The sequence below is a fragment of the Deinococcus aestuarii genome (assembly GCF_018863415.1).
Classification (GTDB): Bacteria; Deinococcota; Deinococci; order Deinococcales; family Deinococcaceae; genus Deinococcus; species Deinococcus aestuarii.
In genome coordinates, this window is the sequence record NZ_JAHKSN010000029.1 from 1 (window position 1) to 56,375 (window position 56,375).

Annotated in this window: 55 protein-coding genes (1 of these 55 running past the window's edge); 23 read left to right on the forward strand and 32 right to left on the reverse strand. The window is 70.0% G+C overall.

Annotated features, from left to right (window positions below; genetic code table 11):
- The 4 genes from IC605_RS22290 to IC605_RS22305 form a co-directional block, all read left to right on the forward strand.
- A partial coding sequence (locus IC605_RS22290) for a cytochrome c-type biogenesis CcmF C-terminal domain-containing protein (protein WP_281416494.1) occupies positions 1–926 on the forward strand: 926 nt, incomplete at its 5' end.
- A 30-nt stretch (positions 927–956) separates the two neighbouring features.
- Complete coding sequence (locus tag IC605_RS22295; RefSeq protein WP_216329118.1) at positions 957–1,535, forward strand: TlpA family protein disulfide reductase; 579 nt, start codon at positions 957–959, stop codon at positions 1,533–1,535.
- 11 nt (positions 1,536–1,546) lie between these two features.
- Positions 1,547–2,023, forward strand: a complete 477-nt coding sequence (locus IC605_RS22300; protein WP_216329120.1) for a cytochrome c-type biogenesis protein — start codon at positions 1,547–1,549, stop codon at positions 2,021–2,023.
- Positions 2,020–3,078, forward strand: a complete 1,059-nt coding sequence (locus tag IC605_RS22305) for a c-type cytochrome (RefSeq protein WP_216329122.1) — start codon at positions 2,020–2,022, stop codon at positions 3,076–3,078. The genes IC605_RS22300 and IC605_RS22305 overlap by 4 nt, the downstream gene beginning before the upstream one ends.
- A gap of 12 nt (positions 3,079–3,090) precedes the next feature.
- Here the strand turns inward: IC605_RS22305 and IC605_RS22310 are convergent, their stop codons facing one another.
- The 18 genes from IC605_RS22310 to IC605_RS22395 all read right to left on the reverse strand — a co-directional run bounded on the left by IC605_RS22310 (position 3,091) and on the right by IC605_RS22395 (position 17,531).
- Positions 3,091–4,431: a peptidoglycan D,D-transpeptidase FtsI family protein gene (locus IC605_RS22310; RefSeq protein ID WP_216329124.1), complete on the reverse strand. Its 1,341-nt coding sequence runs from the start codon at positions 4,429–4,431 to the stop codon at positions 3,091–3,093.
- A gap of 297 nt (positions 4,432–4,728) precedes the next feature.
- Entirely contained in the window at positions 4,729–5,397 is a 669-nt protein-coding gene (locus IC605_RS22315; RefSeq protein ID WP_216329126.1) for a DUF1345 domain-containing protein, read from the reverse strand.
- A 79-nt stretch (positions 5,398–5,476) separates the two neighbouring features.
- Positions 5,477–5,758: a hypothetical protein gene (locus IC605_RS22320; protein ID WP_216329128.1), complete on the reverse strand. Its 282-nt coding sequence runs from the start codon at positions 5,756–5,758 to the stop codon at positions 5,477–5,479.
- A 45-nt stretch (positions 5,759–5,803) separates the two neighbouring features.
- Positions 5,804–6,049 carry a hypothetical protein gene (locus tag IC605_RS22325; RefSeq protein WP_216329130.1) on the reverse strand — a complete coding sequence of 82 codons (246 nt, stop codon included), beginning with the start codon at positions 6,047–6,049 and terminating at the stop codon, positions 5,804–5,806.
- Positions 6,050–6,298: 249 nt separating this feature from the next.
- A complete protein-coding gene (locus tag IC605_RS22330; RefSeq protein ID WP_216329132.1) occupies positions 6,299–6,775 on the reverse strand; it encodes a DUF6328 family protein in 477 nt (158 codons plus the stop codon).
- A gap of 298 nt (positions 6,776–7,073) precedes the next feature.
- Positions 7,074–7,328, reverse strand: a complete 255-nt coding sequence (locus tag IC605_RS22335) for a glutaredoxin family protein (protein WP_216329134.1) — start codon at positions 7,326–7,328, stop codon at positions 7,074–7,076.
- A gap of 249 nt (positions 7,329–7,577) precedes the next feature.
- Complete coding sequence (lnt, locus tag IC605_RS22340) at positions 7,578–9,050, reverse strand: apolipoprotein N-acyltransferase (RefSeq protein WP_216329137.1); 1,473 nt, start codon at positions 9,048–9,050, stop codon at positions 7,578–7,580.
- A 56-nt stretch (positions 9,051–9,106) separates the two neighbouring features.
- Positions 9,107–9,994 (reverse strand): cation diffusion facilitator family transporter, encoded by an 888-nt coding sequence (locus IC605_RS22345; RefSeq protein ID WP_216329139.1) that lies wholly within the window; start codon positions 9,992–9,994, stop codon positions 9,107–9,109.
- Between the two features lie 46 nt (positions 9,995–10,040).
- Positions 10,041–10,460 (reverse strand): hypothetical protein, encoded by a 420-nt coding sequence (locus IC605_RS22350; protein WP_216329141.1) that lies wholly within the window; start codon positions 10,458–10,460, stop codon positions 10,041–10,043.
- The gene (locus IC605_RS22355) at positions 10,457–10,819 is read right to left on the reverse strand and encodes an ArsR/SmtB family transcription factor (RefSeq protein ID WP_216329144.1); all 363 of its coding nucleotides are present in this window, start codon (positions 10,817–10,819) and stop codon (positions 10,457–10,459) included. Before IC605_RS22355 ends, IC605_RS22350 begins: the two co-directional genes overlap by 4 nt.
- A gap of 35 nt (positions 10,820–10,854) precedes the next feature.
- Positions 10,855–11,502, reverse strand: coding sequence for an SCO family protein (locus tag IC605_RS22360; RefSeq protein ID WP_216329146.1), 648 nt, complete (start codon positions 11,500–11,502; stop codon positions 10,855–10,857).
- Positions 11,499–12,389, reverse strand: a complete 891-nt coding sequence (locus IC605_RS22365; protein ID WP_216329148.1) for a cation diffusion facilitator family transporter — start codon at positions 12,387–12,389, stop codon at positions 11,499–11,501. The genes IC605_RS22360 and IC605_RS22365 overlap by 4 nt, the downstream gene beginning before the upstream one ends.
- Positions 12,382–13,035: a DUF305 domain-containing protein gene (locus IC605_RS22370; RefSeq protein WP_216329150.1), complete on the reverse strand. Its 654-nt coding sequence runs from the start codon at positions 13,033–13,035 to the stop codon at positions 12,382–12,384. Before IC605_RS22370 ends, IC605_RS22365 begins: the two co-directional genes overlap by 8 nt.
- Positions 13,005–13,505, reverse strand: coding sequence for a thioredoxin-like domain-containing protein (locus IC605_RS22375; protein WP_216329152.1), 501 nt, complete (start codon positions 13,503–13,505; stop codon positions 13,005–13,007). The genes IC605_RS22370 and IC605_RS22375 overlap by 31 nt, the downstream gene beginning before the upstream one ends.
- Positions 13,502–14,053: a signal peptidase II gene (locus IC605_RS22380; RefSeq protein ID WP_343216694.1), complete on the reverse strand. Its 552-nt coding sequence runs from the start codon at positions 14,051–14,053 to the stop codon at positions 13,502–13,504. Before IC605_RS22380 ends, IC605_RS22375 begins: the two co-directional genes overlap by 4 nt.
- The gene (locus IC605_RS22385) at positions 14,050–14,781 is read right to left on the reverse strand and encodes a ZIP family metal transporter (protein WP_216329154.1); all 732 of its coding nucleotides are present in this window, start codon (positions 14,779–14,781) and stop codon (positions 14,050–14,052) included. Before IC605_RS22385 ends, IC605_RS22380 begins: the two co-directional genes overlap by 4 nt.
- Positions 14,778–15,032, reverse strand: coding sequence for a glutaredoxin family protein (locus IC605_RS22390; protein WP_216329156.1), 255 nt, complete (start codon positions 15,030–15,032; stop codon positions 14,778–14,780). Before IC605_RS22390 ends, IC605_RS22385 begins: the two co-directional genes overlap by 4 nt.
- 3 nt (positions 15,033–15,035) lie before the next feature.
- Complete coding sequence (locus IC605_RS22395) at positions 15,036–17,531, reverse strand: heavy metal translocating P-type ATPase (RefSeq protein WP_216329158.1); 2,496 nt, start codon at positions 17,529–17,531, stop codon at positions 15,036–15,038.
- A gap of 119 nt (positions 17,532–17,650) precedes the next feature.
- Between IC605_RS22395 and IC605_RS22400 the strand changes: the two genes are divergently transcribed.
- Positions 17,651–17,896 carry a DUF2171 domain-containing protein gene (locus IC605_RS22400; RefSeq protein WP_216329160.1) on the forward strand — a complete coding sequence of 82 codons (246 nt, stop codon included), beginning with the start codon at positions 17,651–17,653 and terminating at the stop codon, positions 17,894–17,896.
- Positions 17,897–17,962: 66 nt separating this feature from the next.
- Here IC605_RS22400 and IC605_RS22405 read toward each other — a convergent pair whose 3' ends face one another.
- On the reverse strand, positions 17,963–20,590 hold the full coding sequence (locus IC605_RS22405) for a heavy metal translocating P-type ATPase (protein WP_216329162.1): 2,628 nt from the start codon (positions 20,588–20,590) through the stop codon (positions 17,963–17,965).
- A gap of 635 nt (positions 20,591–21,225) precedes the next feature.
- On the opposite strand from IC605_RS22405, the gene IC605_RS22410 reads away from it, so the two are divergent.
- Positions 21,226–24,429, forward strand: a complete 3,204-nt coding sequence (locus IC605_RS22410) for a DEAD/DEAH box helicase (protein WP_216329164.1) — start codon at positions 21,226–21,228, stop codon at positions 24,427–24,429.
- A 103-nt stretch (positions 24,430–24,532) separates the two neighbouring features.
- On the opposite strand, the gene IC605_RS22415 is transcribed toward IC605_RS22410, so the two are convergent.
- The gene (locus IC605_RS22415; RefSeq protein WP_246581186.1) at positions 24,533–25,798 is read right to left on the reverse strand and encodes a type II restriction endonuclease; all 1,266 of its coding nucleotides are present in this window, start codon (positions 25,796–25,798) and stop codon (positions 24,533–24,535) included.
- A gap of 309 nt (positions 25,799–26,107) precedes the next feature.
- Here IC605_RS22415 and IC605_RS22420 point away from each other — a divergent pair, with 309 nt between their 5' ends.
- The 3 genes from IC605_RS22420 to IC605_RS22430 all read left to right on the forward strand — a co-directional run bounded on the left by IC605_RS22420 (position 26,108) and on the right by IC605_RS22430 (position 28,478).
- Positions 26,108–26,530, forward strand: coding sequence for a four-helix bundle copper-binding protein (locus IC605_RS22420; RefSeq protein WP_216329166.1), 423 nt, complete (start codon positions 26,108–26,110; stop codon positions 26,528–26,530).
- Entirely contained in the window at positions 26,527–27,150 is a 624-nt protein-coding gene (locus tag IC605_RS22425) for a DUF305 domain-containing protein (RefSeq protein WP_216329168.1), read from the forward strand. The genes IC605_RS22420 and IC605_RS22425 overlap by 4 nt, the downstream gene beginning before the upstream one ends.
- A gap of 254 nt (positions 27,151–27,404) precedes the next feature.
- Positions 27,405–28,478 (forward strand): peptidase C39 family protein, encoded by a 1,074-nt coding sequence (locus IC605_RS22430; RefSeq protein WP_216329170.1) that lies wholly within the window; start codon positions 27,405–27,407, stop codon positions 28,476–28,478.
- Here IC605_RS22430 and trpS read toward each other — a convergent pair.
- The 4 genes from trpS to IC605_RS22450 form a co-directional block, all read right to left on the reverse strand.
- Entirely contained in the window at positions 28,460–29,455 is a 996-nt protein-coding gene (gene trpS, locus IC605_RS22435; protein WP_216329171.1) for a tryptophan--tRNA ligase, read from the reverse strand. The two genes, IC605_RS22430 and trpS, sit on opposite strands and share 19 nt — an antisense overlap.
- Before the next feature lie 167 nt (positions 29,456–29,622).
- The gene (locus IC605_RS22440; RefSeq protein WP_343216698.1) at positions 29,623–30,882 is read right to left on the reverse strand and encodes a GIY-YIG nuclease family protein; all 1,260 of its coding nucleotides are present in this window, start codon (positions 30,880–30,882) and stop codon (positions 29,623–29,625) included.
- 225 nt (positions 30,883–31,107) lie between these two features.
- Entirely contained in the window at positions 31,108–31,371 is a 264-nt protein-coding gene (locus IC605_RS22445) for a metal-sensitive transcriptional regulator (protein ID WP_102124984.1), read from the reverse strand.
- A 67-nt stretch (positions 31,372–31,438) separates the two neighbouring features.
- Positions 31,439–31,642 carry a CopZ family metallochaperone gene (locus IC605_RS22450; protein ID WP_216329176.1) on the reverse strand — a complete coding sequence of 68 codons (204 nt, stop codon included), beginning with the start codon at positions 31,640–31,642 and terminating at the stop codon, positions 31,439–31,441.
- A 154-nt stretch (positions 31,643–31,796) separates the two neighbouring features.
- On the opposite strand from IC605_RS22450, the gene IC605_RS22455 reads away from it, so the two are divergent.
- Both IC605_RS22455 and IC605_RS22460 read left to right on the forward strand, forming a co-directional pair.
- Positions 31,797–34,313 carry a heavy metal translocating P-type ATPase gene (locus tag IC605_RS22455; protein ID WP_216329178.1) on the forward strand — a complete coding sequence of 839 codons (2,517 nt, stop codon included), beginning with the start codon at positions 31,797–31,799 and terminating at the stop codon, positions 34,311–34,313.
- 60 nt (positions 34,314–34,373) lie between these two features.
- The gene (locus tag IC605_RS22460; protein ID WP_216329179.1) at positions 34,374–34,790 is read left to right on the forward strand and encodes a hypothetical protein; all 417 of its coding nucleotides are present in this window, start codon (positions 34,374–34,376) and stop codon (positions 34,788–34,790) included.
- Between the two features lie 131 nt (positions 34,791–34,921).
- Here the strand turns inward: IC605_RS22460 and IC605_RS22465 are convergent, their stop codons facing one another.
- The 3 genes from IC605_RS22465 to IC605_RS22475 form a co-directional block, all read right to left on the reverse strand.
- A complete protein-coding gene (locus IC605_RS22465) occupies positions 34,922–35,404 on the reverse strand; it encodes a mismatch-specific DNA-glycosylase (protein ID WP_343216695.1) in 483 nt (160 codons plus the stop codon).
- A gap of 93 nt (positions 35,405–35,497) precedes the next feature.
- Entirely contained in the window at positions 35,498–36,133 is a 636-nt protein-coding gene (locus IC605_RS22470) for a hypothetical protein (protein ID WP_216329181.1), read from the reverse strand.
- Positions 36,134–36,151: 18 nt separating this feature from the next.
- Positions 36,152–36,742 carry a hypothetical protein gene (locus IC605_RS22475; RefSeq protein ID WP_216329183.1) on the reverse strand — a complete coding sequence of 197 codons (591 nt, stop codon included), beginning with the start codon at positions 36,740–36,742 and terminating at the stop codon, positions 36,152–36,154.
- A gap of 398 nt (positions 36,743–37,140) precedes the next feature.
- On the opposite strand from IC605_RS22475, the gene IC605_RS22480 reads away from it, so the two are divergent.
- Complete coding sequence (locus IC605_RS22480; protein ID WP_216329185.1) at positions 37,141–40,767, forward strand: hypothetical protein; 3,627 nt, start codon at positions 37,141–37,143, stop codon at positions 40,765–40,767.
- A gap of 133 nt (positions 40,768–40,900) precedes the next feature.
- Here IC605_RS22480 and IC605_RS22485 read toward each other — a convergent pair whose 3' ends face one another.
- A complete protein-coding gene (locus tag IC605_RS22485) occupies positions 40,901–41,650 on the reverse strand; it encodes a peptidoglycan DD-metalloendopeptidase family protein (RefSeq protein ID WP_246581187.1) in 750 nt (249 codons plus the stop codon).
- A 161-nt stretch (positions 41,651–41,811) separates the two neighbouring features.
- Complete coding sequence (locus IC605_RS22490; RefSeq protein WP_216329189.1) at positions 41,812–42,414, reverse strand: DUF305 domain-containing protein; 603 nt, start codon at positions 42,412–42,414, stop codon at positions 41,812–41,814.
- A 265-nt stretch (positions 42,415–42,679) separates the two neighbouring features.
- On the opposite strand from IC605_RS22490, the gene lgt reads away from it, so the two are divergent.
- The 7 genes from lgt (at position 42,680) to IC605_RS22525 (ending at position 49,846) form a co-directional block, all read left to right on the forward strand.
- Complete coding sequence (gene lgt / locus IC605_RS22495; protein WP_216329191.1) at positions 42,680–43,636, forward strand: prolipoprotein diacylglyceryl transferase; 957 nt, start codon at positions 42,680–42,682, stop codon at positions 43,634–43,636.
- Positions 43,633–44,172 (forward strand): thioredoxin-like domain-containing protein, encoded by a 540-nt coding sequence (locus IC605_RS22500; protein WP_216329193.1) that lies wholly within the window; start codon positions 43,633–43,635, stop codon positions 44,170–44,172. Before lgt ends, IC605_RS22500 begins: the two co-directional genes overlap by 4 nt.
- Positions 44,173–44,197: 25 nt before the next feature.
- Complete coding sequence (locus IC605_RS22505; protein WP_216329195.1) at positions 44,198–44,863, forward strand: response regulator transcription factor; 666 nt, start codon at positions 44,198–44,200, stop codon at positions 44,861–44,863.
- A 1-nt stretch (position 44,864) separates the two neighbouring features.
- On the forward strand, positions 44,865–45,974 hold the full coding sequence (locus IC605_RS22510; protein WP_216329197.1) for a HAMP domain-containing sensor histidine kinase: 1,110 nt from the start codon (positions 44,865–44,867) through the stop codon (positions 45,972–45,974).
- A 104-nt stretch (positions 45,975–46,078) separates the two neighbouring features.
- Positions 46,079–47,077 (forward strand): iron ABC transporter substrate-binding protein, encoded by a 999-nt coding sequence (locus IC605_RS22515; protein WP_216329200.1) that lies wholly within the window; start codon positions 46,079–46,081, stop codon positions 47,075–47,077.
- A gap of 106 nt (positions 47,078–47,183) precedes the next feature.
- Positions 47,184–48,734: an ABC transporter permease gene (locus IC605_RS22520; protein WP_216329202.1), complete on the forward strand. Its 1,551-nt coding sequence runs from the start codon at positions 47,184–47,186 to the stop codon at positions 48,732–48,734.
- The gene (locus tag IC605_RS22525; protein ID WP_216329203.1) at positions 48,731–49,846 is read left to right on the forward strand and encodes an ABC transporter ATP-binding protein; all 1,116 of its coding nucleotides are present in this window, start codon (positions 48,731–48,733) and stop codon (positions 49,844–49,846) included. Before IC605_RS22520 ends, IC605_RS22525 begins: the two co-directional genes overlap by 4 nt.
- A gap of 146 nt (positions 49,847–49,992) precedes the next feature.
- Here the strand turns inward: IC605_RS22525 and IC605_RS22530 are convergent, their stop codons facing one another.
- From IC605_RS22530 to lnt (IC605_RS22540), 3 genes are all read right to left on the reverse strand, one after another.
- Entirely contained in the window at positions 49,993–50,592 is a 600-nt protein-coding gene (locus IC605_RS22530) for a nucleotidyl transferase AbiEii/AbiGii toxin family protein (RefSeq protein WP_343216696.1), read from the reverse strand.
- Positions 50,593–50,914: 322 nt separating this feature from the next.
- The gene (locus tag IC605_RS22535) at positions 50,915–51,259 is read right to left on the reverse strand and encodes a DUF6088 family protein (protein WP_216329207.1); all 345 of its coding nucleotides are present in this window, start codon (positions 51,257–51,259) and stop codon (positions 50,915–50,917) included.
- Positions 51,260–51,310: 51 nt separating this feature from the next.
- Positions 51,311–52,870, reverse strand: a complete 1,560-nt coding sequence (lnt, locus tag IC605_RS22540; protein ID WP_216329209.1) for an apolipoprotein N-acyltransferase — start codon at positions 52,868–52,870, stop codon at positions 51,311–51,313.
- Positions 52,871–53,018: 148 nt separating this feature from the next.
- Between lnt (IC605_RS22540) and IC605_RS22545 the strand changes: the two genes are divergently transcribed.
- The 4 genes from IC605_RS22545 to IC605_RS22560 form a co-directional block, all read left to right on the forward strand.
- Positions 53,019–53,234 carry a hypothetical protein gene (locus IC605_RS22545; RefSeq protein ID WP_216329211.1) on the forward strand — a complete coding sequence of 72 codons (216 nt, stop codon included), beginning with the start codon at positions 53,019–53,021 and terminating at the stop codon, positions 53,232–53,234.
- 59 nt (positions 53,235–53,293) lie between these two features.
- Complete coding sequence (locus IC605_RS22550; protein ID WP_343216697.1) at positions 53,294–54,631, forward strand: peptidoglycan D,D-transpeptidase FtsI family protein; 1,338 nt, start codon at positions 53,294–53,296, stop codon at positions 54,629–54,631.
- Between the two features lie 600 nt (positions 54,632–55,231).
- Positions 55,232–56,191 (forward strand): glycoside hydrolase family 140 protein, encoded by a 960-nt coding sequence (locus IC605_RS22555; RefSeq protein WP_246581188.1) that lies wholly within the window; start codon positions 55,232–55,234, stop codon positions 56,189–56,191.
- Positions 56,192–56,249: 58 nt separating this feature from the next.
- Positions 56,250–56,375, forward strand: partial view of an apiosidase-like domain-containing protein gene (locus IC605_RS22560; protein WP_216329216.1) — the beginning only. It continues 2,337 nt past the right edge of the window; 126 of the gene's 2,463 nt are visible here — the first part of the coding sequence; it begins with the start codon at positions 56,250–56,252; the stop codon falls past the right edge of the window.

The following is a 56,375-nucleotide window of genomic DNA, read 5'->3' on the forward strand; positions in this document are numbered from 1 at the left end:
CGCTGAGCCGTGAGGGTGCCTTCCTGGCAGGCAACTGGCTGTTCCTCGTCTTCGCGGTGATGGTCCTCGTCGGGACCCTCTTCCCCACCTTCGTGGAGGCGGTGCAGGGGCGGCGGGACGCTTCCGTCGGGCCCGCCTTTTACAACGCCTTCGCCATCCCGCTGGGGCTGGGCCTGCTGCTGCTGATGGGCGTGGGGCCTCTGCTCCCCTGGCGGCGGGCCGAGGGGCAGGGCCTGTGGCGGGCGCTGCGTCCCCTGCTCCTCGCGGGGATCGGGGCGGGCGTGATCGCCCTCGTGCTCGGCGTGCGGAGCCCGGGTGTGCTGGGGACGATTGCGCTGTCGGCGTACAACCTCGTCGGGTTGGGCATGCTCACGGCCCGCGCCCTGCGGCAGCGCGGCGGCGGCCTGATGAGCCTCGTGCGCGAGCAGCCCCGGCGGTACGGCGCCTACCTCGCCCACGTCGGCCTCGTGGTAATGGCGCTCGGGATCGCCGTCTCGGGGGCGTACCGGCAGGACGCGCAGACGACGCTCAACGTGGGTGCCACCCCCACCAAGTTGTTGAATGAGTCCGTTGCCCTGCAAACAATACGGCCTGTTCAAAAGCCTTATGGAAAGTCCATCGTCGCGCAGGTGCTCATCGACGAGGAACTTTTCGAGGCACGGTTGAACACATACGTTCAGGGAGGGAACACGCTCTTCGCCACCCCTGCGGTGCGCTACAGCGCTCTGGGCGACACCTACCTCGTGGTCACTGCCTTCGATCCGGAGGGGAAGTGGGCGAGCGTGCGATTGATCGAGAGCCCGCTGGTGTCGTGGATCTGGTGGGGCACGCTGATCGTGGTGCTGGGGGCCGGGCTGACGCTGGTGACGCCCCGGCGGGCGACGGTGCGGAGGCCCGTGGCGCGGATGGCCCCGGCGACAGACTAGCCGCTGTGCCCTGAGGAAGAGAGTGGATGTATGACTGAGATGTCTACGAACCCGAAACCTGCGGTCCCCGCTCCCCTGTGGCGCCGTCTGCTGCCACCCGTGCTCGCGGCGGGGCTCGCCGGGGTGCTGGGCGCAGCGCTGCTGAACCCCGCGCGCAACACCCCGGATGGTGGACCACTGATCAACAAGCCCGCCCCCGCCTTCACCCTCGAAAGCCTCGACGGCGCTCAGGTCAGCCTGGCCTCCCTCCAGGGCCGCCCGGTCGTCCTGAACTTCTGGGCGTCGTGGTGCACGCCGTGCCGGGAGGAGGCGCCGCTCTTCCGGGAACTCAGCGAGCGGCAGGCGGCGGGGCAGGGCCTGGCGGTCATCGGGGTGTTGTTTCAGGAGACGAAGGAACAGAACGCGCGCGACTTCATCAAGGAGTACGCTCTTGCCTACCCCTCCCTGCGTGACCCGGGCATCCAGACAGGCATCAACTATGGCGTATCGGGCATTCCGGAGACGTTCTTCATCGACCGTGAAGGCGTGATCCGCGACAAGGTGTCGGGGGGCCTGAACCGCGAGCGCCTGAACGCGGGGCTGGCGAAGATTGGGGTGGAGGGGCTGTGAGGTGGCCAGTGGTGTGGGGGTTCCTTGCCCTCGTTCTCGGCCTGCTGCTATCCGTCTCCCTCGCGCTGACGCCCGACCAGGAGGTGCGGGCCCGCCATCTCGGCTCGAACCTGCGCTGCCCGATCTGCACCGGGGTCCCGATCACGGAGAGCACGAACGACATCAGCCGGGAGATGCTGCGGGACGTGCGCGAGCAGGTGGCGGCGGGGCGCAGCGACCGGGACATCTACTCCTACTTCGCGGCGCGGTACGGAAACTTCGTGCTCCTCGACCCGCCCAAGGAGGGGAGCAACCTGCTGCTGTGGGGCGCGCCGCTCCTCGCGCTGGCGGGCGGTGGCGCGGTGCTGTGGAGTGTGCTGCGCAAGCGGAACGTCGCGGCTCCGTCCACCGCGGAGGCGGCGAGCGTCGCCGAGGAGCCCTTCGACCCCTTCCTGGCCCAGGTGCGGCGTGAGACCCGGGGGGACGACCGGGCGGGAGGTGGGGCGTGATTCTGGGACTCACCCTCTTCGTCCTCGTCGTTCTGGCCGCGCTGTGGCTGGTCTTGCAGCCGCTCAGAGGTGGCGTGCCCACCGATCCCGACGCCCCCGAGCGGGAACGGCTCACCGCCGAGCGGGACCGCCTGTACACAGAACTGGCGAACTTGACGGACGAGTCGCGCCGCCCCGACCTCGAACGCCGGGCGGCCCTGACCCTGCGCGCGCTCGACGCCCTGCCGCCCGCGCCCCCTCCCCGGGAACGCGGCGGGCGCACCCGCACCGCCGCGCTGGCGGGCCTCGCGGTGGCCGCGCTCGTGACTGTCGCCGGGGCGGTGACCTTCGTGCCGCGCGGGCAGCTCGCCTCGCTGGGGGCGGGGGAGGCGCAGGACGTGCGGGACGTGCTCGCGCTGCCGGGCCTGCGCAGGAAGGCCGAGACGACCGGGGAGGGGGCGGCGTACCTCGCTTGGGGTCAGGCCGCCTTTGACTCCGCCCGGTACGCGCAGGCGGTGATCGCCTACGGGAACGCCCTGAAGCTCGACCCCCGGCAGCCCGAGGCGTTGCGGCGGCTGGGCATCCTGCTCCTGACCCGGCCTGACCAGCAAGGAGCGCAGGCCCAGCAGCCCTCGCCCGAGGAGGCGCAGCAGGCGTTCCGCCTCATCCAGGCGGCGGCGCAGCTCGCCCCCAAGGAACCCGAGTCGCAGCTCCTCCTGGGCTTCGCGCTCGCCCGCTTCGGGCAGGACGCGGACGCGCTCACGGCGCTCGAACGCTACCGGACCCTCGACCCCAAGGGGCGCGACGCGGATGATCTGATCACCTCCCTGCGGGCGAGGCAGAACGAGAGCGACCCCGGCCTCAAGGTCTACGCCGCGAACTGCGCAAGCTGTCACGGCCCGAACGGTCAAGGGGGCCTGGGCCCGAACCTGCGGGTCTCCACCCTGTCGCGTGACGCACTCAGAAGCGTCATCGTGAACGGCAAGGGCGCCATGCCCGCCTACCCGACCCTGAAGCCTGAAGAGCTCAGTGCCCTCCTCGACATGCTGGAGCGGTGGCGGAAGGAAGGCGAGTAACGCCCACGTCGGCTAACGCTTGTCGTCCGGTGTGTAGGCGTACAGGGAAATCAGGGCGGAGCTGATCTCCCGGAAGATGGGCGCGGCCAGTTGCGACCCCTGGTACTCGCGTTTGGCCCCGCGCACCATCACCGCCACCGTGAAGCGCGGTTGCGCCGCGGGGAGGAAGCCCGCGAAGGTGCTGGAAAACACCTCCCCGCTGTAACGGCCGCCCACCGCCACCTGCGCGGTGCCGGTCTTGCCGCCCACGTGGTACCCGGGCAACTCGGCCTTCTCCCGGATGCCGTCGTCGATCACCCCACGCAGCAACTCGCGCATCCGGATCGCCGTCTCCCGGCGCAGCACCTGCCTCGCCCCGCCCACGTCGCCGGGGAAGAGGCGTGGGGGAACGTACCGCCCGCCGTTCGCCAGCACGTTGAAGGCCGCGACGAGTTGCAGGGTGGTGACGGTCAGGCCCTGCCCGAAGGACACGGTGGCCTGCGACAGTGCGCTCCAGTCCTCCGGGTCCCGCAGGAGGCCGTCCCCGGCAGGCAGGCCCAGCCGGACCGGCTGACCCAGGCCGTAAGCGGTGAAGTGGCGGTACAGCAGCTCCGGGGGCACGCCCTCCACGAGCCGGGTCATGCCGACGTTGCTGGAGTAGCGCAGGATCTGCCGCGTCGTGAGCCGGGCAGGATGCGAGACGAGGTCGTTGATGGTGGCTCCTGCGTACCGGCGCCACATCGGGGTGTCGTACATCCGGTCGGGAGCGGTCCGGCCCTCGTCGAGCAGGGCCGCCACCGTGAGGGCCTTGACCACACTGCCCGGCTCGTACTCGTCCAGCGCCGCCCGGTTGCGCCAACGGTCAGCCGGGACCTGCGTCCAGGCGTTGGGGTCGAAGCCCGGCACCGACGCCACGGCACGCAACTCGCCCGTCCGGGTGTCCATGACGGCGGCTGACGCGAACTGGGCGTCGGTGCGCGTCAAGGCCTCGTTCAGAACGGCCTCGACGGCGGCCTGCACGCGGGTGTCCAGGGTGAGGGTCAGCGCCTCGCCGCGCTGCAAACGCCCGTTCATCGCCCGCTCCGTGCCCTCCAGCCCGCCCGAGGCCCCCACGAAGCCGATGACCGGCGCGGCCAGGGGGCCCAGGGGGTAACGCCGGGCGTCCAGGGCGCCGTGTGCCAGGACCTGCCCGTCGGCGCTGCGCAGTTCCCCGCGGGTAGGCTGGGTGGACGGGAGAGGCACGGGGCCGGCGGGGACCGTGATCCTGGCCAGGGCCACCGCCAGCAGGGCGCAGGCGAGCAGACACAGGGCGGCAAGGACGCTGGCACGGCGACCCAGGCGCTGGGGGCCAGCACGGGACGGAGATGAGGACATAGGAGGAAGGTCTTTCTCAGGAGGGCCTGGACGAGGAAGGAAAACGCGTGGCGCCGGGAACGTCAGGGGAGGCGGACCATCCGCGTGGCCCGGGCCGGGCGGCGGACATCGAGGGGGTGTCGGTGCCGTGGAGGGGGTGCCGAACCGTCGGTGAGCAGCGCAGGGACGCGGCGTGGGGGCTCACCACCGAGCGTAAGGGGGGTGGGTTAGCCGGGCGTGATAGGACGCCGCCTGCACCTCCAGGAGCGGCGGATGGCCGGACCTGCCCGGCGGGTGTGGGGCCCGGTTCGGGGGCTGTCATTTCACCAGTCCCGCGACCATGTTGATGGAAAAGGCGACGATCACCGTCCCGAACAGGAAGGCGAGCAGCGTGTGCTTGGTGATCTCGAAGCGCAGGCCCGTGTCGGTCGCCGGCGTGTCCGACACCTGGTAGGTCATGCCCACCGTGAAGGCCAGGTACAGAAACTCGCGGTAGCTGGGGTCACGCTCCTGGTTGAAGTCCACCCCGCCCTGACCGTCCCGGTAGTACAGGTGGGCGTAGTGCAGGGTATAGATCATGTGGAGGGTATTCCAGGAGAGCGCGACCGCCAGCAGGCTGCCGACCGTCAGGACCACCTCCAGGGACCCGACCAGGCGGCCGGCCTCGGCCAGCCCGCGCCCCACGCCGACCAGGCTCATGCTGCTGGCCGCGAGCAGCAGCAGCCGGGCGCTGGCCCGCGCGGGGTCCGCCCGGGTGGCGAGGTGCCGGGTCTCGGCCGCGTCCGCGCTCACCACGAGCCACACGGCGGGCACCAGGAAGACCAGCGCGGCGGCGTCCCAGGCCAGCAACACCTGGAGAAACCATGGCCAGACGTCCGGCAGCAGCAGGTACACGCCCAGCCCGGCCACGCTCATGGCCACCAGGCGGGCGTGGGCGCTGGCCGCCCGACGGGCCAGGCGGCTGGCGAGCGGGGTGCGCCCCCTCATCCCCGGCCCCCCGGCCGAACGAGCCGACCTCCCGACGGCCCGGCGCGCCCCGGGAGCCGGGTCTGCGGCCCGACCCGGGTCACGGCCCGGCGCCCCCGGCGAGCAGCCACTGGACCCCCTTGCCCAGCATCGCGGCGTTGAGCAGCAGGGCGAGGGTCATCAGCCGCAGGTACCGGTCGTCCGGCGGTGCGGGCCAGCCGAACAGCCGCCCGGCGAGCAGCACCGTGCCCAGCGCGTAGAAGATCGCGCCGCTCCCGACGCGGCCCCCGAGGGCCAGGACCGCGCCCAGCGCCAGGTCGGACAGGCTGACCGCGAGGCGCAGCCGCTCGGCCTGGCGTTGCCGCCGGGCGCCCCCCTTCACCCGGGCCTCCCACCCGGCGCCAGGCAGATGAACCCCGGCATGCCCTCACCGCCCCCACGTCACGAACAGGCCCAGGGCGGCGAGCAGCATTGCCGCCGCCGTGAGCCAGCCCAGGACCCTCAAGCGCGGGGGGAGGGTGAAGCGGCCCATCACGTCCCGGCGGGTGGCGAGGAGCATCAGGGCCATGACCGGCGCGGCCGCCACCCCGTTGATGATCGCCGCCCGGTCCAGCGCCCGGAGGGAATCGAAGCCCGGCAGGTTGAGTGCCAGGCCCAGCAGCGTCGCGGCCACCAGCACCCCGTAAAAGCCGCGCGGCGAGGGGGCGGCGCTCCAGCCCCACCGGCCGGCGCAGCGCCGCCCCGACGGGGGAGGCCGCCGAGCCGGCCAGCACCGGCACCGCCAGCAGGCCTGTGCCGATGACGCCGGGTTCGTCGTCCGACGCGCCGGTCACGAGGCCGGGACCCGGCGAAGGCCAGAAGGCGGGCCGCCGTTCAGTCTCCCCTGGCCCCGGCGAGGCAGACGGGGAAGCGGTGGATTCATTCATGTGGGCGACCTCCGGTGCAACTTGCTGGCGAGCGGGAGCACCCACCACAACCCCCCGATCAGCAGGCCCACCAGACCGGTCGCCAGGCTGGCCCACAGGGTTCCGAACAGCGGCTGAAGCACCAGGTGGGTCGCCAGCACGAGCGCGAGGGAGAGCGGGAACAGGCCCACGACGACCACCCGGGTCGCGAAACGCTTGAAGCGCGGCCGGTCCCGCAACGGCCAGTTCAGGCGGTGGTACGCCGCCACCGAGGTGAACAGCACCAGGCTGGCGAGCGCGCTCAGGAACGTCGCCCCGTATACCCCGCGCTCCGTGGCCACCAGCCGTGCAAAGCCTGAACTGAACGGCACGGTGATCAGGAAGGCGGTCAGCACCTGCGCGCCGGTGAGCAGCACCCACGTCTCCTGCAACAGGTCGTCAAGGGATCCGGGGTCGTGGGCGGAGGGACCCGCCCACGGTTCTCGTGACCTCATGCTGGCGGCTCCACCGGAGCCAGCACGGTGAGGCCCGGAGGGAAGGTCGCCGTGGGGGAAGGGAAGCGCTCGGCCCCAGACGCCGGCCCGAGTCCCCCAGCGGGGCGCTCCACCTGCCACACGACGGTTGGAAGGTGGTCAGGGCTGTACGCCGCTGACCACCGGGCGCGGGCGACCGGCTGCGTGGCGGTGTTCGACCCCCTGGGACCGGACGGGGGACCGGCGGGCGCGTGCCGCCCCCGGGGAGGGCTGCTCCCCGGAGGGGACCAACACCGCGAGGTCGCCGCGGCCCCCGTGCTCAACGGCCCCCCGTCAGCCCGAGGGCGCGGGCGATGCCCTCGCGCTGGTCCCGGAAGGGGCCGGAGAAGACCTGGTCGCCGACCCGGGTGACGGGCAGCGAGGACACGTCGGCACGCGCCAACAGCTCCGCGCGCGCCTGCGGGTCGTGATTGACGTTCTTCTCCGTGAAGGGAATGGCATGACGGGTCAGGAAGGCGCCCACGGCCCGGCTGGTCGCGCAGGCTCCCGTCGTGTACACGGTGACCGTGGTCATGTCGGCCCTCCGCCCATCCGCTCGCCCCCACCCCCGTGGAGCCCCCGGGGGCGCGGCGGCTCCATCCGGCGGAAGCCCCGTGGAAGGAGCAGGGTCCGGGGCAGGCAGCGCTTCACCACGCGCGCCTCCACCTTCTGGAAGGTCGGCTCTGTTCGGCGAAGGAGAGGAACCTGGAGCACGCCACATTATATGAATGTTTGAGCAGGTGTACAGTAGCTCGGGAGCGTTGGGGGGCGATTTGGGCAGCCTTCAACCCCCGCTCCGGGAGGAGTTCCTGTTGATGACCGGCCACCACTCAGCGAGGAACCTGCGCCCGAACTGCCGCTTGGCCCTGGACCCGCGCGTGCCCAGCCACAGACCCAGCAGCGCCAGCGCGCTCAGCGCGGTGACCCACTCCCCCCACCGGACGTACAGCGTCCAGGTCCCGGTTTCCGCGAAGGGCACCGGCAGCACCCCGGCGACCCCTCGCGACAGCCGGGCCGTGACCCGCCCGGAGGGGGCGATGGCCGCCGTCACCCCGTCGTTGCCCGCCCGCAGCACCCAGCGGCGGGTCTCGATGGCCCGCACGCGCCCCATCTGGAAGTGCTGCTCGCCGCCCACCGACGGCCCGAACCAGGCGTCGTTCGACACCACCGCCAGGACCCGCGCGCCGCGCCGCACCTGGGCGCGGGCGAAGGCCGGAAAGGTGGACTCGTAACAGATGAGCGCCCCCACCCGCAGGTTCGCCACCGGGAGCGGCGCCAGCGTGCGTCCGGGGACGGTACCTGTCAACGCCGGCAGCCCCAGGGCGCGGAACAAGGCCCGGTAGGCCCCGTCGAGCGCCTTGCGGCCTGGAAAGAACTCTCCGAACGGCACCAGCCGCACCTTGTCCTGCCGGCCCCGCACCTGGCCTTCCTCAAAAGCGTACACGCTGTTGCGGTACCCGCCCTCCTCGGTGGGGGCGCCCAGCAGCAGCGGTACGTCCAGGGCGGTCAGCGCGCGGGCCACCTCGGGAGAACTCGGCGCGGCCGGGGCGGCCGTCTCCGGCCACACCACCAGCCGCGCCGGGCCCGCCGTCAGGCCTGAGCGCGTCAGGGCCAGGTAACGCCCCAGTTCATCCGTCGTGCGCCCCTGGGCCTTGGCCCGCGGATCGACATTGCCCTGTACCAGCAGTGCCCGCGCGTTGCCGGGTGGGTCAGGGGGTCGGGTGAGCCCGTACGCGAGGCCCAGGGACAGCAGCGCCGCGCCGCCCAGCAGCGCGCGGGGCCGCCCGTCCGCCAGGGCCGCCGCCGTCAACGCGACGAGCAGTCCCACCAGCGCGAGGCCGCCCAGATCGGCGAGCTGCACGAGGGGGGTCGGCGCGAAGGCGTAGCCCAGGCTTCCCCAGGTGAAGCCGAACGGCCCCAGGGCGCGCGCGGCGTCCAGCAGCGTCCACGCGAACGGCAGGGCCCAGAGCGTGGCGGGGCCCAGCACCTGGCGGGTCATGGCCGCCGTTCCAGCCCAGGTCAGGGCCAGCAGCCCCACCAACATCGGGTACAACGCCGCCACGCCGGGGCCGAAGAGGGGCGTCAGGCTGCCCGGCAGCCACAGCAGCAGCACCCCGAAGAAGCCGGCCGCGAAAGTGAAGGTCAGGGCGAAGGCCCCTCGCGGCGGGAGGGCGGCCACCGCCCGGAACAGCCAGGCCAGGGGCAGCGGGGCGAGCCAGCCGAGCGGGGAAGGCGGAAACGTGAACGACAGGGCCACCCCCGCCAGCAGGGCCAGCAGGAACCGGGCTCGGTGGGGCGAGGCTCTCCACCAGGTCAGAGGACGAGCACCCCCCGGTGCTGGGCGGCCCCCTCGGGCTCCACGTGGATGGTGACCTCGCTTCCCGGCACCTCCCGCTCGATCACCCCTTCCAACCGGTCACAGATGGCGTGCGCCTGCCCCACCGTGAGGTGCTCGGGCACCACCAGGTGGAAGTCGATAAAGGTCAGCCGCCCCGCGTGCCGGGTGCGCAGGTCGTGGGCCTCCAGTGCGCCCTCGGCGTGCTCGGCCACCAGGCGGCGGATCAGCGCCTGCGTCTCGGGCGGCGCGGCCTCGTCCAGCAGGCTGCGCGCGGACGACCGCACCAGCCGCCCGCCCACCCACAGGATGTTGAGGGCCACCAGCATCGCCATGATCGGGTCAAGCACCGTCCAGCCGGTCAGCGCCACCAGCCCCAGGCCGACGAGGACGCCCCCGCTGGTCACCACGTCGGTGAGCAGGTGCTGACCGTCCGCGACCAGGGCGGGGGAGCGCAGCCGCCGCCCGCTGCGGACGAGGTAGGTCCCGTAGCCCGCGTTGAGCAGGGTGGCGCCGAGCGAGACGAGCAGGCCCACCCCCAGAGCCTCGAGGGGCTTCGGGGCCCTGAGGTCCTGGTAGGCGCTGTAGATGATGCTGACGGCGGCCAGGACGATCAACACGCCCTCGAGCACGGCGGAGAAATACTCGGCCTTGGCGTGGCCGTAGGGATGGTCGGCGTCGGCGGGCTTGCGCGCGACGAAGAGGGCGAAGAGGGCGGCAGCGGAGGCGACGACGTTGATGACGCTCTCCAGCGCGTCGGAGTACAGCGCGACGCTCCCGGTCAGGAGGTAGGCACCCGCTTTGAGCGCGAGGATCAGCAGGCCCAGCAGCAGGCTGTACCCGGCCAGGCGAAGGGTACGGTCCAAAGTCAACCTCCTGGAAGACGGGCGGGCAGGCGTGACCGGGTCGGGACTACGGCTTGCCGCTGATGGCGATGAGGGTGGTGTCCCCCTCTCGGGTGGCGTGGTACTGCAACAGGTCGCCCCCCTTGTTGAGGAACGCCGAGTAATTGCCGGGCAGGGCGTCGTCCGTCAGTTGCTGATACCCGGCGCGCTTGAAGGGGTCGAGCAGGGCCCTGGGTTGCCAGCCGGGCAGCCGGTACTGTTCGATGCGGCTGAAACCTTGCCGGACCTCCTGGCGGTACGTGCGGCTGTACGTCGGGCACTCCGGGGTCAGGCCCGCTGGCAGGGGGGCCAGCCCGTTCCAGAGCGTGCCCGGCCGCTCGATGCAGTACAGGTTCCCCTGCCAGCGCCGCTCCACGGCAAACCACCAGCCGCCCAGACCCAGCAGCCCGACGAGCGCCACGGCCAGCACGATGAAGACGGGCCTCATTCCCGCACGTGGTCCACCGCCCCGCCGATCAGGTTGTTGATGTGCTGGTCGAGCAGGCGGTAGTAGACGATGCGGCCCTCCTTGCGAAAGGTCACCAGCCGGTGGGCCCGCAGGAGTCGAAGCTGGTGGCTGACCGCGCTCTCGCTGATCCCGACCACGGCGGCCAGGTCGCACACGCACAGCTCCTCGGTGTTCAGGGCGCTGAGAATGCGGAATCGCGTGGGGTCGGCCACGATCTTGAGCAGGGCGGTGGCGTCCTCGATGCACCTCGCATCGGGCAGGGTGGCGCGGGCGCGGGCGACCGCCTCGGGGTGGACGCAGGTGACCTCGCACACATCGTCTTGAGAAGCGGTTCTCATGTCCTGACCATAGCGCAGGGCAGGGGGAAGCACCGTCACCGCATCACCTCCCGCACGTCCGCCGCCACGCGGTCCGTGTTCGTGAGCTGGGTGTAGTCCCAGACCAGGCGCCGCCGTCCCTCGCGGTCGATCAGGTACACGCCGGTGGTGTGGTTGATCTGGTAGGTCGTCTCGCTCTTGACGTCGGACTTCTGGTAGCCCACCCCCCAGGCGGCCGCGGTGTCGCTGAGCCCAGGCTCCGGAATGAAGACTCCCCCCGCCGACGGGCTGAAGAACTGGACGTACTCCCGGAGCTTTCGCACGTCATCCCGGGCGGGGTCGAGGGTCACGAGGACGGTGCGGAAGTTGGCCCGTTCCCCCTGCGGCAACGCCTGGCGCACCCGCTCCAGGGAGGCCAGGGTGGTCGGGCAGATGTTCGGGCAGTGCAGGAAGCCGAAGAACACGGCGACCGTCTGGCCGCGCAGCGAACTCAGGGCGAAGGGACGGCCGTCCTCCCCGGTGCCGGTCAAGACGGGCGCGGTCGTTCGCGGGTCATACACCGTGCCGTAGAAGGGAAAGGGGCTTTTCACGCGGGCGTAGGCCCACACGCCGCCCAGCAGCAGGCCGACCGCCAGAAGCGCCCACAGCAGGGACTGCCAGACGGGGCGTGGGGTCGCAGGGGAAGAGAGGGTCGAGTCGTTCATGGGTGCAGGTGTCCTTCGTGTCCGACATGGAGACCGGGCGGTTCCAGTTGCACGGTGCTGTGCTCGATGCCATGCCGCTCGGCGACCTCGTGGACCCGGGCGAGCAGGCCCTCCTGGGGTCCGGGCACCACCAGGTGCGCCGTGAGGTTGTGTTCGCCGCTGGTCACACTCCAGACGTGCAGGTCGTGAACTTCGGCGACCCCCGGCAGGGCCGCGAGGTCTGCCCGGAGCACGTCCAGGTCCAGCCCCTCGGGGGTGCCCTCCATCAGGACGTTCACGCTGGCCTTCAGCAGCGTCCAGGTTCGCGGCAGCACCCACAGACCGATCAGCGCGCCCAGCACCGGGTCAATCCAGGTCAGGCCGGTAAAGCGAATCAAGAGCGCCCCGGCGATCACCGCCACCGAGCCGAGCAGGTCGCTCACGACCTCCAGGTAGGCAGACTTCACGTTCAGGCTGCCCTGACTGCCGCCCACCAGGATGCGGGCGCTGATCACGTTCACGACGAGTCCCAGCACCGCCACGATCAGCATGGTGGTGCTCTGGACCTCGACCGGCTCGCGCAGGCGGCGGTAGGCCTCGACCAGGATGTACATCCCGATGGCGAAGAGCGCCCCCGCGTTCACGGCCGCCGCCAGGATCTCGGCGCGGCGGTACCCGAAGGTGCGCTGACGGTCGGCCTGGCGCTGCCCGATGCGGATCGCAAACAGGGACAGGGCCAGCGCCATCGCGTCCGTGAGCATGTGCCCGGCGTCGGAGAGCAGCGCCAGGCTGCCCGAGAGAAAGCCGTAGATGACCTCGACGACCAGAAAGCTGCCGGTCAGCCCCAGGGCGAGGGTGAGTTGCCGGGCGCTCGCGCTCGCCCCGTGGCTGTGCCCGTGCTCACTCATGGGTCATCCCGTCCATCGGGGTCGGGGCCGCCTCGTCTTTCGGGGCCGTCGTCGGCGTCTGCGGCCGAACGCCCCGCCCGGCGAGCAGCGCGTCGATGGCCTCGATCTCCGAGGTCTGCGCGGTGATGACCCGCTCGGCGAACGCGCGGACCTCCGGGCGGTTCACGTCCCGCAAGGCCGACTGCGCCATCGCCACGCCGCCCTGGTGGTGCCGCCGCATCACCTGGAGGTACTGGCGCTCGGCCACGCCCACCGGCAAGTACGCGAGTTCCTGGACCTGCTGGGCGGTCGCCAGGCCCATGTGCGCCCGGTTCATCCCCGCCATCGGCGCCTCGGTCCCAGCCAGGGGTCGGCCCCAGGCCATCAGCCAGCCCTGCATCTGCCCGACCTGGGCCTGCTGGGTGAGCAGGATGTCCTGCGCGAGCAGCTTCACCGCCGGGTCCGCCGCGCGCTTGACCATCGTCACGCTCATCTCGACCGCCTGGGCGTGGTGGGCGCTCATGTCCCGGGCAAAGGTCACGTCCGCGCTGCCCTCGGCGGGGAGGCGCGGCCAGGTGGCGGCCAGCGCGCCCCCCACTACGGCCGCCCCGACCAGCCCCGCGCCCAGCGCCCGGATCAGACGGTGCCGCCGTACGCGCCGCTGCATGACGCTCCGATCTCCGGGGCCTCGCCCCCCTGCTCGTACTTCTGGAGGAACTTCTGAACGCGGGGGTCGTTCACGTCCTGGAGTTCCAGTTGGGCGTTCCAGGCGGTCAGGACCAGCGGCGCGCTCTGCGTCTCGTGAGGGGAGAGCAGGGTGTAAGTGCGGCCGTCCACCACCTTCTTCAGCGCCTCAACCTGCTCGGCAGGCAGGCCCTGCTTGTAGGTGACCCACACGGCGCCGTGTTCCAGGCTGTGCACGGCGTACTCGTCGTACAGCGGCCGGTCGTACACCCCGCAGTTCTGCCAGGCGGGGTTGTGGGCGCCGCCAGGCGGGGGCGTCTGGGCGTAGTTGATGCGCCCTGGCTGGTGGGCGCCGCCCTCGTTCTTGAAGGTCTGGACGCCCTCGATGTCGCCGCCCCCCTGGGAGCAGGCGGCGAGCAGCACGGGCAGGGTCAGCAGCAGCATTCTCTTCATGGGTTCTCCTCGGTGTGAGTAGGGGCACGGGACTCGGGGGAGGAAGGTCCCTCACGGCGTGCCTGGCGTTCTCTCCACCCGGCGTGCAGCAGCAACCCGGCGACCCCGGCGCAGACCAGCACGTCCGACAGGTTGAAGATCGGGAAACGGCCACCGCCAAGTGTCCCGGACACGGCGTCCAGCAGCGGTGAGGTCAGGTAATCGACGACCGCGCCGCGTGTCAGGCCGTCCACGGCGTTCCCGAGCGCCCCCGCCGCGATCAAGGCCAGCGGCCAGCGCTGAGCGCGGCCCAGGCGCCCCGACAGCAGCGCGGCCACGATCACCAGCCCCACGAGCAGGCGCAGGACCGCCAGGGGGGCCGTGAAGCCCCCCAGCATGCCCCAGGCCATGCCTGGATTCAGAGTGAAGTCCAGGTGCAGTACGCCCGGCAGCAGGGTCCGGTCAACGCCGGGGGTTAGGTTCGCCACCGCCCAGCTCTTGAGCAGCCCCTCCAGGGCGAGCAGGGCCAGGATCGTCGCCAGCGGCCACCCGCGTGACCCCGCGCTCACGACGCCAGCTCCAGCAGGTACAGGGCCACGAAGCCCGCGAAGAAGGCGGCGGTGATCAGCGGGGTCTCCTTGACCTCATGCGCCTCGGTGAGCAGTTCCTCGGTGACCAGGAACAGCAGGGCCGCCGCGCCGAAGGAGAGGACGATCTCCAGGGCGAGGCCCGAGAGCCCCTGGAGGAGCGTGCCCCCCAGCAGCGCACCCAGGACCACCAGCAGGCTCAGCCCGGCGACGGTCAGGATCGTGCGGCCCCGGGGCGTGCCGGACTGGCCCAGGCTGGAGGCCACCGAGACGCCCAGGAACAGCAGTTCCAGCGTCAGGGCCACCACCAGCAGCATGCCCACCCGCGCGCCCGCCGCGAAGCCCACCCCGATCAGCAGGCCGTCGATCAGCACGTCGATGCCGACCACGGTCACCAGCCCGACGTTCCCACGTGGGGCTGGCCCGCCCGCTGCCGGACGTTCCAGCCGCTCGGCCAGTTGCCGGATGACGAGCATCAGGCCCACGCCCAGCGAGAAGCCGATCACCACGCCCAGCGGCTGGTGGCCCCGGGTGATCTCCGGCAGCAGTTCGCCCGCTACGGCGGCGAACACCACGCCCGCGGCGAAGTGCTGCACGAAGGAGCGCAGCCGCTCGCCCGGCGTCCGGAAGGTGGCGAGGGTGCCGCCGAGCAGGGTGGCGGCGACTGGGATCAGCGTGAGGGACAGGAGCTGCGGGAGGGGCGCGCTCAAGAGGCCGCGGCTCCTCCCAGGGCCGCCAGAATCCGGGGGCGCTGGTCGTCGAAGGGACCGTACAAGGCCTGATCGCCGATCAACGTGACGGGGGCGATGCGGACCTGAGCTTTGGCCTGCATCTCTACCAGGGCCTCCGGGTCCCCCCGCACGTCCTTCTCGGTGAAGGTGACCCCGTGGTGGGTCAGGAGCCGCTTGACGGCCTGGCAGTCCGCGCAGTTCGGGACGGTATAGAGCGTGATCTCCGGCATGGTTCAGGCCCGGGTGGGGGTCGGCGTGGCCGTGACGGTCCGGGGGGCGGCGGGACCGCTCCCCTTCCAGCGCAGCAGGCGCAGGGCGTTGGCGGTCACCAGAGCGGTCGCGCCGGTGTCCGCCAGGATCGCCATCCAGAGGTTCGTGTAGCCCAGCAGCGTGGTGACCAGGAAGATCGCCTTGAGGCCCAGCGCGAAGGCGATGTTCACCTTGATGTTCTGCATGGTGGCGCGTGACAGGGAGACCAGATTGGCTACCCCGGTGACGCGTTCTTGCAGCAGGGCGGCGTCGGCGGTCTCCAGCGCCACGTCGGTGCCGCCCCCCATCGCGATGCCCACGTCCGACTGGGCCAGCGCGGGCGCGTCGTTGATGCCGTCGCCCACCATCGACACGCCGCCCTGCGCTTTCAGGTCCGCGATCACCTTGAGCTTGTCCTCGGGCAGCAGTTCGGCCTGCACGTCCATCCCCAGGTCCGAGGCAATGGCCCGGCCCGTGCGGGCGTTGTCCCCGGTCAGCATCACCGTGTTCACGCCGAGCGCGCGAAGCTGTGCGATGGCCTCCCTGGCGTCAGGACGGGGCTCGTCCCGGATGGCGATGACGCCGAGCGGGGTGGGGCCGTCCAGCAGCACCACGGCGGTCCGGCCCTGCTTCTCGAAGGTCTCGATGCTGGCGCTCAGGTCGGCGGGGAGGGTCGTCAGGGTCGCGGCGTACCGGGGGGAGCTGACGCTGAAGGAACGGCCCTCAACGGTGGCGGTCACAGCCTTGCCCGGGATGGCCTGGGCGTTCACGGCGGCGGGTACGGTGAGCTTGCTCCCCTTCGCGGCGTCGGTGATGGCCTTGGCCAGCGGGTGGCTGCTGCCCGACTCCACGGCGGCGGCGAGGCGCAGCACCTCTTGGCGGTCCTGCCCCACCACGTCGGTCACGCGCGGCTTCCCGGCGGTCAGCGTCCCCGTCTTGTCGAAGGCGACCGTCTTGACGCTCCCGATGCTCTCCAGCGCCGCGCCGCCCTTGATCAGCAGGCCGCGCCGGGTCCCCGCACTGATCCCGCTGGTGATGGCGGCGGGAACGCTGAGCACCAGGGCGCAGGGGCAGCCGATCAGCAGCAGGGCAATCCCCTTGTAGAGCCAGGGGTGCCACTGGGCCCCGAACAGCAGCGGCGGCACCAGGGCGACCAGAGCAGACACGGCCACCACGCCCGGCGTGTAATACCGGCTGAAGCGGTCGATGAAGCGCGCGGTGGGCGCCTTGCTGCCCTCGGCCTCCTCGACCATATGGATGATGCGGGCGATGGTGTTGTCGCTGGCGGCCTTGTCCACCCGCACGGTCAGCACCCCGTCCGTGTTGATGCTGCCCGCATAGACGCTGTTCCCGGCGCTCTTCACGACGGGCACGCTCTCCCCCGTCACGGGGCTGTCGTCGAGACTGGAGGTGCCGCTCAGGATGGTGCCGTCGGCGGGCACACGGGCCCCGGGGTTCACCTGCACGGTCTGCCCGACCTGAAGGGCGTCGGCGGGCACCTCACGGGTGCCCTGGCCCTCGACGAGCAGGGCCGTCTTGGGAGCCAGCGCCGCGAGCGCCTGAATCCCGGCGCGGGCCCGACCGGCGGCGATGCCCTCCAGCAACTCGCCGACCGCGAAGAAGAACACGACGACCGCGCCCTCGGCCGCTTCCCCGATCAGGATGGCGCCGATGGCGGCGAGGCTCACCAGCGTGTTGATGCTGAAGGGGTCACCGAAGCGGGCACTCGCCACCGCCTTCTTCGCCAGCGGCCACACGCCCAGCAGAGTCGCGGCGATAAAACCGACGGTGGCGAACTGAGGCTCGATAAAGCCGAACAGCCAGGCCAGGGCGAGCAGGATGCCGGAGGTCACGACGAGCTTGCCCTGGCCGGTCGCGTACCAGGGCTGACCGGGCTTCGGGACCTCGTGAACATGGCCGTGTCCGGCGTGGTCGTGGGCACTGTGGTCGTGACCGCTGTGATCGTGGTGGTCATGATCCAGGGCAGCCGGAGGCACCCCGCCCAGCAGCGAGGGTGTGTACCCCAGGGCCTTGAGGTTGCTCTCCAGAGTGGCCCGGGGCGTCTGCCCCTCATCGAGTGCCAGGGCCAGAGTCTGCTTGTTGAAGCTGGTCCTCACGTCCCCGGTCCCGGGCAGGCCATTGACCATCCGCTCGACCTTCTGCACGCAACTGGCACAGTCCATGCCGTCCACGAAGTATTCGAGCTGGGCTGGGGCGGCCGCCGTGGACGTGGCTGCCTGGTGCAACGGGCTGGGCGTGTACCCGAGGGCTTTGAGGTTCTCCTCCAGTTGGCTGCGGGGCGTGCGGGACTCGTCCAGGTCCAGTTCGAGGGTCTGTTTGTTGAAGCTGGTCTTCACGCCGTCCGCGCCGGGGAGACGCTCGATCATCCGTTCGACTTTCTGCACGCAACTCGCGCAGTCCATCCCGTCCACGAAGTATTCCAGGTGGGAACGGGGCATGTTGGGGTCCGAGGACGTCATGCCCGCACTATACCTGAATGTCCGCTCACATGTCGAGACGAAAAGATGTAGGATCGCTTTCGGGCCACGCGACCGCTGGGGAGACCAGCAGGCGGAGGCTGGCCCAAGGAGGCAGGATCATGACGATGGGATCACAGATTCAGGAGCACATGCCGGTGATGTGCGCGGACGGGCACCCGCACGGCGAGGTGGACCGGGTGGACGGGGAGTACATCAAGCTGACCCGGGACGACTCGGGGACGCACCACTGGTTGCCGCTGAGCGCGGTGGACCACGTGGACGAGCATGTGCACCTCAAGCTGAACCACGAGCAGGTGCATCAGCAGTGGCTGAGTGAGGACCCCCACCCCGAACACCGGCAGTAAGCCAGTCGTGATCAGGGGGCAACCCGCAAGTTGCCCCCTCTGCCTCTCCCCTCAGTGCCCGTGCCCTTACGCGCGGGCGGGCTGAGGTTGCAAGGTGGGCCGCTCGAAGCGCACCCGGTTGAGCAGCAGGGCGTTCACGGTGACGATCACGGTGCTGGCGCTCATCAGCAGGGCGGCCCACTCGGGACGCAGCAGCACCCCGTAGGCCGGATACAGCACGCCCGCCGCGAAGGGGATCGCCAGGACGTTGTAGATCGCCGCCCAGAAGAGGTTCTGCTTGATCTTGCCGCGCACCCGGCGGGCGAGGTCGATGCTGCCCGCCACGTCCGCCGGGTTGTTCTTCACCAGGATCACGTCGGCGGTCTCGACGGCCACGTCGGTGCCTGCCCCGATGGCGATGCCGACCTCCGCCTGCGCGAGCGCGGGCGCGTCGTTCACCCCGTCCCCGACCATCGCGACCTTCCGGCCTTCCGCCTGCAGGGCGGCGATCTTCGCCGCCTTGTCCTCCGGCAGCACCTCCGCGATCACGGTGTCCATCCCCAGCTCGCGGGCGACCGCCTCCGCCGTCCGCGCGTTGTCCCCGGTCAGCATCACGGTCCGCACCCCCGCGTCGTGCAGCGCCCGCACGGCCTGCCTGGCGGTCTCCCGGACCGTGTCGGCCACGGCGATCACGCCCAGGGCCTGGCCGTCCGCCGCCGCGTACATGGCGGTCTTCCCGTCCCGGGACAGCCGCTCGGCCGCCTCCGGCAGGGTGCTCACCTCCACGCCCTCGCGCGCCATCAGCTTGCGGTTGCCCAGCAGCACCCGCCGCCCAGCGACCGTCGCCACCACGCCGTGCCCGGGCACCGAGTCGAAGGTCTCGGGCTTCCGGACCTCCAGCCCTCGGGCCCGGGCACCCGCCACGATGGCCTCCGCCAGCGGGTGCTGGGAGGGCTGGTCCGCCGAGGCGGCCAGGCGCAGCAGTTCCGCCTCGCTCACGCCCGACGCGGGCACGAGATCGGTCAGGGCGGGCTTGCCCTCGGTCAGCGTGCCGGTCTTGTCGAAGACGACCGTGTCCACGCCGGCGGTGGCTTCCAGGGCAGTGGCGTTCTTGAACAGCACGCCCTCCCGCGCCCCCTTGCCGACGCCCACGGTGATCGCGGTGGGGGTGGCGAGCGCCAGCGCGTCCGGGCAGGCGATCACGATGGCGGAGACGGCCGCCGTCAGGGCGAAGACGACGCCCTCACCGCCCAGGAAGTACCAGGCGAGGAAGGCGACCAGACCCGAGCCCAGGGCCACGAACACCAGGTACTTCCCGGCGAGGTCCGCCAGACGCTGCGCCGGGGCCTTGCTGGCCTGCGCGTTCTGCACCATCTGCACGATGCGCGAGAGGGCCGTGTCGCTGCCGACGGCGGTCGCCCGGAAGGTGAAGGCGCCGTTCTGGTTGACCGTCCCGCCGGTGACCCGCGCGCCCGGAGGCTTGGCCACCGGAATCGGCTCCCCAGTGATCATGCTTTCGTCGACGTAGGAACTGCCCGACACCACCTCGCCGTCCACCGGCACCCGGTCGCCGGGCCGCACGGCGATCTCGTCCCCAACCACCACCTGTTCCAGGGGGACCTCGACCTCCTGCCCGTTCCGAACGACCCGCGCAGTGGAGGGGGCCAGCTTCAGCAGGGCTTCCACCGCCCGTCCCGTGGCGAAGCGTGAGCGCATCTCCAGCCAGTGACCCAGCAGGGAGAGGGTGGTGAGCATGGCGGCGGCCTCGAAGAACACCTCGCCGCCCCCCAGGAAGAGGGTCGCGTAGACCGAGAAGAGCCAGGAGACCAGGATGCCCGTGGCGATCAGGGTCATCATGTTCGCCTCGCCGCGCCTGAGGGCCCGCCACGCCGCGCTGATGAACGGCCAGCCGCCCCACCACACGACGGGCGTCGAGAGGATCAGGCCGAACCAGGCCATGCTCAGGCCGAAGGGCGGCATGGCGGTGAAGCCCAGCGACTCCCCAATCGGCGAGTACAGGATCAGCGGCACCGTCAGGACGAGCGAGATCACGAAGCGGCGCAGCATGTCGCCCACCATGTCCGCCCCGTGCCCGGCGTGCTCGTCGTGGCCCATTTGCGCGTGCGCGCCCGCCCCGCCGGCCGTCATGGCGGCGTGGTCGTGCCCCGCGTGCGCCGTCTCGGAGGACGCATCGCGCCTGCCAGGCTTCATTGCCCCGTGATCGTGGGCTGCGGGGTGCGAGGCGCTGGCGGTCATGGCCGGGTGGTCGTGCCCGGCGTGCCCCGTCTCGGCGTGGGTGTCCCGGCGGCCCTGTGAGTGGGTGGGAGGGTCGTGGTGCGTGGACGTCGCGGCCTGGGCCAGCATCGCCGCGTGGTCGTGCCCGGTGTGCCCGTGGTCCGCGTGCCCGACGCGGGGATGCCCCGGCTGCACGGCGGACGGCGGGCAGTCCTCGCAGTCGCAGTCGTACCCGGCGGCGTGCAGGCGGCGGCGCAACTCGGGCTCGGTCACTGTGCCGGGGTCGTAGCCGAGGTGGGCGACGGCGCGCGTGCGGTCGATGTGCACGCTCTGCACGCCCTCGATGGCGGAGAGGCTGCGCTCGAGGTCGGCAAACTCCGAGCCGTCGTAGCAGTTGCGGAACGCCACCTCCAGAACGCTGGAGGTCTGCGTGCTGGCTCCAGTCTGGCCGTGGTGGTGCGTCTCGTGCTGTCGCGTCATTGTTTCCCCCTGCTTTCCCGCTCATCGCCTCACGGCGTGATCGCCCCGCGCCGTGAGGGTAGGCGACACGTGTTCAATTCCTGTAAACCCTGCGGGCAAGCGCGGCGGTCGCTGCCCGCAGGGATGAACCGTCTGGCGAGTGCCCGCTTCGCCCGCGCACCGATGACGTTCTCAAGGGCTCCAGTGAGGCTGGCGCGGTCGTGACCTCGGCCTTTCGGGAAGGCGCGGGGTGCTCTACCGCCAGAATGCCTTCCCCGCCCTGACCCTATACCCTCCCCGGGGGGATGTCAAGGCTGAACACGGCACTTGGGTTCAGCTAAGCAGACGTAGAACTTCATGGCAGGCCGTCGTCAACACATCAGTCAGGCTATCCTCTGGGGGTGGATTAGAATTCAGGCAGCTTGGGGCGGAACAGTTGGCCTGAGGGGCGAGGTGAGCAAAAATCGCTGCCGGGTGGGGTCCAGGCCCTGCACCAAGACGTGGGCAAAGTAGGACGGATCTTCGCGCCGGCACTGTTACCCTGCGGCCAGCGGGAGGAACCTTTGGCAGCTCTGGAGACCTTCGTCCTACCAAGACAGCACGCCGGTCGTATCACCCTTCACAAGAACGTCCTTGAGCAGCTCGCCTCGCCGGAGATGGTCCTGCTCGACTGCACGGCCCGGCCGTACCGGCGCGGCCGAACGACGGGAACGCTCGTCGAGGCTCCCGGAGCGCCCTCCATCCTGGTCGTGCCCAGGCCCGTGAAGCCCCCGGACGACGTGGACGCCGTCCTCTGGACGGAGGGAGGTGCCCTTCCCACTTCTCGGGCGGACGTCGAACACCTCAGGGCGCGCTGGGTGCAGCCGAAGTTCTCCCGCCACATGCCGCTTCCCGAGGACGCACGCGAACGTGCTCTGGCCTCCTGGCGCGACCGCTTCCGCTTCGTGGAGGAGACGGTCCTGGAGGACGGGCGCCTTCAGGAGGGGCTGCGCTCGCCACAGATCGGCGCACTCCACGCGGCGCTCGCGCACTGGAAGATGACGAACGAGCCCGCGACGGTCGTCATGCCGACGGGGACGGGCAAGACGGAGACGATGCTGGCCCTGCTGGTGCAGCAGCGCCTTGAGCGGCTGCTGGTCGTCGTTCCGAACGACGCGCTCCGAACACAGATCAGCGAGAAGTTCCTGACCCTCGGGCTGCTCAAGAAAGTCGGTGCGCTGGACCCCACGTGCCAGCTTCCCGTCGTGTGCAGACTCGACCACGCCCTTCAAAACACCCAGCAGGCCGACGACGTCTTCGGGCCCTGCAACGTCGTGGTCACCACGATGGACGTGCTGCGCCTGTGCGGTGATGACGCCAAGGCCCGCATCGTCGCCCTGTGCTCGCATCTGTTCATCGACGAGGCACACCACATCGGGGCGAAAACTTGGAAGCAGACGCGGGAGCTGTTCCTGGACAGGAAGATCCTCCAGTTCACTGCCACACCGTTTCGCAGCGGCCGTGAGCCCATTCCGGGCAGGGTGATCTTCAACTACCCCCTCCTCAGGGCGCAGGAGGAGGAGTACTTCAAGCCCATCCTCTTTCGGCCGGTCTCGGCTCTGGACCGGGATCAGGCAGACGAGCTGATCATTACGAGGGCGCTGGAAACCCTCGACGCGGACCTGGCTCCCGGCGAGGATCGGCCCGCTGGCTTCGACCACCTGGTGATGGCCCGCGCCGACAACGTGCGGCGGGCCGAGGAACTCCATGCCCGGTATGCGGAGGCCTGCCGCGGGAAGCCGTACGGGGCGGTCCTCGTGTACCACGCCATGTCAGCGCAGGACAAGCGCGCGGCCCTGGAGGCCCTGGCGCGGCGCGAGGCGCGGGTGGTCGTCTGCGTGAACATGTTCGGGGAGGGCTTCGACCTGCCGAACCTGAAGATCGCGGCGATGCACGACATCCACAAGAGCCTCACGATCACCCTGCAGTTCACCGGACGGTTTACCCGGGCGAGCCGGGCGCTGGGGAACGCGACGCTGATCGCGAACGTGAGCCTGGCCGAGGTGCAGGCGGAACTCCGTGACCTGTACGCCGAGGACCCAGACTGGAACGTCCTGTTGCGGGTCCTGAGTGCCGAGGCGTCCGGACGCCAGGAACAGCTGATGGACTTCCTGGACACGTTCCAGAAGACCGAACGGGCCCTCCCCATTCAGAACATCTCGCCCAAGATGAGTGCCGTGGTCTACCGGACCACCTGCCCCATGTGGGACCCCGACCACATCACGGACGTGGTCGCCGAGGACCGGCTCTACGCCCCGCCCACCATCAGCCACCGGGAGCACGTCGCCGTGTTCGTCACCCGGGACCGGACCCCGGTGGCCTGGGGTGACTTTCACACCCTGCAGAACGTGATCTGGGACGTGTCCATCCTGCACTGGGACGCCGAGCGGCACCTGCTGTACGTCCACAGCTCGGACCTCGACGAGATGCCCGACAGGCTCGCCAGGGCGGTCACCGGCGGCACGGCGGAACGGGTGGTGGGCGAGACGACCTTCCGCTGCCTGCACGGCATCCAGCGCCTGACGCTCACGAACCTCGGCCTGAGCAGCACGATCCGTGGAGCGGTGCGCTTCACCATGTTCATGGGCTCGGACATCGTCTCCGGCCTCGCCGAGGCCTCTACCCAGGACCGCACGAAGTCCAACATCTTCGGGTTCGGGTATGAGCGGGCCGAACGGGCCAGCGCCGGCTGTTCGGCGAAGGGGCGCCTCTGGTCCTACCAGATCGCCCCGACCGTGTACGACTGGATGCGCTGGTGCCACTCGCTGGGTGCGAAGTTGATCGACGATTCCATCGACGTGAGCGGTCTTCTGGAGCGCGCCATCAAGTGGCGGACGGTCGAGGGCCGTCCCCGGGCGGTGCCGCTCACGGTGGAGTGGTCCGAGGACATCCTGGCGAGGCCGGAACAGTCGATCACGTTCGAGCTGAAAGGAACGGCCTCGCACCTGTACGAGACGGGCCTGGCCGTGACGACCTTCCAGGAGGACGGGCCGCTCCGCTTCAGGGTCTTCACCGAGGAGCACTCCGTGGAGTACGAGGTCGTATTCGGCGACGATGTGGGCTACCGGCCGGTGAACGGCGTGGAGGTGCTGGTCACCACCGGCAAGGCGGAGAAGAACACCCGTGTCCCGCTGTCCGAGTGGCTCGTCCGATATCCGCCGACCACGTACTTTCATGACCGGACCGTGATGTGGGGCCGCCTGATCGCCCACCCGGCTCCCGTGACGGCGCCCTTTTCGACGGAGCGGGTGGAGGCCTGGGACTGGACGGGCACGAACATCCGCGCGGAGTCGCAGGGCCCCCACCGCGACCCGGCGACCGTGCAGTACCGGGTTGTCCAGTGGCTGCTCGGGCAGGACTTCGACATCGTGTTCGATGATGACGACACCTGGGAGGCGGCGGACATCGTGGCGATCAAGCTGCACGACGACCGGCTGGTCGTCCGGCTCTACCACTGCAAGTACTCGGGCGAGGACCAGCCCGGCGCCCGGGTCGGCGACCTGTACGAGGTGTGCGGCCAGGCACAGAAAAGCGTGCACTGGCGCGCGGACGTCGAGGGACTTTTTCAGCACCTGCTCAAGAGGGAGGGGGAACGGCAGGCGCGTCACGGCACGACGCGGTTCGATCTCGGGGATGCGGCGACCCTGCGTGCGCTGGGACGCAGGGCACGGTACCTCCGGCCCGAGTTCCACGTTTCGGTCGTGCAACCTGGTGTTTCCAAGCGCAGGATCTCCGATGCTCAGTTGAATCTGCTCGCTGTCACCGAGCTGTACCTGCAGGAGACTTACGGCATCACGTTCGGCGTGATCACGAGTGATTGAGCGTTCGACGTGTGGGGGACCGGTGCGGGTTTTTGACGGTTTCGACGCTCGCCCACCCCATCCTGAAGGGTGCCGACCGAGCCCACAGGTTCTCAGTCTGTGCTTACAGCGCCCGGGCGATGGCCTCCACGGCACGCAACCCCTGTCCGAAGCGGGCCATCGCCTCGCGGTGCCGCTCCAGCTCGCTGTAGGGCAGGTAGCGCATGTTCAGGTGGGACACCGCCTGGAAAGCGGGGCGGCGCAACTGGTCGCGGACGTCCGACTCCCGGGCGTCGGGGGCCACCAGGTAAAGGCCCTGGACCGCCCGCTCGGGGGCGCCCAGGGCCAGGTCGAGCATCCGCACGATCCCCGAGTAAATCGAGGTGGTGTGCTCCACCTCGAAGGCGGCCGCCGGGGCGAGCGTCCCCCGCTCGAACCACACCACGTCGATCAACCGCACCGCGTCCGCCCCGGGTGTGCCCGCGATCCCGGGCGGAAGGGTGTCGAGGCACCCGTCGCCCAGGCGACCACCCGCGTAGGCCCGCGAGCGGTCGTTCGCGGCGATCCACACGTCGAAGCCCAGCGCCCGGCCCAGGTCGCGCAGCCAGCCCTGCACCTCGATGTGGGTCCGGTCCCCCTCCCGGGCCGCGGCCAGCGCCTTGCTGGCGCTCGCCGACTCTTCCCGCACCTTCGCCAGGTCCGCCTGCCAGGCACTCAGCGCCGCCCCGTCATCCTCACGGGGCGGGGGCGTGTATCGCCCGCTGCCCAGGTCGAAGAGCAGCCCCGCCACGGCGCCCAGGTCGTTGGACAGCAGGCCCCGGTGCGTCCCGTTCAGCCGCAGCATCCCCTCCCGCAGCGCCAGGTATTCCTCCCACTTTCCGAGCTTCACCTTGGCCCCCGTGAGGGCGTTGTAGCCGTTCACGATGGCGGTGTTGAAGGGCGGCATGTGCGTGGGGTGCAGGAAGTACAGCAGGTTGGCGGCGGCCGGGCCCAGGCCCTTGATGGCCCGGCGGTCGAGCTCGCGGATGGCGCGGATCAGGTCGTCGCCGCCCGTGCAGCACGCGCAGGTGTCGAGAAAACGCCCGAAGGCCCGCTGGTGGTCGGGGTTCTCGTAGATGTCGGGGATGCGCAGCTTGGGCTTCCACAGGAAGGCGTGGTCGGCGCCCTTGAAGATCTGGCGTTGCTCGGCGATGGAGTGCACCACCGTCTCCAGGGAGGAACCCCGGTACTGGGTGCCGAAGCTCCCTGCCTCGATCTCCTTCACCACGGTCTGAAGGCCACGGCGGATGGAGCGAAAGTTCTTGAGGCGTTCCTCCCACAGGAACCAGGTGCGGTAGGTGCCGCCAGAATCGTCGCGCCAGTGCCGGATCAGCGTCTCGAGCGTCTGCATGGGGATGGTGTAGCACAGGGATTTCCAGCGGCCGGGCGAAAGTGGGGGAGGGTGTGGTCTCCGGTCGCCGGGTCCGGGCGTCCTCCCCCTTCTCGTCCGGGGAACCCTCGTTCCTGCCACCTGCCCACGACCACGCCGCGGTTGAACGCATCACGGCTGCCAGCCTCTTCTTTTACATGGTCTTGAGGCTCGGGTGACCTTTACACGAATTGAACACAACGCTGCCTACGCTGACAGGGCGACGATTTCTTCACACCGCCGCGCCGCCCACGGCCGCCCGCCCTCACGTTCACGACCAGGAGAGTGCCCATGCCGCAGAACACCGCCCGGATGCTCCAGACCCACCCTAGCCCTGCGAGCGTCTTCGACCAGGGGGCACTTGCGGAGTGCATCGACGCCTGCTTCGAGTGCGCGAACATCTGTACCTCGTGTGCCGACGCCTGCCTGGGCGAGCAGGGGCACCTCTCGCACCTCGTCCACTGCATCCGCCTCAACCTCGACTGCGCCGACGTGTGCGCCGCGACCGGGCGGGTCCTCTCGCGCCTGACCCAGCCCGACCAGAACGTCCTGCGCGCCCAGCTTCAGGCCTGCCTCGCCGCGTGCCAGGCGTGTGGGCAGGAGTGCGAGATGCACGCCCGCGACATGAACATGCAGCACTGCGCGGTGTGCGCCGAATCCTGCCGCCGCTGTGAACAGGCCTGCCAGCAACTCCTGGGGAGCATGAGCGCATGAACAAACTGATCCTGACCCTCGCCCTGATGGCCCTGCCCGTGAGTTCCGCCCAGGCGGGCGGCAGTCAGGGGGGCACGGCGGCAACCATGTCCACGACCATGATCATTCAGATGCAGTCGGACATGCGTGCCCGGATGCAGCCCATGCTGGAGGACCTGCGCCGCCTGTCCGGCACCGCCTTCGACCGGGCGTTCTTTTCCATGATGATCCCCCACCACCAGAGCGCCATCGAGATGAGCCGGACCGCGCTACCCCGGCTGCGCGACCCGCTCGTCCGCGCGTGGGCGCAGGGCATCATCGACGATCAGCAGAAGGAGATCGCCGAGATGCAGGCCGAGTTGCAGCGCCTGGGGGGCGTGGACACGGCGCGGCAGAACCGAATGCGTCAGGCCATGTCGGGCATGGGGCAGAGGATGACCCAGATGATGTCCCAATCGCAAAGCCCCGACCACGCGTTCCTGGAGATGATGACGCCCCACCACGGCTCGGCCAACGAGATGGCGAACATCGCCCTGCAAAACGGCCAGACCGACCATGTGCTCGACATCGCCCAGCGCATCATCATGACGCAGGCCGACGAGATGCACGACTTCAAGGACTGGCTGCGCACCCACCAGTAAGGCGATTCCCTCCGGGGCACCTGCCACGCGTGTGGCAGGTGCCCCCTCGTGTGGTGCACACGGGTCCTGCCGTCAGGGGGTCCGCCCGACGCTCCCCGTCGAGGACACCAGCCTGGCCTGAGAAGGGGTCCGGCGCGCGGGAGGCTGGAGTTCCCCGAACCTGGGCGTCGCCCGGCCGTGGCAGGGGGCAAACTCCCCGCCGTCCGCCCTGCCGCCTTAACACAAAGGCAACACGAGGTCCGTACCGTGTCCGGGTGACCTTTTCACGCCTCCTCTGGCCCGCCCTGCTGCTCGCCCCGGTGGCGGGCGCCGCCCCCTACGCGCAGCAGACCAGCTTCGGCACCCCGTCCCCGCTGATTCAGGCCGCGCAGGCCCGGACCAGCGTGAAAGCCACCTGGGAGGCGCTGCCCCAGCCCCGCGGCGGCCAGCTCGAGAGCGGCGTGGTGGAGGTGGCGCCGTTCAACGAACTCGTCCCCAGTTGGAACGTGACGGGACCGGGAGAGAGCCCCCTGACGCTGGAGGTGCGCGTGCGGCGGCCCGACGGCCGCTGGACGCCGTACTTCGGGTTCGGGACCTGGCGGGCGGCAGGACCCCGGGCCAGTCAGCCGGTGACGCGCACGGCGGACGGCACGGTGAACACCGACACCCTGACCCTCCCCTTCCGCGCCGCGGCCTTCCAGTACCGCGTGACGCCGGGGGCGGGGCTCCAGGTGCGCCTGCTGTCGTTCAACACGTCGGACAGCGCCCTGCGCCTGCGGGACCAGGGCCGGGGCGGGCAGGCGATCTCCTGGAACAGGGTTCTGGCGGTCCCCGGGCTCTCGCAGATGATCTACCCGGGCGGGGGGGAGGTCTGGTGCAGCCCCACCAGCATCTCCATGATCCTGGGCTTCTGGAACCGCCCCGTGCGGGTGCCGGACGCCGCCAAGGCCACCTTCGACACCCGGTACGACGGCTTCGGGAATTGGCCCTTCAACACCGCGTATGCTGGAACTCAGGGTTTGCAGGCCCTTGTGACGCGCCTGGGCAGCCTGCGAGACGCCGAGGCGTACCTGGGGCAGGGGCTGCCGCTCGCGGTGAGCGTGCGCTTCAAAGCGGGCGAGCTGCCGGGCGCGCCGCTGTCCTGGTCGAACGGGCACCTGATGGTGCTGACCGGCTTCGACGCGCAGGGCAACCCGGTGGTGAACGACCCGGCGGCGAGGAGCGACGCGGGCGTGCGGCGCATCTACCCGCGCGCCGTCTTCGAGCGGTTGTGGCTCAGCCACGCGGGCGGCATGGCGTACGTGATGGCCCCTCTCCCCGGAGTCCTGTCTCAGGACGGGCCGAAGTAGTCTAACCGCATGGCCTGTCTCACGGCCCGCATCGTTTCGGCCGCCACCTCCCGCCCGCGCCCCGTGCCCTCCCGCACGACCCGCTCCACGTCGCCCCGGTGCCGCGCGAACTCGGCCCGCCGCGCGCGGATGGGCGCCAGGGTCGCCTCCAGCAGATGCCGTTTGACCCGCACGTCCCCCAGTCCCCCGCGGCGGTAGTGCGCCTTGAGGGCCGCCACCCCGGCCCGGTCCGGGTCAAAGGCGTCGAGGTACGCGAATACCGGGTTCCCCTCCACGGTCCCCGGGGCCTCCACCCGGAGGTGGTTCGGGTCGGTGTACATTCCCCGCACCTTGCAGGCCACCTCGTCAGGCGGGTCGGACAGGAAGATGGCGTTGCCCAGGGACTTGCTCATCTTCGTCTTGCCGTCGAGTCCGGGGAGGCGCGCCACCTCTCCCAGCAGGGCCCGGGGCTCGGTGAGCACGGGAGCGTAGAGGCGGTTGAAGCGCCGCACGATCTCCGCCGTCTGCTCGATCATGGGGAGCTGGTCCTCCCCCACGGGAACGAGATGCGCGCCGAAGGCCGTGATGTCCGCCGCCTGGGAAACGGGGTACACGAAGAAGCCGGCCGGGACGGACTCGCCGTACCCCTTCTGGGCGATCTCGGTCTTGACCGTTGGGTTCTGACGCAGGTGCGAGACCGTCACGAGGTTCAGGTAGAGCACGGTCAGCTCGGCGATCTCGGGCACCTGGGACTGGAGGACGAAGGTGGCGACCTCGGGGTCGAGGCCCACCGCGAGCTCGTCGAGGGCCACTTCCATCACGTTGGCGCGGACCTTTTGCGGGTGCTCGAAGTTGTCGGTGAGGGCCTGCACGTCGGCGAGGAGGACGTAGGTCTCGTAGTCGTGCTGGAGGGCGACGCGGTTGCGCAGGGAACCCACGTCGTGGCCGAGGTAGAGGGGGCCGGTGGGCCGGTCTCCCGTCAGGATGCGCTGCTTCATGTGCGGTCTCCTTGAACCCAAAAGAAAAGGTGCCCAGCACGTCCCCGGCGCACGCGAGAACACGCGGAGGTCACCCGGTCACCAGCGGGGCCACCGCGCGCATTCAAGCTCATGGCGGTCACTGGAGCAGGGCGCGGGTCGGTCCGCTGGTGGTGCGGCCCGGGTCCTCACCGCCTCCGGCGTGGCCTGGGCCGTTGCAACTTCATCCCCTCCCCGGTGAATCGGCGATGCCAGAACGCGAACTGCCGTTGCCGCTCGGGGGTGGCCGCCTCGCGCGCCAAACCATAGGGATCGTTAAGCTGCGGGGGCACACGCTCCGGGCGCGGGGTGCTGGTGCCAGTGACCTGGTCGAAATCCTCCCAGGTGCTCCAGCTGGGGGCCTCCCGCTGCTGCTGGCCCGCACTCCAGGCGAGGTCACGCAGATGCTGTTCGCGGGTGACGTGCAGAACGACCGAGCTGTTCACCCGCGTGGCCGCTTCCACCTCCTCCAGGAGGGCCAGGGCTGGCCTCCTGGTGTCGTAGTCCAATCCCGAGAGGGCCTCCAGCGGGGAGGAAAGGTCAAGGTGCGCGCCGGGGTGATGCGCTCGCCGCTCCTCCACCTGGGCGTGCCACTGGGCGAACACGATCAGGTCGACCATTCGCAGCACGGGCACGACCCGGGCGTTGAAAAAGCCGCTGAGGCGGTAATGACGGGGCAGGGTCAAGAGGAAGCGCGCCGCGTGGTAGGCCGCTTCGTCCGTCCCGGGGGCCGCGTCGAAATACTCCCGCCAGCGGTCGAGCGCCACGTCGGGCTGGCCCAGTTTCTGGTGGGCCACCCCCAGCTCCCGCAGGCAGTCGAGGTCTCCCAGGGCCGCGCCCTTCTCCAGGGTCTTGAGGCCCTTGTTCACGTCGACAGCCGTTCCGTACCCGCGCAGGAGGCTGGCACCCAGCCGGGCATGGGCTTCAGGCAGACCCGCCTTGGCGGCGGCCTCGTAGTACTTCAAAGCCTCGTACCTGGACTTGGGAACGCCCCGTCCCAACTCGTGCGCCTGGCCCTGCTCGTACAGTTCCCGCGCCCGGTGTTGCCCCTGAAACTTCACCCGTTCGCGGGCGTCACGCTTGATGGGATCGGTGAGGAAGGTGGTGGCGCCGTACAATCCCTGGAGGCGCAGTTCCAGCAGGGTGTCGATGGCGAAGGTCGGGGGAATTCGGAAGAACTCGCGGCCCCGGCTCACCCGGTAGTCCGAGAGGGCCGCGTGCATGTGCTGTTCGGCGCCGTGGACGTCCTCGAAGTTGGCCTCGTAGGCGACGATGAAGTCAGTGGGGACGCCGCTGGCCCCGGCGAGTTCCCGTGCCCGTTCGGCGGCGTCCCGCGTGGTCAGGCCGACCTTGACCAGCCCCGGCATGCTGGGGTTGAGCAGGACATACAGGGTTCCGGCCTGGTTCAGGGGCGATCACCGTGTCTTCTGCCTGGCATAGGTCGTCTCTCAGCTTGACACGCCGTGGCGCGTGTCCGGGCAGGTTGCCCCACGGCCGAAGCGTGCGTTTCGGTACTGGCCCCCGGCGTCAAAGACGAGCCACGAGGGGAGCGGGGAGCAGTGGGTGTTGACCCTTGCCTCCGGGTCGGCCTCGCGGCCAGGAACAGCGGGCCGCCCGCTGGGGAGGACACCCTCTCAGGTGTACTTGAGGGCTTCCATCAGCTCCTCGACGATCTCCACGCTGTCGCCGCGAGTCGAGGCGGTGGCGACATGCGCTTCCAGGTGGCCGCGCAGCACGACCTCGCCCGCCCCGGACAGGGCGCCCTGCACGGCCTTGATCTGCCGCAGCACGTCCACGCAGTACGCGTCGTCCTTTTCCAGCATGGCGACGATGCTGTCGAGGTGGCCCCGGGCAATCTTCAGCCGTCGGGCGGCGCGTTTGCGCGCGTCCTCGGGCATGCACAGGTGGCCCGTGGACGGACTGCCCGGGTGGCAGGTGGCGGGGTCGGCGTTCGCGGTGGTCACGTTAGCCGCGCACCTGGGCACCGTAGCCCTCTTCGGCCACTGCCGCGATCAGGGCCTGGGGGTCGGCCTCGCCCTGCACGGTGGCCGTCCCGCCCTGGAGATCGACGCGGACGTCCTGCACGCCGGGGACGCCCTTGAGGGCGTTCGTCACGGCCTTCTCGCAGTGCCCACAGCTCATACCGGTCACGTTCAATTGGGTCGTCATGCCCGAAGCTTATACCCTACCGGGGGGGGTGTCAAGGTGGAGCGCCGGACTGGAGAGGATAAGGGGTGGGTGACATCCCTTACAGCCCTTGTCGAATCTTCCTTGTTGCCGTATGCTTTTCGTATATCCCCCTAGGGGGGATCAGGAGGAAGGCATGAGCAAGACCATCGAGCTGGGCGTGCAGGGAATGACCTGCGCCAGTTGCGTGGGCCGGGTGGAACGGGGCCTGAGCAAGGTCGAGGGAGTGGAGAGCGCCGCCGTGAATCTGGCGACCGAGCGCGCCACCATTACCTATAATCCAGAGCAGGCCGCGCCGCAGGCGTTGATTGCCAAGGTCAAGGACGTGGGCTACGAGCCCGTCGTAGGCGAAATCGAGCTGGGCGTGCAGGGGATGACCTGCGCGAGTTGCGTGAGCCGGGTCGAGCGGGCCCTGAAGAAGGTGGACGGGGTGCTGGACGCCAGCGTCAACCTCGCCACCGAGCGCGCCTCGGTAAGGTATCTGCCATCCAGCGTGAGCGCGGGGCAACTCAAAGCGGCGGTGAAGGGCGCGGGCTACGAGGTGCTTGAGGCTCAGGCCGGTCAGGACCGCAGCGACCTGGAACGTGAGGCGCGCGAGCGGGAAACGCGCTCCCTGAGAAACGCGGTGGCCTTCAGCGCCGTCTTCGCCATCCCCCTCGCCATCCTGGCGATGGTCCCGATGCTCGTGCCCGCCGTGAACGACTGGTTGATGAATACCTTCGGGCATAGGGTCATGACCACCCTGAACTGGGTCATGCTGGCCCTCGCGGCTCCTGTGCAGTTCGGCCCCGGGATGCGCTTCTACCGCCTGGGCTGGAAGGCCCTCAGGAACAGGTCGCCCGATATGAACTCCCTGGTCATGATCGGCACCTCGGCGGCGTTCTTCTACTCACTGGTGGTCACGCTCGCGCCGCAGGTCTTCCCCGAGGGCACCGCGCACGTGTACTACGAGGCCGCTGCCGTCGTGATCACCCTGATCCTGCTGGGCAAGTATTTCGAGGCCATCGCCAAGGGCCGCTCCAGCGAGGCGATGAAGAAGCTGCTGAGTCTCCAGGCGAAGACGGCGCGGGTGGTCCGGGGCGGCCAGGAACTCGAACTGCCCACGGACGAGGTGCTGATCGGCGACCTGATCTCCGTCCGACCCGGCGAGAAGATCCCCGTCGACGGCGAGGTCATCTCGGGTAACTCCTTTGTCGATGAGTCGATGATCACTGGTGAGCCGATTCCCGTCGCCAAGCAGACCGGCGCGGCGGTCGTCGGCGGCACCCTCAACCAGAACGGCGCCTTTCAGTTCAGGGCGACCAGGATCGGGGCGGACACCGCTCTCGCGCAGATCATCAAGCTGGTGGAGAGCGCCCAGGGCAGCAAGCCCCCGATCCAGGGCCTCGCAGATAAGGTCGTCTCGGTGTTCGTTCCCATCGTCATCGTGATCGCCGCCCTGACCTTCCTGATCTGGATGCTGGTGGGCGGGAGCACTGCCCTCTCGTTCGCCCTGGTCACGACCGTCGCGGTGCTGATCATCGCCTGCCCCTGCGCGATGGGACTGGCGACCCCGACCAGCATCATGGTGGGCACCGGCAAGGCCGCCGAACTGGGCGTCCTCTTCCGCAATGGCACGGCGCTCGAAGGGCTCCAGAGCGTGAACGTGGTGGCCGTGGACAAGACCGGCACCCTGACGAAGGGCAGGCCCGAACTCACCGATCTCGTGACCGCGCCCGGCTTCGACCGCGCCGAGGTCCTGGGACTGATGGCCGCCGCCGAGGAGCAGAGTGAGCACCCTATCGCCCGCGCCATCGTGGACGCGGCGAAGAGAGAGGGCATCGCCATCCTCCCCCTCGAAAGCTTCGAGGCGGTGCCCGGGTACGGGCTGGAGGCGCGCGTGGAAGGCCGCCTGGTGCAGGTCGGCGCCGACCGCTACATGCACCGGCTCGGGCTGAACGTGGATCAGTTCGCCGCCCAGGCCGAACGGCTCGGGGACGAGGGCAAGAGTCCGCTGTACGCGGCCATAGGCGGCCAGCTCGCCGCCGTGATCGCCGTGGCCGACCCGATCAAGGAGGGCAGCCCCGAGGCGGTCCAGGCGCTGCACCGGCAGGGCCTGAAGGTGGCGATGATCACCGGGGACAACGCCCGCACGGCGAACGCCATCGCCCGGCAGCTCGGGATCGACGAGGTGCTCGCCGAGGTGCTGCCCAGCGGCAAGAGTGACGCCGTCAAAGAACTCCAGGCGAAAGGCAGCAAGGTGGCCTTTGTGGGAGACGGCATCAACGATGCCCCGGCGCTCGCCCAGGCCGATGTAGGCCTCGCTATTGGAACTGGAACTGACGTGGCCGTAGAGACCGCCGACGTGATCCTGATGAGCGGGGACCTGCGCGGGGTGCCGAATGCGCTGGCGCTGAGCCGCGCGACGCTGCGCAACATCAAGCTCAATCTGTTCTGGGCCTTCGCGTACAACATCGTGCTGATCCCGGTCGCGGCGGGGGTGCTGTACCCGGCCTTCGGCTGGCTGCTCAGCCCGGTGCTGGCGGCGGCGGCGATGGGCTTCTCCAGCGTCTTCGTCCTGACCAACGCGCTGCGCCTGCGCGGCTTCCGTCCGCCCGTGCGCCCTGATCCCGTTCCGGTGGCCGCGTCCAGGCCGACTCCTGCGCGTGCCTGACCCTCAACAGGGCCGTTGCCGGCCGGCAACGGCCCACCCCTCCCTGTTCAGGAGTTTCCTATGACCAAGCTCACCGTCGGCCCCTGGATTGCCTCGCAGAAACTGCCCAGCCGCGACCTGGGCCGCGACCGCCTCGCCTTTCTCGAACGCACCCGGGTGCGGCAGGATCCGCAGGCGGTCGCTGGGTTTCCCCTGGTGGGCCTGGGCGGCAGTTGCGGGAAGCCCTGCTTCGCCCTGCCCTACGTCCTGACCTGGACCGACGACAACAGCCGGCGCCTGGAGGATGTGGCCGCCGAGTTCGGGTGCTACGTCGAGTACGGCGTGTATCCTCACCTGAAGCTGCACGAGAACGACCAGGAGGTGGCGGCGGTGCAGGACTGGACGACCTTTGCGACGGTCTACCTGCGGCCCGGGTACGAGCGGGCCGAGGAGTTGCTGGTGCGCCTGGCGGAGACCCTGGCACCGCCAACCCACTGAGCACTCCCGGCATAGGTCACGGCCAGCAATGTCGCTGGCCGTGATGTTGTGGATAGAACTCTCCAGCCTGCGGTCGTGCCGCTCCTGCATTGGGCATCTCGCGGCCCACCGCTGTCCGCCTCCAGGTCCGATTACGGTATCAGCTGCCCGACCAGCCTGGCCAACTCGCCGTAGTGGGCCAGCTTGGTCTGGAAGGGCATGCGCGCCAGGCCACTCGGTGAGGGCAGCACGAAGTCCACGACGCCCTCGATCAGGGCCTCCTCCTGCCTTCCCCACGGGGCCCGTGGTCTTCCCGCCGCCGGCAGGTACACGCCCTTTCCGGTGTACGCGACGATAGGAATGTCATGGCGGGTCACCAGTCCCTTGAGGTGCGGCACCCCGGCACGCAGCTCCGCACGGGTCAATTCGGCGGCGCTCGCGGTGGGCCGGGCCACCAGGTTGGTCGAGCCCAGGCCCCACCGCAGCATCAGGCGGTCTTCTTCGGGGCGCAACAGGTGTGGGGTCAGGCCAGAGGCGGCCAGCAGCCGCCAGAACCCGTTGCCCCGCCCCGCGTAGTGATGACCGATCTGCGCCGCGCGAAGGCTGGGGTTGAAGCCGACGAACAGCACGCGCACGCCCCCTCCCACCAGGTCCTGCAACCCGGCTGGGGGAATGTCGTCCCGGTCCTCTATCAGCCTTGGTCACCTTGCCGGGACCCGTTCAAGCCGCTACAGGTCGTACAGCAGCACGGCCAGGTCGAGGCGGAGTGTCCGGTCCTGCGGATGGCTGAGGCGGAAACGGAAGCGGCGCTGGGCGAGGTCGATCTCGCGCTCCTCCACGTCCTGTGCATGGGCACGCACGGTCGCCAGGATTTTCGCGGCGACGGCCGAGATGTCCCGGGTACGGTTGAAGACGACGACGGCGGTGAGGAGGTCACGGGACGTGAGGTACCCCAGCAACTGATCAACCGTTTCCAGGAACATCTTCTCGCCGCCCCAGAACTTGCATTCTCCGACAAAGGCGGTCTGGCCCCCGTACTGCACCAGGAGGTCCGTCTTGCCGGTCCAGTTGAAGGTCTCTCCCGTCGCCTGGCCCGGGAAGTACATGTTGAGGGCGGCGAGCAGGACGTCGCGCAGGGCCTCCTCGCCCAGCTCCCGCACGACGGTGTTGCTGCGCTCCAGGCGCCTCGCAAAGCGGTCGAGGGCCTCCAGCACCAGGGCGTAGTCGTGCTCGGGAAGCAGGGCGGCCTGCTGCGGATGGGGCAGGGTTGGGCGGCCAAGGAGGCTGAGCTCAGCCCTTTCGCGCGCTTCAAAGAGGTGACGGGCAACCCTCGACGGGTCGAAGGTGGAACCGAGACCGTGCAATTCCGCCTGGCGCAACGTCTAGGCGAGCTGTCGGCGACGCTCCTCCAGGATGTTCAGGATGCCCTGCAGCAGACGCTTGTTGTAGGGCCCGACTTCGGCCTCGACCTGGGTCAACCACCACTCGAACGGCTTGATCCTGCCCGCGACGGTGGGCAGGTAGGTCGAGGGGTTGTACTGGCTTTCGAGGAACCGGTCGGTGAAGACGAGTTGACGCCCGGCCTTGTCGAGTTGCGCATGCGGAGGGCTCAGCGTGAAGTGTGACGGCTGATATTCGAACAGGTCCGGTGTTCCCCGGAACGGGACCAACACCCGCACCTGCGTTCCCCGGTACCCCTCACGGGGCGCGGGAAGCCCAGACGAGAAGAACCCGGGCAGGCCACGCAGCTCCTGTGGGCTGAGCGAGACGCCCTTGGGCCCGTCGATCACGGGCTTCCCGAGGACGGGCGTCACCAGTCGGTGGTTCTCGGCGAGACGCTCGGCCTCGGCCGTCAAGTCGCCGTACAGGAGCGTCTGATCGTCCAGGCGCCGGGCCTCGTCCAGGGCCGCCTGCTGACGAAGGCGGAGGTGCTCGCGGAGCGAGGATTTCGTGAAGAGGGTTCGCGCCGTCACGTCCTTATCCTGAAGGGAGGGCCCCGGGGACTCAATGGTGCGGGGAGACGGCCCACGGAAACGGGCGTTGCGGGCACGGCCCAAACGCCTACAGCAGAGCGAACTCTACCGTGCAACACGGTGTGCCCGGATGGCGCTGGGCAAAATGAACCGGCCGAGATGGCGTGCCGCAGGTGCTTGCAGGGCGATCCCCCGCTCTCCCAGGGGCTGTCTACTGACCCCAGCGACTTCGACTTCCAGGGCCGGCCTCCTCGTTCACAGGGCACGCTGAGGAGAGAACACTCTGGTGCTTGCCCGTACCGGCCCTCGCCCCACCGGGTTCCCGGGTCGTGGCAGATCTTCGACAGGAGGCCCCCACTGTGGCGGCATGGAATGATTTTCAAGACAGCCTGGCGCCTATGTCGCCATTCGACCTGTTGTGTGGGGTCGCCGCTACACAGCTCTACCCCGAGAACGCTGACCGACTCTTGCGCCTCGAAGCGCTTGCACAAGCCGCTCTGTCCCTGCCGGGGGCGGCGGGTGGGCGCAGCCCCTCGGTGGACGAGTTTCGCCGGCTCGCCGACAGGGCCGGCGCGGTCTCGGGCTTTTCCATGATGGAGGACCCCTCTGACAACGCCTTGACCGAACACCTGATCGTAGAGGCTGGGGATTTCGTGGTGTTTCCCGGCATCGAGGAGGAGGCCGTCCACAGCGTGGAGCAGCTGCTCGCGGCGGCGCTGACGCTGCTTCGGCGCGGAGCCGGGACGCCTGAACTCGGCCCTGTGGTCCGCTCGTGCGTGGCGCTCCTCGCGTTGAGCGGCGAGGTGGACCGCCGCCGGGGTCAGGCCCCTGTGCCGGGTACGCCCTCATCCAGCGTGTTCCTTCCGGAGGACGGCAGTTTCGAAGTCCTGAAGGCCGCCGTCACGTACACGGAGCGGGACCTGGCCGGCGTGCTCGCGGCCCTGGGGTTGCGCGTGAGCGACCTCGCGCCATTCATCCTGCAACCGGCGGGCGGTCCAGCGGGTGCACCGGCGCTGGACGGTGGTCCGCTCGCCCACCGGCCCCTGGTGATCATCGAGGACAGGTACGTCTTCTTCCCGGTCGGGCACGTGCTGAGAGCAGTGCGCCACCTGTTGCTGACTCCCAGCACCTTCACGGCGGCGCTCGAGGCCGCGTACCACGACCTCGCCTGGCAGGGGGTGAGGCTCTCTCTGCGCCGCATGGGTCTCCTCTATCCTCTGGCGGCGTTTGCGGGCGTCGACCTGCCGCTCGTGCGCACCCGCGCCTTTCAAGTTGAGGGTGACAAGGTACTGCACCTCGCGCTGGTCGGCGATCCTTTCCGCAACTACCGCCCGGATGACCGGTTCGAGCCCTCGGACCTGAGTGAGTTGCAACCTCACCTCGACGGGAGCTACGCCGCCCTGGAGGCCCTTTACCACGCCCTCCCCGAGGAGGAGCGGCCACAGGTCTTCTCGCTGGTCGTCTTCGAGGGCCTGGGCAACGCAGCCCTGTTGCCCAGCCTCAGTGTCGAGACCCCATACGCCCTGAGTGTGGGGGTGTCCGACCTGGAGGTGATGTCGTATGACTTCGAGCGCGACCCGCTCGGCCTGCTGTACTTCGCGCAGGCGGTGGGCGACCTGTACCGCCGGCAGCGGGTGGGCATGGTGGGCACCCTCGACCTGTTCGACGCCTACCGCCGCCACGGGCGAAGCTTCTACCTCTCGGACCAGGCACCTCCGGCGGCGCTCTTCCTGATGCCGGGGGGCGCGGGGAACGTCCGGCGCGAGCGGCGGGCCGAACTCGCCGCCCACGGCGTGCCGTACGGTCCGGTTTGGACCCGGGTCACGAATTACCACCGTGATCCGGGCGTCGCCCTCTTCCAATCGCTGGAGATGTTGCGCGGCGGCCTGATCAACCTGCTGGCCGAGGGAGACGCGCTACGAATCTGGGTGGTGGCCCAGCACGAGGAGGCGGTGGACGTGAACCTGCCGCTGATCGCCGAGACGCTCGCGTTCTGGCTGTGGCAGCTCGCCCCCCACCTCGAAGAGGATCTGGCGGAGGCTGGACCGCACCTGTTGCGGGTCGTGATCCTGCCGGTCTCCACACTCCCTCCCGACCCGGAGGCGCCGCTGACTGGCCTGCGCGTCCTGCCCGACACGCGTGGCCGCACGGTGCTGTTGCAGGTGGACGAGACGTTCACGGCCAACTTCACCACCGCGGACAACCTTCCGGAGCGCACCCTGATGCGTATGGTGCTGGGTGCACTCGAGGAGGTCATGGTGGCCCACGGGCTCCTCAGCGCCTCACCCGACCTGGAGGCGGCCATCGCCCGCGTGATGGGCGACCCGGCGAAGAAGAAGATCAGCGTGCTGCGCGATGTGCCAGTCCTGTTCGGGGGCGACGAGCTGCCGCGCGCGCGGGTCTTGCAGGAACACCAGGAGAGCCGCTCGCTGGACTTCCTTGCCAATGCCCTGGGGGCAGACTTTCCGGTGGGCACCCTCCGGGAAGGGGCGGAGGCCCCCGCGCTCCTCAACGCCGCCGTGGGGAAGCTGTACGGGGAGTTCGTTCGCCTCGCGGGGACGCTCGACGCCGGCCGGGCCCTGCCGTACTTCGTGCGGCAGCACGAGGCGACGGTTCAACAGACGGCCAGCCGCCAGTTCACGTTCGATTTCACCCGCCGCTGCTACGCCGATTACCCCATCATCCAGCAGCGCCTGCGCGAGGAGTACGGCCGCAACAACCGCACGGCCATCGCGTCGCGGTTCGTGATCGAGTACCTGACGGCGCAGCCGCCGCAGGGGGAGGATGCGCCGACCCTGGAGATGTACGACCGCCTGATCGCGCTCGCCGCCCTCATCCATGCCTTCGGCACGAACAGCGACCTTGCCTTCCACCGGCTGGCGCAGGTGACCGCCGAGATCCTGCCGTCCGGTCGGCTCGCCTCCGACCGGGGCGCTTACGAGCCCGCGAGGACGGCCTTCGAGGCCAACATGTTCGACGACGTCACGCGCGAGTCCCTGAGCCTGGCCCGCTCGTACCTCGGTGACCCGGCCTCCGGGTACGAACTGCCGGACCGCGCTGCGCTGGACGTAGCTTTTGAGCGCGAGACGGGCTGGACGCTGGGGGACACGCTGGAATTCCTTGAGACTGTCAGCGCTCTTCCCGGGGGTGGGGTGCTCCCACGGCAGATGCCCCTCCCCGACTTTCTCCGCACCGTCGCCCAGGCCCTGAGCTGGGACGAGGGCAAGGTGCGCGCCTTGCTGGACACGCTGAGCCTGACGCCGCGCCCGAACTTCCTGCGCCCGCCCAAGCCCTGGCGCCCCGAGGACGTCCAGCCGTGGCGCTTCAACCGCCGGCTGTCCTACCTGCGCCGCCCGGTCCTCCTGCTGGAAGGCGAGGCTACCCCCCAGGTGGTGTGGGGACCCCGGGCCGTCGCCTCCACCTCACACTATCTGCTGGACCTGCTGCAAAGCGGGCGCTTCAAGGCGGACAGTGTGGAGTTGCGGCAACTCCTTGGAGAAGTCAACCGCAGCCGGGGGCGAGCCTTCAACCGACAGGTGGCCGCCTTCCTGAGGGCCCTGGGCTTCCGACATGTCCAGGAGCAGGCGAAGGTGTTCGGAAGGGTGCGCATGCGTGACGAGCACGGCCTTGATCTCGGCGACGTCGACGTCTTCGTGGTGGACGACGTGCGACGCAGGGTGTACTGCGTGGAGTGCAAGAACTTTGCGGTGGCGCGCACCGCCGCCGAGACCCACGCCCTCTTCGAGCGGCTGGAGCGCGGAACCGAGACGGAACGCTCCATCGTGGAGCGCCACGAGCGGCGCGTCCACCACGTGCGGCGGCATCTGCCGGCCATCCTGGAGCACTTCGGCCTCCCTGCGGGGGACTGGGAGGTCGAGGGCTTCATCGTCTTCAACCACGATTCCGTCGCCTACTACCTTTCGAGCGCGGCTCTGCCCGTGCTGTCGTTCGAGCAGTTCGTCCGGCGAATGGAACGCGGTGTGGCGCGCGGGGTAGCGCTGCCCGAAACAGAGGGCACGCCATGATCAGGCAAAGCGGCCCGGGTGGAGAGAACCTGGAACGTCCGGTCTTTCCACCGTTCGCGCTGCTGGTCTGCGGGTTAGGAGGGCGGCTTGGTCGCCAAGCTGTACCGGATGGTGGTGTGGACCAGGGACCCACTCAGTACAAACTCAGCGGGTCGACCGGCGTTCCCTGGACCATCACCCGGTAATCCAGGTGAGGTCCTGTGCTGTTGCCGGTGCTGCCCACCCGCGCGATGACCTGCCCGGCCTCTACGCGCGCTCCCACCTGGGCCAGGTTCTCGCTGTTGTGGCTGTAGCGCGTCAACATGCCGTCGCCGTGGTCGACGACGACGGTCCAGCCCCACCCGCTCTGAGCGTCGAAACGGGATTCGGTTACCACCCCTGGCCGGGCGGCCCGGACAGGCGTACCCACGGGTGCCGCCAGGTCCACGCTCGGGTGGCGTTCGAGAAAGGGGGTGGTGACGCGGCCCTGCACCGGCAGCACGGGGGTCACCCGAATGGACGCCGCACGCACCGTGGGGGTGGTCGTCTGGCGCGTGATCGTCCCCTGCGCGGGCAGGGTGAGGCGCTGCCCGACGAGCAGCGGGCGCCTGGGATCGAGCCCCGGGTTGGCCGCGAGCAGCGCCGCGAGCGTCGTGCCCTGGCGCCGCGCGATCAGGGAGAGCGTGTCTCCCCGCCGCACGGTCCACCCGCGCGGGGGCGGAGCGGACGGCAGGTTCAGGCGCGCCCCCGCGATTAGGGCCCCCGTCCGCAGCGTGGGGTTGGCCTGGACCAGGGCCTGCTCGGAGGTGCCGTGCCGCACCGCGAGTCGGGTCAGGGTGTCGCCCGGTTGCACCGTAACAGTCGCCGCCAGTGCGGAGCCAAACCACAACAGGGCGAGGGTCAAAAGTAATTTTGATCGCATGAACGGGGGCAGCTTGCCCTAGCCGTGTAAAGATCCTGTAAAGATCGGTCGGAAGGAACCGTTTGCAGGCGAAGGCGGCCCGTTGCCCACGAACAAAAAGCGCGTGCCCCTGCTGCAGGGACACGCACCTGGACGAGAGAACGTTACGCGCCGCGCTTGTTCAACCACAGGCGGAAGTCGTACATCTCTCCGGCCTGCGCCGTGACGATGTCCCGCGCGAGCTTGAGAACGCGGGCGTCGCTGCTCTTCTCCAGCGCCATCTGCGCCATGTCGATGGCCGAGGAGTGGTGGGGCAGCATGCCCTGCACGAAGCCCACGTCCGGGTTCCTGGCCTTTTTCACCGCGTCGGCCATGCCGCTCATGCCGCTCTTCATCATGTTGGCCATGTTCGCGTCGCTGCCTCCGTAGACCTTCAGCAGCGTGTTCATCTGCGCGATCTCACGGTTCTGGTCCTTGATGATGGTGTTCGCCCAGGTCTTCACCGTGGCGTCCTTGCTCAGCGGCAGGACGGCCCGGGACATGTCCACGGCCGCCTGGTGGTGCGGGATCATCATGCTGAGGAACGCGCGGTCGAATGCCTTGCCCTGGAGCTTCTCGAGGCCGCTCATGTCCATCTGCATGGTCATCCCGGACATGCTGCCGCCGGACATCTGGCTGTGGTCCATCCCACCCATACTGCCCTGGGCGAGGGCGATTCCGGTGAGCAGGGCGGCCGTGCCGCCGATCAAAAGAGAATTCCGCTTCATGACCCCAGGCTAGAGCGGGTGTGTAAAGTTCGTGTAAAGCGCGTCCAGGTGAGGGAAACCTGAAGTTCAGGGTGGTGGGAACACCCCCCCGAACAGAGGTGACAGCATTCCCGATCCGGGTTGTTCCTGAGTTGATGCGAGCCTGACCTTGGGTGACGGGCATCAGCGGGCAGAAGTGCGTCTTCCGCCCCCAGCTTTACACGAGCTTTACAGGTCCTGCGTAGCGTCTGAGGACCGCTGGGCTGGCCCCGGCGACGGAGGTGGCATGGACCCAGTATTCCTCAAGATCGGCAGCTTCACGATTGCCTGGTACGGCGTGCTCATCACGCTCGGCATCGTCGCAGGCGTGTGGGTGGGCACCCGGATGGCCCGTCAGCGCGGCCTGAACGTCGACCTCTTCAACGACATGATCCTGTGGATGATCGTCTGGGGCCTCGTCGGCGCCCGGCTGGTCTTCGTCCTCACCTCCTGGGAGCAGTTCGCCAGTATCCCCTTCCCGCGCGTGCTGCTCGACATCATCAACCTCCGGCAGGGCGGCATCTCCATCCACGGCGGGCTCATCGGCGGCATCCTGGTGCTGATCTACTACACCCGGCGTTACAAGCTCAACTTCTACGAGTACGCCGACCTGTGCGTGCCCGGCGTGGCCTTCGGGATCATCGGCGGGCGCATCGGCAACATCATGAACGGTACGGACACGGTAGGCCGGGTGACGGGGTGGCCCGTCGGCTACCGCTGGCCGGACTCGGCGCGCGCCTTTCACGAGGGCATGTGCGTGCGCAACCCCAACCCCGACATGGACCTCTCGCGCTACTGCCAGGAGATCGGCGGACAGCTCGTGATGACGGCCCCCGTTCACTTCACCCAGCTCTACGGGGTGATCATCGGGATCATCCTGGCGGTCGCCTCGTACTTCTGGCTGCGGTCGCGCAAGGCGGGCTGGGCCTTCTGGCAGTTCTGGCTGTGGTATTCCATCCTGCGCGCCGGATTCGAGGAGACCTTCCGACTCAACCCCCTGGCGATCAAGTCCTACCTGAGTCAGGGTCTCCAGGCCCCCGGCATCGGCTTGTGGACGGACACGCACCTGATCAGCATCCCCCTGATCATCGTCAGCATCTTGATGCTGCTACGGCTTCGCAATCGGCCGGACACGCGACCGGCTGGCCGCTTGGTCGGCCCCTCTTCCCCAGCAGCCGAACCCACTCCAGTGGAGCGCCCATGAACCGACCCACCTTTTCCCCCATCCATCCTGCCCGTGCCCGTTCGCTCCGGATCCTGGTGCTGGCCCTGCCCGCCCTGCTGGCGGCCTGCTCTTCGCGGGACCTCGCCGGGGTGCAGAAGTTCACCTTCCAGGCGGGGGATCACCGCGAGGGCCGGCTGGTGTACGCGCAGACGCCGCCCGCCGGGGGGCCGCACAACCCGTCCTGGCAGAACTGCGGCGTGTACACGTCGGCGCTGTATAACGAGTACGTCGTGCACAGCCTGGAGCACGGCGCGGTGTGGATCACGTACGGGCCGACCCTTTCCCCGGAGGACGTTCGAACCCTGGCGGGTCTGGCCCAGGGCCGCACGCACGTCCTCGTCTCCCCGAACGGGCAGCAGACCGCGCCGGTGGTCTTGACTGCGTGGGGCGCGCAGCTTCCGGTGGACGGGGTCGGCGACGCCCGCATCCGGGCCTTCCTCGACAAGTACGAGCAGGGCCCGACCACGCCCGAGCGCGGGGCCGCCTGCACCGGCGGCTACTCGGGCACCCTGTGAAGGCGCCCGGGGACCAGGGGGACACATGGCCACGGTGCTGATCGTGGACGACGACCCGGCGATCCTGGAGGTGCTCACGGCCTACCTGGTGGCGGAGGGCCACAGCGTGGAGACCGAGGACGACGGGCTGGCGGCACTGCCCCGGCTCGCCCGCGCCGACGTCGCCATCCTCGACTGGATGCTGCCCGGCATGACCGGCGTGGAACTCACCGCCTACGCCCGGCGGGAGCACCCCCAGCTGCCGGTTCTGCTCCTGACTGCCCGGGGCGAGGAGGAGGACCGCCTTAGGGGCCTGAACGCCGGGGCGGACGATTACGTCGTCAAGCCCTTCAGCCCCCGCGAGGTGGTGGCCCGCGTCCGCGCCCTGCTGCGCCGGGTCGGGGTGCAGGACCGCATCGAGGCCGGGCCGCTGGTGATGAACCTCAGGAGCCGCGCCGTCGCGCTGCACGGCCAGCCGCTGGCGCTCTCCCGCACCGAGTTCGACCTGCTCGCCACCCTGGCCCAGCACCCGGGGCTGGTCTGGTCCCGCGAGCGGCTGATGGAGCGGGTGTGGGGCCCCGACTACCCGGGCGTGACCCGGGTGGTGGACGTGCACATCACCGCCGTGCGCCGCAAGCTGGGGGACGACGCGGACGCGCCCACCTTCATCGAGACGGTGCGCGGGCTGGGGTACCGTTTCCGGGAGGACTGACATGCGCCTGTTTCCCCGCTTGCTGCTCAACCACCTGATGTGCGTCGCGGTGACCGCCGCCGTGCTGCTCCTGGCGGCCGAGGTGGCCGCCCAGCCCTTCATCGGGCACCACGTGGACGAGATGATCCGGCTGATCGGCCCGGAGGGGGGGCGGCTGCGCGGGGACCTCACCGGGGGGATGCGCGGCACCCTGACGCGCGCCCTGCTCGCGGCCCTGCCGCTGGCCCTGCTGGTCGCCACCGGGATCGCCTGGGCCTCCGCTCGGCGAGTCACCGCGTCGGTGCGCGCCCTGCAGTCGGGCAGCGGCGCCATCGCCAGCGGGGAATACGCCCGGCGGCTACCGGAGGCCGGGCAGGACGAACTCGCGGACCTCGCGCGCAGCTTCAACACGATGGCGGGGACCCTGGAACGGGTCGAGCAGACACGGGTCGAGCTGATCGGGAACGTCGCCCACGAGCTGCGCACCCCGGTCAGCGCAGTGCGCGGCTACGCGGAGGCGGCTCAGGACGGCGTCCTGCCCGCCGGACAGGCCCTCGCCGCCATCACGCGGGAGGTGGCGGGGATGGAGAGACTCGTGCAGGACCTCAGCCTGGTGAGCCGGGTGGAGGCCGGGCGCATGGAGTTGAAGGTGGGCGACGTGCCCCTGGCCGAGCTGCTGTCCCAGGCCCAGGACCGCTTCGCGCTGGCCTTCGAGGACCGCGGGATCGCGTTCCAGGTGGACCTGCCCCCGGGTCCCCTGACGGTCCGGGCGGACCCCGAGCGGGCGCAGCAGATCCTCGCCAACCTGTTGCGCAACGCCCTGCGGCACACCCCACCCGGCGGAACGGTGCGGGTGTCCGCCCAGGCCGAGGGGGCAAAGACCACCGTGTCCGTCGCCGACACGGGCAGCGGCATCGCCCCAGAGCACCTGGAACGGGTGTTCGAGCGCTTCTTCCGGGCGGACCCGGCCCGGACCCCGGGCGAGGGGAGTGGGGTGGGCCTGACCATCGCCCGGGGACTCGCCCGGGCGATGGGGGGGGATTTGGGCGTGCGATCGGCGCCCGGACAGGGCAGCACCTTCACCTGGACGGTCCCGCTGGGGAAATCGGCGCCTACTCCGCGCCTGGGTTGACCGGGCGGTGGCGTCGACCTCTTGAAGAGCGTTCTCAGGTCGAGATGACGCTTCGGTTCACTCTTAAATTGACAATGTTGATAAGTTTGCTTAGGATTCCGCGTGTGAGACGTTTGCTCCTGGCCACCACCGTCCTGCTCCTGAGCGGCACGACCCTCGCCCAGACCAACCGGACCCTGACGATCTACTCGGGCCGGGCCAAGACCTTCGTGGACCCCATCGTGCAGCAGTTCGAGCGGACGACCGGGATCAAGGTGAACGTCCGGTACGGCACCGACAGCCAACTGGTCGCCGCCCTGCGCGAGGAGGGTGAGCGCAGCCCCGCCGACGTGTACTGGGGCAACAGCGTCGGCGCCCTCGGCGAACTGGCGAGCGAGGGCCGCTTCACTAAGGTCGGCGCGGCCCTGACCCGCAACGTGTCCGCCGACTACGTGCCCGACGACCGCTCGTGGCTGCCCACCACCGTGCGCTTCCGGGTGCTCGCCTACAACAAGGACAGGATCAAGCCCGAGCAGCTTCCGGACAGCGTGCTCGACCTGCCCAAGATGACGGCCCTCAAGGGGCGCATTGGCTGGACGGTCTCGTACCCCTCCTTCCAGGACTTCCTGGCGGGGATGATCGCCAGGCACGGCGAGGCGACCACCCGGCAGTGGCTGGAGGGCATGAAGGCGCTGGAGCCCAAGGACTACAAGACGAGCAACGTGGGGATGCTGGAGGCCATGCGCGCGGGCGAGATCGACGTGGGCCTCACCAACCACTACTACATCCAGCGCGTGGCCCGGCTGAACTATCCCATCGAGACCTATTTTTTCAAGAACGGCGACATCGGCAACCTGGGGAACGCGACGGGTGCGGCCATCCTGAAGACGAGCAGGAATCAGGCCGCCGCCGCACGTTTCCTGAGCGCGCTCGTCGGGAAAGACGCGCAGACCTTTTTTCTGAGCGTGAACTTCGAGTACCCGGTGATCGGCAACATCCTCCAGCCCACCACCATGCTGCCCTACGGCGACGTAACCAAGCGCAGCCCCCGCATCGACCCCACCGCGTTGCCGAAGAACATCGAGCGGGCGCAAAAGCTCCTGCGGGACGCGGGGCTGTTGTAGGGGTGGGGCCTGGTCGCGGCGGGGGGCCCCGGAGCAGGCGCCCCCCCCCAGCCCGACGGGAAGGCCCGGGGAGGTGGACGTGGCCGACCTCAAGGTCCTGCCTCTCATGACCCGCCGACGCGCTCCCCTGGCCCTGGCCCTGCCCGCGCTGCTCACGGCGCTCGGCGTCCTGCTGCCGCTCGCCTACCTGGTGCTGCGGGCCTTTGGGGCCCAGGGGGAGGAGCTGCGCGAGATCGTGTTCCGGGTGCGGAACCTGGAGTTGCTGGGCAACACGCTGCTACTGGCCGCCGGGGTGCTGGCGGCGGGGACGGCGGTGGCGCTGCCGCTCGCCTATCTGGCCGCACGGACGACCTTCCGGCCCCGGGGGCTGCTGATGCTGCTGGGGGTCTTGCCGCTCGCCATCCCGGGGTACGTGGGCGCGTACTCGCTGATCGCGGCGGGCGGGCCGGGGGGGACCGTCCAGGCGTTGACCGGACTGAACTGGCCCGGCCCGAGCGGCTTCCGGGGGGCGCTCGGCGTGCTGACCCTCTTCACCTTCCCGTACCTGTTCCTGAACCTGCACGCGGCGTTGCGTTCGCAGGACCCGGTGCTGGAGGACGCCGCCCGGCTGCTGGGGCGCACCCCCTGGCAGACCTTCCGCCTCGTAACGCTGCCGCACCTGCGCCCGGCGTGGCTCTCGGGGGGGCTGCTCGTCACGCTGCACGTGCTGGGCGACTTCAGCGTGGTCAGCCTGATGCGCTACCCCACCTTCAGCGCGGCGATCTACCAGCAGTACACCGCCGCCTACGACCGGGTGTACTCCGCGTGGCTGGCGCTGATGCTGCTCGCGGTCACCGCCCTGACCCTCTGGCTGGAGGCGCAGCTGATGCGGGGCGTGTTCCTGGCGCGGGTCTCGCCGGGGGGAGCGCGGCAACCTGCGCGGGCCCGGCTGGGCCGCTGGGGGCTCCCGGCCTGGACCTTCGTCCTGACCCTGGGTGGGGCGGCGCTCGCCCTGCCGCTGGGGACGATGCTGTACTGGCTGCGGCTCGATCAGACGCCCTTCGCGCTCTCGGGGCTGCTGGACGCCGCCCGCAGCGCCCTGAGCGCCGCCGGGGTCACGGCGGTTACGACCACGGCGCTCGCCTTCCCGCTGGCGTACATCGGGAGCCGTTACCGGGGGCGGGCGGCGCGCCTCACCGAGCGGGTCGCCTACCTGGGCTACGCCACGCCGCCGCTGGCATTCGCGCTGGCGCTGGTGTTTTTCGTGCTGCGCGCGGTGCCCGCCCTGTACCAGACCTTCACCCTCCTGATCCTGGCCTACACCCTGCACTTCGTCGCGGAGGCGGTCGGGCCGATCCGCACGTCGCTGACGCGGGCGACCCCCCGGCTGGAGGAGGCGGCCCGCGTGCTGGGCGCCCCGCCCGGTCGGACCTTGTGGCGGGTAACGTTGCCGATCATGTGGCCCGGGCTGCTGGTCAGCGCAACGTTCGTGTTTCTAAGCGTCCTGAAGGAACTGCCCCTGACCCTGCTGCTGGCGCCCATAGGGTTCGACACGCTGGCGCGCAATGTCTGGACGTACACCGAGGAGGCGCAGTACGCCGCCGCAGCGCCCTACGCGCTGGCGCTCGCGGCGAGCGGGGCCGTGCTGACGGGGCTCCTCCTGAGGAGGGAAAGATGACGGTCGCCCGGCGAACCGAGCCGCTGGCTCAGGGTCTGACCGCAAGCACGCCCATCCTCGAACTCCAGAACCTCACCAAGCGGTACGCCCCGGGACTGCCCCCCGTGCTGGAGAGCCTGAACCTCAGCGTGGAGGCGGGTGAACTCGTCACGCTGTTGGGACCCAGCGGGTGCGGGAAGACGACCACCCTGCGTCTGATCGCGGGCCTGGAGACGCCCGACGGGGGGAGCGTGCGCCTGCTGGGGCGCGACGTGACCTCCCCCTTCGTGCCGCCCGAGCGGCGGGGCGTCGGGCTGGTGTTTCAGGACTACGCGCTCTTCCCGCACCTGACGGTCCTGGGCAACGTGCTGTTCGGGCTCCACACGCTGCCGCGCCCTGAGCGGTTGACTCGCGCCCGCGAGACGCTGGCCCTGGTCGGCCTGACGGTGTTCGAGTCGCGGCTGCCGCACCAGCTCTCGGGCGGGCAGCAGCAGCGGGTGGCGCTCGCCCGTGCGCTCGCGCCCCGGCCCGCCCTGCTGCTCCTCGACGAGCCCTTTTCCAACCTCGACGCGGGGCTGCGCCACGCCACCCGCCAGGAGGTGCGCACCATCCTGCGCCGCAGCGGCACGACGGCCCTCCTGGTCACCCACGATCAGGAGGAGGCGCTGGCCTTCAGCGACCGCCTGCTCGTGATGCGCGCCGGGCAGGTCGAGCAGATCGGTCCCCCGCACGAGGTGTACACGCGGCCCCGGACGGCCTTCGTGGCGAACTTCCTGGGGCGCAGCAACCTGCTGAGCGGGACGGCGAGCGGCCTCACCGCCCGCACGGCCCTGGGCACGCTACCGCTGGCGGAGGCGGCCCACGGCCCGGTGCTGGTGAGCGTGCGGCCCGAACACCTCGCCTTCGCCCGCGCGGGCGAGGGGGGCACACCCGTTATCATCCTCGCCCGCGAGTACAAGGGCCACGACGTGACCTACACCGTGCGGCTAGGCAATCAGGAACTTCTCGTCCACGACGCGAGCGGCGAGGTGCGCCCTGAGGGCGGCGAGGTTCAGGTCCGGGTGACCCAGGCCGCGCGTCCGGTACGCGCCGGTGAACCGGGGGACCGTTCTTCCTCCGGAAAGGGGACGTGAGGTGCTGCTCTCCCTCCTGCGGATGTGCCTCCACCTCGGGGCCATGACCCAGGGTGCGGTATCAGCAGCCAGCGTCATTCGGCGAGGCTGTCAAGGGCTGGGAAGTCGGGGGGGCCGGTAAGCTTCCCGGTTCAGCACGTGCAGGTTCAGCAAGTGGCGGGCGAAGTGGGTCGGCCAGTGCGGCTTCTGCGGTTGGACACAGGCTGCCTGCAACGCCGCGCGTCGAGCAACTCCACCGTCGCCTTGGGAAGTTCGACCGCTGCCCGCACCGGGGCGTCCTCAGCGAGGTAGGTGCGGAGGGTGCGCTGCTCGCGCGGCTCGATGCGGTTTTTCACGCCGAACTCCAGCAGCACCCGACGCCGGATGTACGCCGTGCGCGCCGGGAGCACGGTCGGGTAGTGCAGGGCGAGGTGCAGGTCGGCGGGCTCCCCCTCCGTGACGACCTGCACCCGCGCGTCGAGGGCACCCGCCTCACGCAGGTGTGGCAGGACGCGGTCTCGTACGCAGGCCTGCGTCTGAAGGCTCAATTCGGCGATGGCCCGGTCCCGCGCAATGCGCGACAGGTCGGTAAGGTCCTCGGGGGTGCGCCCCGACGCACCGAGCAGCCCCAGGGTGATGTCGAGGTCCTCGCTGAAGCGGGTGACCACAGCGTCCCCCTTGGAGAGGCTGGTCCCCCCCCCTTGAACGCCATCGGCACCTCGCTCCCCTCCAGCGCGAAGGTCTGGGCGAGCACCCACACCACCCACAGGTCCTTTTCCGGGAGGATGGACTCCCGGTTCTGCCGCTCGGCCACCGCCTCGAGCACGTCGCGTTGCTCTGCCGAGTCTAACGGCAACCAGTTCAAGGCCGGGCGCTCACCGGATGGGAGGCTCCGCGCGCGTGGGTCGTGATCAGGTCGGCGAGCCAGCCGGGCGAGGGCGGCGTGACCTTCCTCCGAGCGCCTGTGTCCCAGGTGATGCAGCGCGGTCAGGGCGTCGCCAGCGGCCGTGCCGGCCTGGCGCATCACGTACCCGGGGGCGTGCCGCAACGTCACTTGGTGGTTGCCGACCTTGAATGTCTTCTTGCCGCTCACCCGGCACTGAGCACCGCGGTCACGGGCGTCTGGGTGCTGAGGTCATATTCGACGAGCACCTGTGCCCCGGGGGTGGTGACCGGGATGCCGCGCGCCCGCGCGGAGGTCCGGGCGACCGTGACCGGGCTGGGCGGCGCCCTGTTGACGATCCGGCCGCGTCTGGGTTTGACGTACACGCCGCGCGCGACCCGCTCGATTACCCCGTTGCTGGTCAACCGGGAGAGCGCCTGATCGATGCTCGCGCGCGTTCCGTACAGCAGCAGTTCAGTCGGGAAGAACGGTTCTCCCTCGGGTTGTCGCGCGACGAACTGACGCACCTCCGTGCTCGACTTCGCCCGCATTCGTCAGATATCGGTGTGCTCATATCTGACGAAAGGTAAATGGCTTACATACTACCTGCCCGAGCTGTCCTCACCAGAGCGGGCGAAGTCGAGGTGAAGCGGCACCCGCGGACGGGGACGCCCCAGACCCAGGGTGGCGGCAGGTCCGATCAGCAGCGCCAGCACACTGCCCCAGACCACCCAGTCGCCGTAGCGCACGAAGGGCGTGCGGGTGGCCGAGACGTCGAAAGCAACGCGGTAGGCGCCCCGCTCTCCCCGGGGGGCGCGGAACTGCACCCGGCCCCAGGGGTCCACGACGGCGCTCACCCCGTCGTTCCCGGCCCGCAATAAGAAGCGCCGCGTCTCGATGGCGCGCAGGCGGCCCATCTGGAAGTGCTGCTCCGCCCCCGCTCCCCGGCCGAACCACGCGTCGTTGGAGATCACGACGAGCAGGTTCGCCCCCGCACGCACGGCCTGCCGGCTGAGCGGCCCGAACACCGACTCGTAGCAGATGCTGACGCCCGCCCGCAACTCCCGCAGGGGCAGCACGTTCAGCAGCCTCCCGGGCGTCAGGCGGGTGGACCCGGCCATTCCCAGGCTGTTCAACACCGGCGTGTAAAGGAAGCCCAGCACCCCCGAGAAGGGCAGGCTCTCCCCGAACGGCACCAGGACGCGTTTGTCCTGTCGGCCCGTGACCCCGCCGTCCACTCCGTAGGCGCTGTTGCGCGCCTGACCAGGCACGTCGCCTGGAGCGCCCACCAGCAGGGGCACCCCCAGCCCCCGCAGGGCGGGCAGCACCGTCGGGTCAGAGGCGGGCAGCGGGCTCGCCGTCTCGGGCCACACCACCAGGTCCGCCGCTCCCGAGCGCAGGGCGCCACGCGTCAGGTCGAGGTAGACCCCCAACTCCTCCAGGGTGCGCCCCCGGGCCTTGAGCCGTGGGTCGATGGCCCCCTGCACGAGCACGGCCGTGCGGGGTGCGGGCGGCACGGGGGGCGTGACCTGCCGTCCCCACAGCAGGCCCGCGCCCCAGACGGCCAGCAGCGCCAAAAGGGCCGGGGGCCGCCTGCCCCAGCCGGCCAGGACGCTGGCGGTCCCGGTCACCAGCAGGGTCAGCAGCGCGACCCCGCCGACGCTGGCGAGCTGGGCCAGCGGGGTCTGGGTCAGGGCGTACCCGGGCGCGCCCCAGGGAAAGGCCAGGGGACCCCGGGCGCGCAGCGCCTCGAGGAGCACCCAGGCGAAGGGCAGGGCGAGCAGGGTGCGGGATCCGAAGGCCACGCGGGTGAGGGCCAGGGGCGCGGCCCAGGTCAGCGCCGCGGCGGGCAGGACCAGCACGGTGAGCAGGCCGCCGAGCGGCCCCAGCACGTCCGCCATGCTGGCGGGGAGCCAGGGGAGGTGCACGCTGAAAAAGGCCAGGGCGAACACGAACGCGTGCCCGAAGGCCCCGCGCCCCCCCGTGCTGCGCGCCAGGCGGCGGTGCAACGCGGCCAGCGGCAGCGGGGCGAGTACGGCCAGCGGTGACGGCAGGAACAACAGGCCCAGCAGCAGGCCGCCCAGGGCGTCCCCCGGCCAGGCTGGCAGGAGCGGCGGGTTGAGGCGGGTCCGCCAGGCGCGGAAGGTGACGTGGTCGTCCACGCGCCGCACGCTACGGGAGCCGTGTTCAGGTGCGGTAAAGCTTTACACGACGTAAACACACCCCGCTTAAGCTCGCGGTGGAGGAACCCGACATGCCGACCTTCCCCTGTCCGCCCACTTCCCGGCCTCCCGCGCCGCCGAGGCTCACGTGACGTCCCCACGCCCCCGCCGGAGACGTGGGGGTCCCTGGCTGGCGGCGGCCCTGGTGCTCGCCGCCGTGCTGGGGGCCGCCTGGCTCGCCCAATCGCTGTCCGACCGGGGCCTCACCGGTAATCCGGCCATGAACCCCGCGATGCCGAGCATGCCCGGGATGGACCACGAGAACATGCCCGGCATGGACGGCGCCCCACCCACCACCCCCTGAGGCGTGCGGACCCCTGACCGGGTGGCCCCCCTGCCCCGCTGAAGAAAGACCTTTCCCCTGTGACCCACCCCTTGTTTCGCGCAAGTGATTTCCACCTGAGGCGCCGCACGGCCAGCCTCGCCTTCGCCGCCCTGCTGGCCTTCGCCTTGCTCGCGGTGGCCCTGGCCGGGGTCATCATGCCCGCCCGTCCCACGCCTGCCCCAGTGGCGCTGCCCCCCCGGGGGGACCTGCGCAGCGCCGACGGCCGGGTGCTGGCCGGAGGTGACCTGCCCCGGCGCGTCTACCCGCTGGGGCAGGTCGCCGCGCCGGTGATCGGCTTCGTCGGCGCCTCGGGCGGCCTCGAGGGGCTCGAGCGGGTGCAGGACGACCGCCTGCGGCGCGGCGAGGACCTGACCCTCACCCTGGACACCCGCGTGCAGGCGGCGGTCGAGGGCGCCCTCACCGACGCGCTGAAGCGCACCGAGGCCGAATACGCCTCCGCCATCGTCATGGACACCCGCTCGGGCAACCTGCGTGCCGTGGCGTCGGTGCCCGGCTTCGACGCGAACGACTGGCGCGCGGTGCCGGCGGGACGCTGGCGCAACCGCGCCGCCCTCGACGAGTACGAGCCGGGCAGCGTCGTCAAGGCCCTCACCGTCGCCGCGCTCCTGAACGAGGGCCGCACCACGCCGGACACGACCTACGACACCCCGATGTGGCGCCGCGTCGCCGGGGCGACGATCAACGACCTCGTGCCGCACCCCGCCGCCCTCAGGACCCGCGAGATTCTGCGCTACTCCAGCAACGTCGGCATGACCCGGCTGGTCGAGGGGGTGCCGCCCGAGCTGCTGCACCGTTACTTCAGCGCGTACGGCTTCGGCCAGCCGGTGCCCCTGGGGCTGCCCGCCGGGGACGGCCTGTTGCGGGACCCGGCCGACTGGAGCCCGCTGGGCCAGGCCACCATGTCCTTCGGCCAGGGCCTGACCGTCACCACCCTGCAACTCGCTGCGGCCTTCAACGTGCTCGCGAACGACGGGCGGTACGTCACGCCGCGACTCCTGCTGGACGCCCCGATCACCTCCCGGCCGGTGCTGACCCCGCAGACGGCCGCCCGCATGCGCGAGATGCTCCACCGGGTGATCGACGACGGCATCCGGACGAAGGCGGAGTTGCCCGGCTACCACGTGGGCGGCAAGACCGGCACGGCCCAGGTCGTGGTGGACGGCCGCTACAGCGCGTCCGTATTCTCCTCCACCTTCGCGGGCTTCCTCCCGGCGGCGAGGCCGCGCTTCACGGTCGCGGTGATGGTGCGCGGCGCGAAGCGGGAGTACCAGGGGTCCCAGCTCGCCGCCCCCATCTTCCGTGAGATCAGCTCCGCCCTGCTGTCCCTGTACGCGGTCCGGCCGGGAGCGAAGTGAACCGGGTGGGTGCGCCACACTGCTGCCTTAGCGCCCGGCCTCGACTGCCCCGCCTGTCGTGGGCTGCGGGATCGTCCCGTGGAGAAGACACCCTGATGCCTCTTACGCCCGGCTGCGACGTGGAGAGGCGACTCCAGTCCCATGAGACCTGCGGCCCGGAGGTGTTCCGTTCCCACCCCACCTGGGCAACAGAAGCTCTCACCGCTGAAGTTGTGAGGAGGTCCAGAAATACCTAGCTGTTGTGCTCAGGACCCTGGGTTGCCGTCTCATGTTGACTCCGCATAGTGAACGAGCCGCGGGTGCGGTGTCCTGTCTGAGTGACGCCCCCTGACGATAACCGAAGATCTCAGCGCTGCCCCCCTGCAGCCCTGCTCCCGCACATAGATGTCCCGTTGCGGACGTTCGGTTATCACGGCGCTTCCAACCATACAGATGACCATGACGCCTTCTCCTCGACACACTGCTGGCTGCGCGATGACGTGCGAGCAGGCATCTGGGCCTGTCCGGTCAACCCAGGAGAACGGCCAACCCCGGTCGGCCATTCAAGATGCGCCCCCTGTCCCTCCAGACGGTTCCCACCCTTCCTTGAGGAGTGCTTCTATGCTCAGCCTGTCATACCCCCCGACGTTGCAACGCTCGGCCGCTCCTGCGGTCCTCACCCTAGGTCTTCTGACAGGTCGCTGTGGTCCGCCTGAGGCTTCGCGACCAAGTCCGGCTTCTGATGCCCCTGCCCCCACCAGCTCGTCCTTGACAGTCTCGCCCGAAGAGCGGCGCCTGCAATGCGCGGACAGGCAACCCTTCTTGTACTGTGCGGACACCGGGTGGGAGCTCTTCCACCGCCTGGGCCGCGAGGATGTGCGCACCTCCCTCCAGACGCGTGCCTCGCAGGGCTTCACGGACATTCAGGCCGTTGCGCTGGCAGAGATGCAGGGGCTCACCGTCCCCAACGCCTACGGTGGTCTGACGCTGGTCGGGAAAGACCCTGCCTACCCCGCCACCACCCCGGGGAACGACCCCGCCGAGTACGACCACTGGGACCACGCAGACTCCATCGTGGACGAGGCCGCCTCGCTGGGTCTGCAGGTCGCCCTGCTGCCGACCTGGGACCGCTGGGTCAACGACGAGCCGATCTATTACGCCCGACTCGGCCCGGGCCTTCGGTGCCGGACGAGACACTGGTGGAGGGGAGCTACACGGGGAAACCGGCTGGTGGTGGGGCTGCGGGGCGAGGACTATGCCTGGGTATACCTGCCTGACGGCGGTTCGGCGACGGTGACACCCGGCCGGGCAGGTGGAGCCCAAGTGCGGGCCTCCTGGCTCGAGCCCCGAACCGGGCAGACGACGGTGACCGAGATCCTCACCAACACGGACGAGCGCCCCTTTTCCGCCCCCTCGAGCGGGCGCGGCCAGGACTGGGTCCTGCTGATCGAGACTACCCGGGACGGGAAGCCCTCCCTCCAGGGAGCCGCCGACCTTGGAGGGGGCGCTGTCCTTCCGTCTTCTGGCCGACGACGCCCGGCAACGGTCTCGCGGGGACGGGCGGCCAGGCGAGTTCGCTAGTGGGGAACGGCCCACGATCACACGTTTTCACGAATCCTCACCCTTCAGGAGAGTCTTGATGCCAAACCCACTCCGCCTTCCTAACCTGACCTTCATCACAGCGACCGCCGTGCTCACCCTCGGTCTCCTGACGACCGGGTGCGCCGCCCCCGGGACCTCAACGCAGGCTGTGTTGTCCAGCGCC

Excerpts from the sequence above, each read along its gene's own strand:
- IC605_RS22500 (WP_216329193.1), top strand. The coding sequence starts at position 43,633 with ATGAACCGACCCACCTTTTCCCCCATCCATCCTGCCCGTGCCCGTTCG.
- IC605_RS22400 (WP_216329160.1), top strand. The coding sequence starts at position 17,651 with ATGACGATGGGATCACAGATTCAGGAGCACATGCCGGTGATGTGCGCG.
- IC605_RS22410 (WP_216329164.1), top strand. The coding sequence starts at position 21,226 with ATGGTCCTGCTCGACTGCACGGCCCGGCCGTACCGGCGCGGCCGAACG.
- IC605_RS22535 (WP_216329207.1), bottom strand. The coding sequence starts at position 51,259 with ATGCGGGCGAAGTCGAGCACGGAGGTGCGTCAGTTCGTCGCGCGACAA.
- IC605_RS22390 (WP_216329156.1), bottom strand. The coding sequence starts at position 15,032 with ATGCCGGAGATCACGCTCTATACCGTCCCGAACTGCGCGGACTGCCAG.
- IC605_RS22365 (WP_216329148.1), bottom strand. The coding sequence starts at position 12,389 with ATGAGTGAGCACGGGCACAGCCACGGGGCGAGCGCGAGCGCCCGGCAA.
- IC605_RS22425 (WP_216329168.1), top strand. The coding sequence starts at position 26,527 with ATGAACAAACTGATCCTGACCCTCGCCCTGATGGCCCTGCCCGTGAGT.
- IC605_RS22355 (WP_216329144.1), bottom strand. The coding sequence starts at position 10,819 with ATGAGAACCGCTTCTCAAGACGATGTGTGCGAGGTCACCTGCGTCCAC.
- IC605_RS22420 (WP_216329166.1), top strand. The coding sequence starts at position 26,108 with ATGCCGCAGAACACCGCCCGGATGCTCCAGACCCACCCTAGCCCTGCG.
- trpS (WP_216329171.1), bottom strand. The coding sequence starts at position 29,455 with ATGAAGCAGCGCATCCTGACGGGAGACCGGCCCACCGGCCCCCTCTAC.
- IC605_RS22415 (WP_246581186.1), bottom strand. The coding sequence starts at position 25,798 with ATGCAGACGCTCGAGACGCTGATCCGGCACTGGCGCGACGATTCTGGC.
- IC605_RS22375 (WP_216329152.1), bottom strand. The coding sequence starts at position 13,505 with ATGAAGAGAATGCTGCTGCTGACCCTGCCCGTGCTGCTCGCCGCCTGC.
- IC605_RS22445 (WP_102124984.1), bottom strand. The coding sequence starts at position 31,371 with ATGCCCGAGGACGCGCGCAAACGCGCCGCCCGACGGCTGAAGATTGCC.
- IC605_RS22395 (WP_216329158.1), bottom strand. The coding sequence starts at position 17,531 with ATGACGTCCTCGGACCCCAACATGCCCCGTTCCCACCTGGAATACTTC.
- IC605_RS22450 (WP_216329176.1), bottom strand. The coding sequence starts at position 31,642 with ATGACGACCCAATTGAACGTGACCGGTATGAGCTGTGGGCACTGCGAG.
- IC605_RS22520 (WP_216329202.1), top strand. The coding sequence starts at position 47,184 with ATGACCCGCCGACGCGCTCCCCTGGCCCTGGCCCTGCCCGCGCTGCTC.
- IC605_RS22490 (WP_216329189.1), bottom strand. The coding sequence starts at position 42,414 with ATGAAGCGGAATTCTCTTTTGATCGGCGGCACGGCCGCCCTGCTCACC.
- IC605_RS22405 (WP_216329162.1), bottom strand. The coding sequence starts at position 20,590 with ATGACGCGACAGCACGAGACGCACCACCACGGCCAGACTGGAGCCAGC.
- IC605_RS22295 (WP_216329118.1), top strand. The coding sequence starts at position 957 with ATGACTGAGATGTCTACGAACCCGAAACCTGCGGTCCCCGCTCCCCTG.
- IC605_RS22505 (WP_216329195.1), top strand. The coding sequence starts at position 44,198 with ATGGCCACGGTGCTGATCGTGGACGACGACCCGGCGATCCTGGAGGTG.
- IC605_RS22525 (WP_216329203.1), top strand. The coding sequence starts at position 48,731 with ATGACGGTCGCCCGGCGAACCGAGCCGCTGGCTCAGGGTCTGACCGCA.
- IC605_RS22330 (WP_216329132.1), bottom strand. The coding sequence starts at position 6,775 with ATGAGGTCACGAGAACCGTGGGCGGGTCCCTCCGCCCACGACCCCGGA.
- IC605_RS22480 (WP_216329185.1), top strand. The coding sequence starts at position 37,141 with ATGTCGCCATTCGACCTGTTGTGTGGGGTCGCCGCTACACAGCTCTAC.
- IC605_RS22460 (WP_216329179.1), top strand. The coding sequence starts at position 34,374 with ATGACCAAGCTCACCGTCGGCCCCTGGATTGCCTCGCAGAAACTGCCC.
- IC605_RS22350 (WP_216329141.1), bottom strand. The coding sequence starts at position 10,460 with ATGAGGCCCGTCTTCATCGTGCTGGCCGTGGCGCTCGTCGGGCTGCTG.
- IC605_RS22315 (WP_216329126.1), bottom strand. The coding sequence starts at position 5,397 with ATGAGGGGGCGCACCCCGCTCGCCAGCCGCCTGGCCCGTCGGGCGGCC.
- IC605_RS22555 (WP_246581188.1), top strand. The coding sequence starts at position 55,232 with ATGCTCAGCCTGTCATACCCCCCGACGTTGCAACGCTCGGCCGCTCCT.
- lgt (WP_216329191.1), top strand. The coding sequence starts at position 42,680 with ATGGACCCAGTATTCCTCAAGATCGGCAGCTTCACGATTGCCTGGTAC.
- IC605_RS22370 (WP_216329150.1), bottom strand. The coding sequence starts at position 13,035 with ATGCAGCGGCGCGTACGGCGGCACCGTCTGATCCGGGCGCTGGGCGCG.
- IC605_RS22510 (WP_216329197.1), top strand. The coding sequence starts at position 44,865 with ATGCGCCTGTTTCCCCGCTTGCTGCTCAACCACCTGATGTGCGTCGCG.
- IC605_RS22455 (WP_216329178.1), top strand. The coding sequence starts at position 31,797 with ATGAGCAAGACCATCGAGCTGGGCGTGCAGGGAATGACCTGCGCCAGT.
- IC605_RS22335 (WP_216329134.1), bottom strand. The coding sequence starts at position 7,328 with ATGACCACGGTCACCGTGTACACGACGGGAGCCTGCGCGACCAGCCGG.
- IC605_RS22360 (WP_216329146.1), bottom strand. The coding sequence starts at position 11,502 with ATGAACGACTCGACCCTCTCTTCCCCTGCGACCCCACGCCCCGTCTGG.
- IC605_RS22310 (WP_216329124.1), bottom strand. The coding sequence starts at position 4,431 with ATGTCCTCATCTCCGTCCCGTGCTGGCCCCCAGCGCCTGGGTCGCCGT.